The sequence below is a fragment of the Paenibacillus etheri genome, from assembly GCF_001012825.1.
GTDB classification, from domain to species: domain Bacteria; phylum Bacillota; class Bacilli; order Paenibacillales; family Paenibacillaceae; genus Paenibacillus_AQ; species Paenibacillus_AQ etheri.
Map to the genome: position 1 here is coordinate 131,185 of NZ_LCZJ02000012.1, position 57,671 is coordinate 188,855.

A 57,671-nucleotide genomic window follows, 5' to 3' on the forward strand; every position below is an offset into this window, starting at 1 on the left:
TGGGAAACAACTCCAAACACTAATCGAAAAAAGTCGCACAACGGGCATGGAAATCAATACAGTTATTGGCGACACAGCCTATTCTGAGAAAGAAAATATTCAGTATGCCAAACAAAACGAATTGCAACTCGTATCCAAATTACATCCGCAGATTACTCAAGGTGCTCGTAAAAAAGAAGATGAATTTGAGTTTAATAAAGATGCAGGGAGGTACGTTTGTAAAGCTGGGCATATGGCAATTCGTAGAGCACGTACGGGGACAAAGAATGTAGGCAGAAATCAAATATATACTTATTATTTTGATATCGATAAGTGTAAGCAATGTCCCTATAGAGAAGGATGTTATAAAGAGGGCGCACAATCAAAAACCTATTCAGTGAGTATCAAATCCACGGAGCATAGTGAGCAGCAAACTTTTCAAGAAAGTGAATATTTCAAAGAGAGAGCAAGAGAACGCTATAAAATCGAAGCGAAGAATAGTGAACTAAAACACAGACACGGGTATGATGTAGCATCTTCCTCAGGTCTCGTTGGCATGCACATGCAAGGGGCAATGGCTATATTTGCAGTAAATCTCAAAAGAATATTGACGCTATTAAAGTAAAAAACATGAGGACATATATAAAATAAAGGCGAAGTCTTACTCGAACTGGAGTCAGAATTCGCCTTTATCTATTCAGGCACATTTTACAGATTCGTAAAGTACACGTTTTTCAGTGGCCTCCAATTATGGCTTCGTCTTTTGTAGGTTCGCATACCCTTTTAATCCCAGACAATAATGTCCTTTTTACAATTGAACTATTGCACCGAAAGTACAGTCTCCAGCTCAGGGATATATTCCTTGACCATATTGTTGTCTTCCCACCGTCCTTTAACCCCAGCTGGGGCTTGACCTTCGGATACGACTAAGTACGGTTTGATGGTTACGGTACTCGGTATAGTCTTGAAGGGTTCAAAACGAATATTATAAGATTCGCTAATGGGGTGAGCACCGATGGGCTTCAGTTGAACGCCATTTTCATCCACGATGTCAAACTGAAGAGCGATGATGCCCCCGTTAGCACCCTTGTATTTCGAAGGGATAGAAGCGAGCATTTCTTCTACGCTCTGGCCCGGTTTGGTTTTGTACTCAACGGATACCTGGGTTGTGATTGGGGTGATTTCCACCTTACTGATCTGCAAGTTAATGTTATCTTGATGCTTGGTCTCCTCTGAAGTTAGAACGGTAACGGGCGTTGATTTTGTAACAGGCAGAACGAATTGGAACGGGACATCGTAACCCTTTAACGTTACATTTACAGTCAAGTCAAACTGATCAGGGAACTGGACAGTCTGTGTTGTTGTGCTCGGCTCATAATAAGTGTTCAAAACCTCAACCATTATACTGGAAGCAGTCTCACCGTCCATGTGTTCGTAACTCCAGAGCAGAGATTGGCCTTTATAGAGAACCTCTAACGTATCCACCGCCCCTTTATTGGCATCGGAAGGCGGCGAATTGGGCTCCGAAGCCAGACGGTTTCCAGGAGTAGTTAAGTTCATAAGAATTCGGGTCCCGTCAAATAACAACGTTGGAATATTCATAGTCACATCGCCATGGGTCACGCTTTGGTTTACGTTTGTGATGAAATCCTCGGCTTTTTGAACACCGGGATCTCCGTTGTTCTCGCCCCATAATGAATAGATTTGTCCCAGAACCGGAATTTGCTTGAGTGCATCAGCCATTGCGGGCGATACAAAGCCGGAAGCAAGGATTGTAACTCCAAGGATTGCAGCGGCTGCAGTGGAAAGCCACCATTTATTAAAAGTTCTTGATACATTTGTCTTTCTCTGAATGGGGGAAATGGAATTATCGGTCTCCCTGATGATTTGGTAAGTCTCATTCAGCTTGGCGCGGGCAATATCCGATAACTGATCGGGAAGTAGGCTTTGGCAGTTCTTTAATTGTTCTTCTAACTTAGTGTTCACCATGTGGCAACTCCATTTCTTGATTGAATTGAGATGAATGCTTTAGCTTTTTGCGGGCGCGATGCAGCCGGGTCTTCACGGCAACCGTAGAAATTTCGAGAATGTCGGAAATTTGACGGATCGGCATGTCCTGTAGGTAATGAAGGTGAATGACAATCCGTAGATTCTCCTCAAGATGTTGAACGGCATCCCATAATTCGATTTTCTCATAATCCTTGGAAGTGGAAGGGACTTCAGGAAGCTCTCCATAAGGGAGGGCTCTTGCGTTGTTTTTGATCATTTTGTTGCATTCATTAATCAGAATCCGGAAGATCCACGTTTTGAAAAAATCGGGCTCTCTGAGTGTATGGATGGACTTAAAGGCTTTAAGCATCGTCTCTTGCAGGGCATCTGCACAATCTTCATCTTTGTTGACGATGGACCTTGCAGTTCTATATAAAGGTAACTCTATCTCCTGCATCAACTGCACGAATGCTTCTGGGTCCCCAGCTTTGGCTTTGACGACAATAGAATTAATATGCAAAGATTTACCTGCTTTCTTGACTAAAAGTCTTAGGATGTTCGTAACGTTACTTATATATTAGATCGGGTAGATAGCTAGAAGGTTACAAGGAAAGAAAACCTACGATATCCGGGGACTGCACCGCTTGGGCAAAATTAGCACACACTAGTTCCTGCAAGCATTCTGGGTTCACAAAATAATATAGTATCTTGAGGGTTGCTTACCGAAAGCAAAAGCCCCCTCCGCTATTTTGGCGGAAAGGGCCTCGTCCATGTTATTTGGTGTTTTTAATAATGTTAGGTTTATTTATTCAACATTATCTTTAAATTTTCTATTTCTCTCTTATAAAAATCAACGGTCTTACCCTCTATGACTTTCCAGTCCCTTTCTAGTAGCTCAATTATTTCGTGAAGCTTTTCAATAGACTTATCATATTCCCCTTTTATTATATATATATGAGAAATGGCTTCAAATGCATCTGTATACTTTGGACTTGGCTGTAGTTCGTAACCTTTGGAATAGTATTCTATGGCTTCGTCGTACCTGCAAAGTTTAGCCATACAGTCTCCTCTGGAGGACCATGCAAGCCAATCCTCAGGATACAAATCAGTCATTTGCTCCCAGAGAGCCAGCGCTTGAGAAAGGTTGCCTTCTTCCTTGCATATCAGCCCTCCATATTTTTGATATAAATGACCAGGTTGGATTTGGTTCAATTGTTCCAGAATTTCTTTTGCTTCAATGCATCTGCCGTCTGCAATTAAATAGTTCATAAGCCATACATAAGCCTGCCAGTAATCTGGGTGATTTGGCACGAAATTCTTGTAATACTCAATGAGTTTATGGTGATTTGAAAAGTTCCAGTCAAAAATGATTCCATTCTCTGCATCTCGCAAAGCATTATGATTACTTTTGCTGTCCGGAGCTAGTAGCAGTGCATCCTTGGCATAATGGGAAGCCAATTCACGGTGCTCATCTGAACGATGAATGTGTAACTGAGCTAGCAAGGTGAGGGATGGGGATTTTTTTTGCTCATCCGTTAGTTTTTCTTTTAAAAATTGTTCAGCATAGTTAAAATCGTCTTCGGATATAAAATGTTCAGTACTAATCATATTTCCAATTCGTTCTAAATGGGTATCATCGGTTAATGCAAATAATTCATCAATTGTAACACCAAAAATCACGGATAAATCAGGAAGAATTTGAATATCAGGCATGGTTACATTGTTTTCCCACTTGGATACTGCTTGAGATGACATATTCATTTTTGCTGCAAGTTCTTCCTGAGTCATTCCTTTTTGTAATCGTAGTGTTTTGATTTTTTTTCCTATCTCAATATTCATTTGGATAACCTCCAATTTGTATCATTTCGACTAGTCAATTGAATTATAACTTTTTGTATAAAATATCCTCAATGACCGCTTAGTTAAGCGAATTAACCTATCAGGTTACCTTGGTAGTCTATGCCTAATTATTCTGGTTACGATTTCAGATTTATCGACAATTCTGCTCTGAGGGTTGGGGGAGAGGAAATGTAAAAAAAATTACTTGTCGATTTTCTTTCCCAAGGTTGCAGAGCATATCTTGTTATGACATACTCGTCAGCAAATGGTTCACTAAGTTAAACGATTGAACGAGACGAAAAGAAATGGAGGTTTCTTGATGAAAACGATGATCATTGAAAAATACGGGAAAAGTCCTCAAAGCGAAAGAATATTAAAGATAAAGTGACAGGGAATTTAACCCAACTCGTAGAATATAACTACTTGTGCCAAGAAAGGAGAATTCCTATGTGTTTTTACTGTTATAGAATGATAAGAATCCGCCACCTCCCCGAAACCAACATGTTAAAGTAAGATACTACACAAATCATATGGGGTGTATCGGATGAAGATAAATAATGATTATTTGAAGGAACAATTAAAACATGTTTACTGGCTTAATGGAGGACCTTGTGCTGGGAAGACTACCATGACCAAGAAATTTGTAGAGGAACTAGGCTTTCAAACATTGGGTGATGATGTCTTAAAATATAGACCATTCACTAGTCCTGTTGAATACCCTGCCCTTCAATTTCCTAATCCTGATTTGGATTGGAATAAGTGGTTCAATAAACCCGTAGATGAGCACTGCCAGTGGCTATTTCAAATCGTCGAAGAGATGATGGACTTCTTTATCATTGATTTGTTGAAAATGCCTAATGACAAACCAATAATAATTGATCTAGGAATAATGCCTGAGCGTATACTACCGTTTATCCCAGAAGAGAGAATGATTTGTTTTTATACGTCCAACGAAGAGATCGAGAGATTATATTACTTTAGAGAAGATCATAAGATGATTTTGGACTGTATTAACGCCTACACGACAAATCCAGAAGAAACGATTAAGCACGGGAACAAATCTATGGTTAAGTTCTCCAATGAAATAAAGGATGCTTGTACTAAAATAGGGATCAAAACCGTTGAAAGAATACCAAGTATGAGTGTGGAAGAACAATTTAGGTTAGTTAGAGAACATTTTGAATTGTAGAGATGACCAAAAGGTAAATCCATTCCAAGAACCCCTTCCTTGTTTAGGAGGGGGTTGTCTTTATATATTGGTGTAAATTTTAATATAAGTGCAACCCATTCTACGGATTTTCTACTATATAGATAAGAGTGTTTAAAAGGAGAATAACGGATGGAAGACCAAGGAATAGTCCACTTATATCTACAGCGCTCACAGCAAGCTATTTTAGAGACTAAGAATAAATATGGGGCTTATTGCAGAGTGATTGCAAGAAACATTATTTCAAATTTCTCTGATGTTGAAGAGTGTGAGAATGATACATACTTAGCTGCATGGAATGCAATACCGCCTAATCTGCCTAGGAATTTTCCTGTATTTCTAGGGAGGATCACCCGTAATATTGCGCTTGATAAGTATGGTTATAACACAGCGAAAAAGCGTAATCGTGAGTTTGAAGTCATTCTAACTGAACTAGAAGAATGTTTAGCCTCACCTGATACTGTAGAAACAGAGTATGAAGAAGGTGAGGTAGCAAACTTAATAAATCAATTTTTATACGGCATAGATGAGCAAGCAAGAAACATATTTATTGGAAGGTACTGGTATTCCTATTCAATAGATGAGCTTTCAATGAGATTTAATATGAGTAGTAGTAAAGTGAAATCTATATTATTTAGGACAAGAAATAAACTTAGAGTTCATCTAGACAAAGAGGGGGTTAACCTATGAAAAAAGAAGATTTATTTAAGGAGATCGGACTCATTGATGAGAACTTAATTAATGCGGCTGGGCACAATGGAACAGAGAAAAGGAAGAAAGGCATCTCTAAAAAATGGGTTGTTCTGGTTGCCTGTCTAATCCTGTATAGTTCAACCGCTTCAGCTTTATTAGCAACAGAATATTATAAAAATCAAAATTCAGAGCCTTACATACGTTATTTAAAAGCTGAAGACATGGAGTTAGAACCTACTGCTCAATATGAAGCGGAAAAATTTCTACATGCTTTAAAAAGTGATAATAATGAATATGTATATATTGCTATTAATAGGCTGGTAGAATCCTTTAATGACCAAAAGTTGAGAGTAAAAGCGTTAAAGGAACTTCAGCCATTTTTAAAAAATGAGAATCAAAAAATTGCCGATGCGGCTGCGTTTGCCGTCGATATTTTGTCAAAAAGTTATCGGAGCCCCTATATTGTTAAATTAGCAGACGGAAGTATGGTATTTACGTTGTTTAATAATTATTCGGATTATGGAAGTCAAAATGTTATTTGGAGAATAAAAGACAATGTGCTTAAAGAGTATTTAAGTTTTTCTACACCATCTATGTATGTTACAAAAATTGTTCCTTCACCCAATCATAAGTTAGTTGCGATTGTAACATGCTCTAATAAAAGTAATTTCGTTCAAATTAGTAATATTGAAGAGGGAATGACGAGTCCAGAGTTAATAGAATCTGCAAGAGTCAAATATGGTGCACAAAAAGAATTAGATACATGGATTCGCACAGATCATGAGAATTATAGCTATGCAGATAAGTTAGTGTGGAAAGACAATGATACTTTAGCATTTGAGGGTTCTCTTGCCTACCAGAATACTGAAATTATTGAAAATGTTACTGTAAAATATCAGTTTAGTAAAAAGATAATAGAAGTAAAAGAGCTTAATACGTCTAGATGAGAACATGCCCCGGCGGCTCCTGTTATAGTTTTCGCTTACTTATGATATGGTTCACCGTATCAGACGGCAAGTTTTCAATGAAAAGCTCGCAGAGATTTCAAAAGTTTATTATTGGCATGGGTGCGGAATTTTAATAAGACATACTCAGCGATTAAGTCAGCCGCAACGGTGTCTCCGCACTTTTTCGGATGATAAAATATGCGCTGCCTAGTTGCAAATTGATATGATACAGACTAAATAGTGGTTTCCGCAAGTAGAATCAAGCAATGCAATTTCCATTACTCTACAATGACTATAGAGTGGTTGAAACGAGGTGGACAGACGAATGTACGAGTGGCACAAGCAAATCCAAATAATCGTTGATGAAATTGACGAGTGTATTAAAAATCGTAACGGTGAAGCAATAACGCTACGATTTCTTTCTCGCAAGTTAGGTTATTCCGAATTTCACACTACGAGAAAATTCAAGGAAATATCGGGTATGCAATTTAGGGATTATCTACGGCATAGAAAATTAGCCTTTGCACTAAAAGAAGTTCGGGATAGTGAAAAAAGCCTTTTAGATATTGCTTTTGATTATGGTTTTTCATCACATGAAGCTTTTACCAGAGCCTTTAAGGGAACATATGGTGTAACTCCAAGCGAATACCGAAAAAAGCCTAAGCCTGTCGTTCTTCGTACAAAAATAAACCCTTTCGACCGCTACTTTTTGGGATTGGGAGAGATTGGTATGATGAAATCTACAGACAATGTTAAAATCTATTTTATAACCATCCCCGCTCACAAATTTCTGCACATTAAAAACTATGAGAGTAACGGGTATTGGGATTTTTGGCAAAAGCAAAGTCTTATTCCGGGACAGGACTGCGAAACCATTTGCGGCCTACTCGATAGTATCAAGGGCAAACTGGATGACGATGGCGGGAGCGAACCTAACGGCGGCAGCGGTCAGATTATGGCGTACATTAATGACCCTGACGGCAGACTCTGCGATTGGGGTATTCCGCGTACAGAGTGTCATGGTGTACGACTTCCTTTTGATTATAAAGGCGAAGTACCACCACAAATGCTTATGATTGATGTTCCCGAAGCCGAATATATTGTCTTTGAACATGGGCCATTCGATTATGAGCAGGAAAATCGTAGTGTGGAGGAAAAGATTGAAGAGGCAATGGCAATTTTTGATTTTGCAGGCACTGGTTACTGCTTTGATACTTCCCCCGGTCGAATAATTTACTTTTATTTTAATCCGGAGCGGTATTTTAAGTATATCAGACCAGTGCGGAAGTCATAATCAATAAAAGCACCTGCCCAATGGGGTAGGTGCTTTACTACATATGATAACGTCCTGACACCGCTCCTTCACAGATAATGACTTCCAAGCCAGTCAAAACAGATTAAGCAGGGAAGCAAAAGGGTGCGGCTATGTGCTGATGAAGAAAATAAGCAGACTGTAGTGTTGTCTCCGCAACCATATAGCCGCATGATTAGTTGGATTATCTGCTTTAGAAGCAATATAAGTTTAAAGGGTACCTATTGGGGGTACCCTTTAAACTTGCCGTTATAGACAGCGCGGTGAACCATATCATAAGTAGCGGCAAGTTTTTTTTAGAAAAACTCGCAGGAGCCTGTATTTATAGCATGCCGACTATAAAGAAGGGTTAGGCGACACTCCGGTCGGAACGATGCGTGAGCAGGCTTCTGCGAGCTTTTTTGAACAACGGTATGGAACTAAGACTATATCGGTATAATCGCAATCCTGCCAGCTAATGCTGCATCCGCACTTGAAACAATAATTTGGATTTAGCCCACGAATTAAACTTGCTCCCGCAGCTCTTCAAAACCTTGGGCCCGCTGGAGCAGCCGGAACGGAATGAAGAAGATAACAGCTACAATTCCGAGAGCACATGATACAGGGATTACTATGGTTTCTGCCGCTATATTGACGTTTACTTTAAATATTACTTCCAAAGCTAAACTTAGCACGGCTATATACAAGCCGAGAGACATCAGCAGGCTCAGCAGCATCGCATAAACGGATTTTAATCCCAGATGCTTATACAAGAACCCTTTTCCTACACCAAGTGCCCGTATGATCACAGAATCCTTATACTCATTCAAGTAATTCATGTAAATGAGGTTGAGATTGAAAAGGACGGATGAGAAAATACAAATCCAGCATAGCCATTTAAAAATGGTCAAGAAATCGGCCATGCGTTTCATAATCGCCATGCCCATTATGCTGATATGCATAAGTGAAACGCCGCTTACATTTTCTTTAAATGAGCTGGAATCGGCTTTTACAAGAAACAGCAGGCTCCCTTTCGATTCGTTGACGGCAGGCTTCAGGATAAATGCCGGATTTACCTGTCCGGCTTCGTAGATCCCTTTGACTCTGTAATTTTTTGTGGCTCCGTCCAGCTCCAGCTTGAGCGTGCCGCCTACTTTTACCTCAATTTGTTCACTGAAAGCAGAGGAAATAAGCACATCGTCAGCCGAACCCTGGAATACATCCTCACCCTCCAGAATTTTATATTTAATGTGATAATCGTCTTCATTAATACTGCAGATTTGGGCTGATTTTGACGAGCCTTGAGCGGTTAGCAGGGTTCCTGATTGCCGGTACAGCTTGGTATATCCGTCTACCTCAGCCGACTCCTTTAAGGCGTTCTCCAGCTTGGCCGGGTCGTCGCTGACGGCCAGATAATTATAATTTAGCTTTTGCTCCACTCCGGCAGTATAGCTGTCCCGGACCGTTTTCTCCAATGTATAGCCGACCAGCAGAAATAGACTGGTTAGAGTTAGGCTTAATACGGTAATGACAAAGGCATAACGATTGGCCTTAATATTTTTGGCGGTGTAATGCACAAGCTTGTTTTTTAACGGAAGGGATGACAGCAGCTTAATGCACCATAGAGTAATCACGAAAAAAAAGCCGATATATGCCACAATGACTATACTGCTAAGCAGCGCTGATCCCCTGCCCAGATAAACGGCGTAGACCACCAGAGTCAAAAGGGCAAATAGAACAGACAACCAGGTCACTTTGCGCTTGGATGCTTTCCAGGAAATATTGTCGCCCCGTATAACAAATAAAGGATGTATAGCTTCCAGAGCTTTTGTGGCGATATTGATAAAGATAAAATAGATCAACAGAAACAGCAAAAATCCGGCAAGTACCCTGCCGATTAGAGATGAATCATATTCTGTGTTATGAATACCGCTTCTTACAAGCAGTTGCCGGGCCAGAGGGATACTGGCGATACTGCCAAGGAGAACCGGAATGATAAACACCAGATATAGCTCCATCCGCAGCGCCTTTTTGATAGATTTCATCCGGATGGACAATAATCTCATTATGGCGATATCCTGCTGGCGTTGAACGATAATCATAAAGATCCCGCTAAGCACGGATAAAATAGTCATAATATAACTCATCGTATTAAGTATGTTCAGCGTGGTCGCATTGGTATTGAGCTCGGTTTGAATCTCCTGCTTTTTGTCTTCAATAGTAGAATAGGTATAGCCCGGTTCAATGGTCTTTAGTTCGGATTTTACTTCATCGATCCGATCGCCATTAATCAAGGTTATGAAGTTATTCGGCATTTCATTGGTAAGAGGATAAAAGGAAACCTTTCCGTATCCAATCATCTCAGACTGTCCATCAACGGCTCTTGATGTGCTCTCGATATCTTTAACCGTGTAAGTCTGGTTACCTATGCTTACCTGATCAGCTTGTTTAATGTTTAATTCTTCAGCCAAAGGTGCAAACAGAATGATTTCATCTTCCTGCAAGCCAAAATCACCAATGATCAGACTGCCGAGGATTTCACTTTCATCATGCTTAAACGTAGTTGAAAATGCACTTTGTTTGCTGATCTGAAGTCCATCCGTTTTTAGCTCATCGAGTTTCCGGTCATAGGCACTCGAGGCGTAGGTAGCCTCAACTTTTAGATCCGCACCATTCAATTCTTCTACTTGACCTGTCAGAAAATGCTCTGTTTCCGAAATTATCTGGGGGATAGCCAGCGAGATGCTTACGGCTATCACGACGGATAGCATAACAAACAGGTAAAGCAGAAGATTACTCTTTTGCTTACGCGTATTATATAGCTTGAACACTGTTCTCCACTCCAAGGATTTCACCCCCGTTTAAAACGATTTTACGTTCTCCCATTTCACCAATCTCCTTATCATGGGTCACAATGACCAGTGCACAACCGGTACGCCTGCGGGTTTCAAGCAGCAGGTCCATGACCATACCGCTGTTATCCGCATCCAGTGCACCTGTAGGTTCGTCACATAACAGCACCTGTGGGTTATTTACCAATGCCCGTACAATAGCCACTCTTTGCGCTTCCCCGCCGGACAGGGATTTGACGTTATTTTTCGATTTATTGCTGATACCAACCAGATCCAGCAGCTCAAGAGCTGTGTTTTTTTTCACTTTGTAGCTTAACTTTGAACTCATTGGAAGAATGATATTATCAAGCACGTTCAAGCACTGGATTAAATTTGCGTTCTGAAAAATGAGACCAATCTTTTCCCGCCGCAGCTGCTCTAGGTTTTTTTCCTTCTTGAAATTCACCAGCTTATCATCAAAATACACGCTGCCGGAAGTCGGCTCCGTCAATAAAGCGGCAATATTCAGCAGAGTAGACTTTCCGCAGCCTGAGGGCCCCATAATAGTAATGAATTCATGACCATTGATTGTAAGATCGATGCCCTGAAGGATCTTGTTCTCTCCCTCGCCATCGATGAAGGTCTTATGTATATCCTTTAGCCTGATCATGACGTTGCTCCCCGCTTATTAGTTTTTTTGCGATATTTATCAGGATACGGACGATCGTGAAGCTTAAAAAGAATAACGGCAAAATAAAGATAAACGTCTTATTGACCATAGCCAGTGCAGAACTCCACTCGCTGGCCTGGATGTCATTAAATATAGTGATGGAATTGCTTTTAATGGTATCCAGATTCCCTATGACCTTAATCGTCAGAATGATACCCAGAACTGCCATTACTGTGGTGGAAAGGGTGTAGACCAATGCAAACACGGTATAAATCTTCTGCTCTTTTCTGCTATTAACCTTTACTAACGGTGCTTCTTCACGTTTCCCAAAAGCCCCCTTTACCACTTTTATAGCTATGCCGAAAGCATTGCTGGATATGTTATCTAATTTCAAATAATCACAGAGTATCCAATATCCGTCAAGTTTTATAAATGGTATTAAATTCATCATAGTCATCCCAATAATGGCAATAGACACAATGTAGAAGAAGCTATTATGTGATACAAAGGCAATTGCTGTAAGTGGAATAATGGTAATGAGCTGAAAATAAATGCCGCCGATGTCTACAAGCACTCTTTTTTTATGATCCAATCTCCAAGCATTGGTCATATCAACATACATAACCGGATAAAAAAGATACAACCCAATTCCTATGGCTCCTACTCTAATCTGCTGTTTATACGCTGCAGCAACGTGTCCGAACTCGTGAATAATCAATGAAAGATAGCCCAGCAATATAAATCCCAGTGAATTTACCTGAGTAAGGCCAAAGCCGCTGGTCATCACTTGATAGGCTGAAAGTACGCCACTGAATAGAATAAGGAGTAGCATTACGATCGAGACCCATTTTACATAAAACACCTTTAGGATCCCGAATAACCATGAGAGCCTGTTTGAATTAATGAGGGGGAGGTGCCACCACATATAGCTGCTCCCTTTTCCCTTTGTATCATAATTCATTCCTTCTAATATGGAATTTCCAACTATGAAATCATCAACAAATTTATTTAGATCATCAGGGCTTAAAGAAATATTCATTTCCATCAGCTCTGATTGAACCTGCAGTATCGTTTTCGTCCCGTCAAAACAGTCCATTATTATTTTGGCAGTAACCGATACTTTTATATGCTGTCTTTCGTTAAAGGAAAGCATATATTTATCCGGGATTCCCTCGCCGGTCTCTACTCTCCAGTCATACTCCTTTAGTTTAAGAAAGTCATAATCCACGTTTCTCTCCCCTATTGATTTAATATAGTACGTTTAATGTGAAATACATATTTCTCAATGGTGCTTGCAATATCACTGCAGACTACATCATCCATATCCTGGTTGCGTTCTATGGCTGCAACTGCACACCCGCCTCCGCACAGAAAGGCGTACTTGCAGTCCTGACATTTTTCAAGACGGAAGACACTACGGTCAAACCATTTTGCAGTATCTTCTTCATTTAATCGGACTCCGTTTTCATCAAAGGTTCCAATTGTGTGCTTTCCTTTGCCCGCATAGGTAAGACAGGTTGTTATATTTCCATCCGGGGAAAAACCAAAGTTACTGCCAGAAGTAGCTTCGCAATAATCCAGCTTCCACGGCTTCATCTGGTTTTTTGAATCAAAGAAAAAGCTAAGGAAACCAATGGAAGGAGACACAATCCCTTTAATGAAGCCTTCTTCATTTCCGTATAAACGCTCTGAAAGCAAGGTATCCAAAAGTTCATGCTCTGTCAGGATATCTTCACCAACTCCGCAAAAGTCCAGCACAGGGGATGCATACGGGTAAAACAAAGGATTCTGATCCCATTGGTTTGACTTAATTACAGCTTCAAGCTCTCGCAAGCTTTTTATGTTCGATTTATCAACATTAATGCGCAGCGCAACCTTGATTCCCAGATCGAGTACTCTGTTAATATTGCGGCAGATTTGATCAAAGCTTCCCGAACCATCGGCACGAATTCTTCTGACATCGTGAATTTCTTTGTTACCGTCAACGGTTATCTGCAGATGCAGCAGCTTAACATATCGCTCAAAAAGACCGAGATAGGGTTGTATAGTAGTTGCATTAGTGATGATTTTGACGAGTATCCCGTTAGCTTCGGCAAATTTAAGGATTCTGCTGATTACAGGATAGTTGGTCTTCAGCAACGGTTCTCCTCCAAAAACATTTATAGTTGCAGGCGTATCGCCTTTCAGTCTGATCCGTTCCTCTTTACTATTTTCCAGCGTTTCGGAAATGTATTTAAATATGGTATCCAGCTGTGTATCTGTCATCAAATTATAATTGATATGCTGATCATCGGATTCGAAACAATATGTGCATCTCAGATTGCAGCCCATGGTTGGACAAATGGTAAAGTTAGTGATTATCTTCCGTTTTGCTAATTCTTGATGTACCAGCTTATAACGGTTAATAGTATCCTTTTCCATCTGCGCATTTTCAAAAAGATAGCCCCGGCTCATCAATTGCTGGTAAAGCTCCTCATCTTCATTGCTTTCAATATTCTTTATTCCGCTTTGCATATCCTCAATTTTAGATCTCGTTTCCTGGTCGATAATATCCATGGCACTGGTCAACGAATTGATTGCCAGACTGTGTTCTTCATCAAGAGGATACATTAATATGTATTTAGTCAGTACTGCCATTTGCCATTCTCCTTAAAAAGAAATAATAAATGCTTCCCTGTTCCGGAAATATCATTTTACAGATATAAACGAACCCGGAACACGGAAGCAGTTGTTTGATTTAACGGAGTACTTCTAATCAAAATATGTAGTGACCACAGCGTTAGCCGAATAAAATATGAAGTACAGTTGCATTAAGCTAAAGAGAATACTACTCTTTTAGAAAATGCATGAAAAGCTTAAACAGGAGACGTCAACCTTCAAACAGAAGCAATCAAAACACCAGGCATATTCATCTCTGATCTCCATAGCTTCAACTGTTACATCAGACCACAGCATGGCTTGTGCGTTTAATGATTTCATCGTTAAATCCTCCTTTAATAGTCAATAATAATGGAAGCAATAACTTAAAAAAATTGAGGAAAGCGGTCGTGCCGTTAAATTAGAAAATACATCCAAAGCTTACACAGGAAATGTCGATTTTTAGGCAGAAGCAATCAAAGCACCAGGCGTATTCATCTCTGATTTCCATTGCTTCTACTGTTACATCGGACCACAAAGTAGCTTGCTCGTTTAATGATTTCATAGTTTCACCTCCTTTTATTAATCTAATATCCATAGCTAAAATCTAAATGGAGAAAGCCGTATCACCACCATATAGGCTTAGAAAATGCATGAAAATGAAATGCAGCTAAAGCATGTAATAATGGGTCTGGGAGCGAAATCAAGGCAATTAAAGCACCAGGCATATTCATCTCTGGTCTCCATTGCTTCAACCGTTACCTCGGACCACAATACGGCTTGTCCATTTAATGATTATGGAAAATATATAATTCACATACTTTTATGTATTAAATGCTTTTTTATGACGTTTATTGAGTACACTTGTATTATATACCATATTATTCCTTATTGAGTTTGGAAATTTAGTGAATAAAATGGGATTTAAAGTAAAATTGGAGGGGGTTATAGAAGTATTTATACTTGCCAAAAAACAAAATTTGTGAAAAAATTCACTAAATTAGTAGAGCTTCGTAAATAGCGGGGGATTTAGGATGCTGCGAACAGAATTTCTCGGAAAATGGAGCCGTACGGCTTCACGCGCATGTCTATTGATGAAGAGGTGTGGTCTTATCACTTTTTATGTGACTTCATAATTGCTTTGTGGTCAAACACTTGCCGTTACAGACATCGCGGTGAACCTTATCACAAGTAACGGCTAGTTTTTTTTAGAAAACTCTCACCAGTCACAGAAAGATGCTTTACAATTTTTTGTGTTTTCATATGTAATTATGCCGCAGGCAAGAAATCCCCGATGATAAAAACAAATATGATAAAATTGCCACCTCCCCTTTGAATATGTCACCCAAACCGTGCAACAAGACAGGAAATTCAAATGTACAATTAAGCTACAAACTCTATTGGAGGATCAAGATCATTTACAGTAGGTCAGATGCGCCGAATGAGTCGAAGTATTCTTTTACACTCATAAATAGCAAGAATAGGTCAATACATATTTAGGGCTGTTATTGTTATGTATATGTAACAAGTACTTATATTTATTAGTATAGCGGCACTTGTTCTTGGTTCCACTGCTTATCCTTGATTGGAGTGTATGAAAATTAGTTTGAGGTCGTTGGTGCATGGACCTCCGATTTGGATTATGGGTCGGTTGCCTATTGGCTTATGAAGCTGCAAGAATCTAAGGCGCCGTATGGTTCGGTTGTAGCGGCATTGGCCACCTTAATGAAATCCTACGAGGGATCAGAACAAAATGTTATTAAAGAAGGGGCTCATGAATTTATCTCCTGAAACAGATCCTAACGATGAACAAGAATTATTCAATCAGTATCTAGAGCTGATTCCTAACATCTCCCTTAAAGAAATTCTTGATCAGACCGAGGAAGCAAGGATGACTATAAATTCGTGATTACGTTAAAGCATGAAGACGGAACCTTGTTCCAGACACAGGAGTCCGACATAGTCACTGATAAGTTCACCTACACAGTTAAAAGAGTTGACGGTAGACTAAAGGTAATGGAAGTCCCTCCATATCAACCCTAGGGTGTAGGCTTCATCGTAAATAGGACATAGTAAAAGCCCGCCCACCTTATCGATGGAGAGGCTGCAACATTTAGATACTGCCAAAGCGTAGACAAGTGATTCCAATTAACGTTCTAAACCCTGTTCATAATTCTTATAAGGCTAGGGCTCTCACAGTAGCTTGTTTTAAATGCATCCATCAATATCAAATAGGGATGCGGACCGGAGCTGATGCAAGCGACGCTTAATGATTCCAGCTTCTGGAGAAAAGGTGAATCCGGGGAAATCACATTGATGTCCATTACAACTTAGTTTGAATTCTACAACGGCTCGCTTTGGCCATTGGCTTTTCGTATATGAGTTTTCACCACAGGAATTTGGAAGCTCCAGTCTCCAGTAAGTATTTGCTGCTGATCCGGGTCATCGAACAGGATTAACTCGTTCACGCTGACTTTCAACAGGAATTTATCTGGAGGCGAGGTCCCGTTGAAGGAAAAATTGAGGGTGCCGTTTTTGGCCAACGTTACACCTGAATCCGTGACGATGCCGGGAACTGCCTCTATCGTTGAAGAGTCCAATTGAAAAGTCGGCTTCACCGATTGCTTCACCCATTGCGCCTCGGATATCCTGTTAGAATGTTTCATGGAATATTGGATAATTAGGATCTGGCCGTCGAATAAGTATTGATGAATGAGAAGTGTATATCCCTTGTCTGTTATACCGGTTAGTAATACCATCTCGTTATTTCCGCTTGTTGGCATCAGCGCTGGATCGCTATCGCTATTTTCATCCAGCTTTACCATGAGCGAGGAGGTGAATGAATTCTTAACGCTGAATAGTACCACCGCACAGACGAGCAACACGATCATCGATACTGCGGCTACCCTAGATTGGAATAAGCTTCTATGCTGAGGTGATATTCTTTGTTCCGGCACCAGGCCTTGCTCGGGGAGCACGGTCGGTAACATTTTAAATTCATTATGAACTATATCCGGAGCAGCCGTATGCGCCTGATTGAGGCCGGAACTCGAGAACCTTGTCTCAAATATCGTTGCCTTCTTGCTGCTGTGTACAGTGATACTCCCTCCGTGTACCTCGATAATGCTTTTGGCGATAGCCAGTCCGAGACCTGTACCCCCGGTCTGCTTCGACCTGGAGCGCTCCACCCGATAAAAGCGGTCGAAAATAAAGGGCAAGTCCCGTTCCGGAATGGGGTCTCCGTAATTTTGGATACGCACGACCAGCACATCTCCATCCTTAGCAATATCGATATCAATATATTTGCCCGCCTTCCCGTACTGTATGGCATTGGCGATTATATTCTCGTACGCCCGTACCAGCAACCCCCCGTCCGCTTGGATCTTAAATTCTCCTTCTTGCATGTTCAGCCTGATCTCCATACCTGCGTTCTCCGTAACCGGGACGAATTCCTCTTCCAGCTGACAAATCAACCCGGCGATATCGAGCTCGCTCAGTTCCAGAGGCATGCCGTTGTTGATTCGCGTATATTCGAACAGTTCGTCGATCAAGCGCCGAAGCGACAAGGATTTCTCATACGCGATGTTGATGTAATAACGCATCTCCAGTTCATCCTGATACCGATCCTCCTCAATCACTTCTAGAAAACCGAGAATCGAAGTCAGTGGAGTGCGTAGGTCATGCGATACACCGGTAATTAAGTCATTTTTGGTCTTTTCCGCTTTGCGCTCCTCTGCTATCGAATGCTTCAACTGCATACTCATCTGGTTGATACTGAATGCGACCTCGCCCAATTTGTTACTAGGAATTTCTGGAATTTGATGTCCGAACTGCCCGTTAGCAATCTCCTCTAAACCACGGGTAATTTCCTCCAGATAATGATCCCATTCGCTGCTGAGCTGATTCACACTCTCTGCGACAACGCTTAACTCATCCTTGCCCCTGACCGTCACCACGCGCCCGAACCGGCCTGCCAATATTTCCTGCAACCCTGCGTTGATTTCGCGCAAATCCTGAACCAAACGAAGGCTGGCAAGGAAGAAAGTAATGGGAAAGAGAATGATACCGGTTATGATCATCACGCGAACGGATCCGGCATGCTCAATGCTCCAATTGATCGGGACAGCCACGTATTTGATTTTTTGCAGCTCTCCCGCCATGAAATACCCGAAAAAAATGGCTGCGCCTGTTAAGACCAGGCTTGCAACCATAATCAGCATTAATCTCCAACGAATCGTATACAGCCACTGTAGTCGGATCCTACTCACCCCTTGCTTTTAGATCGTTTTCGATTTTGTAACCAATCCCCCACACGGTTTTGATTATCCGCGGTTCGCGCGGATTAGCTTCTATTTTTTCACGAAGCTTTCGGATATGAACCATGACGCTATTCTTCGACTCCATAAAGGGTTCGTTCCAGACCTCTTCGTAGATGCGGTCCATGCTCAGCACCATCCCTCGATTGACTGCCAGCATGTGAAGGAGCGCGAACTCGCGGGGAGTCAGCTTGATTTCCTGCTGATCGACCATTACCGTATGGGACGCTATATTAATAACAACGTTTTCGATATGTATTTCCTTCGCGTTAGCCGCAGCGGAGTTGAACTGGTTCATCCTTCGAAGCTGTGACTTGATACGTGCGATCAGCTCAAGCGGGTTGAATGGTTTGGTTACGTAGTCATCGGCGCCGATACTGAGGCCAGATATTTTATCGATATCCTGGCCTTTAGCCGAGAGCATGATGATGGGAATAGGATTCGTTTCCCGTATTTTCATACAAGCCTGCAACCCGTCCATCTCGGGCATCATTAGATCCAGTACAATCAAATCGACTTGCTGAGACTGCAGAATCTCCAGCGCCTCCAGTCCATTCGACGCTTGCAGGAGCCTGTAGCCTTCGTTATTGAAATAAATATTCATTAATTGAATAATTTCCGCTTCATCATCCACCATCAAAATCGTGCTTTCCACCATAGATCCTCCCTTGGTTCTCGTATCTTTCTTAAATTAAAGAGTAGAACAATAATTATAAGCGATATTTCTAATGCAATGAATAACGCCAGCAATATTTAAGGAAATGATAAGAATTTCGGTAGCTAGCTGATAAGCTTTCTCTTCTATGCTTAGTTCAGCACAAGAGAATGATCGTTTAAACAATGAATGAGTGGAGGTTTTATTTTGAAGAGAAATATTTTAAAAAAGTCAGTAATCGTTAGTTTGAGCTTTATGCTATTGGCTATTTCAGCAGGCTTTAGCCAAGACCAAAAAGCTTCTGCTAATTCAAACACCCAGGTAAACATGAAACAAACTCTAAAGGTGCTGTACGAAGACAAATATTATTTCGATGAGAACTTGTTCAAATCACAATTTCCCGATACTCAGATTCAGGAAGTGAAATGGGATGGAAAATCAGACTTAAAAGATTTTATCGCCAAACAATCCCCTGATGTTGTCATGTTGAACACCCTAGAATATAAGCAGTTATCCAAGGAGAATCAGTTAGCAGAACTGGGGCAGTTAATCAAGCGAGACAATTATAACACTGCAACCCTATATCCTGGATTGTTGGACGCATTGAAAGTGAATGGAAAGCTCTACGGGCTAAGTCCGCGCTTCAACACAGAATCTCTTTTTTACAATGTAGACTTATTCAAAAAATATAATGTCCCATTACCGAAGGACGGAATGACCTGGGAAGAAATACTGAAATTATCCGCAAAATTTCCAACTACAGGAAACAAAGACACTCGTATCTGGGGACTTCACTATCCTCTTGATAATTACACCTATTTAATCAATGACATAGCAACTTCTGAAGGGTTAACCCGATATAATCCTGATACACTTAAAGTAACTATGAATACAGCGGCTTGGAAAAAGGTATTCAGTATGGCTATCACTGCAATAAAATCTAATACCATAGAAGGCTCAAATAAAAGTGGATATGATGTTGATCCTTTCCTTATGGGAAGAGCGGCTATGACAGTAAGTACGACTAGTATGAATACTTTAAAGGGTGTAACTGCAAATAAATCTTCTATTGCAAAGTACAAACCGTTTACCGCTAAAATTGCTGCGGGTCCTGCCGACCCTAAGAACCGGAACATGACACGAAACATTCATCTTGATTCAATCTTTGCGATTCCGGCTAGTTCATCTAATAAAGACCTTGCTTGGGATTTCGTCAAATTTTATAACGGAGCGGATTTTGCTAAATTCAAATCTGAGGTGCCTTCAGATTATTCCCTATCACGAACGGATTATAGTAATGAATACAAAGGATTTAGTATGGAGGCCTTCTATAAATTAAAACCAAATCTGGAAACACCACCATATATCAATCCAATAGGAATCCCATTTAACAATGCACAGTATTCAGTTATCCTGCAGAGTGAAGTTAAACAGGTAGTAAGCAACAAAAAGACACTAGACAAAGCGCTGGCTTCCATTCAAACCCAAGTTCAAAAGAGCCTTGATGATGCTGTGAAAAAGCAAAAAGCGAAGAAATAACTCAGGAGCCTTAGCTCGCTGAAAACGCCCTTATAGGCATAATAGCCCATTCTTAGATGGCTTCTATCTGGGAATGGGTCCTTTTTTGTCCGCGCTTCTCGGCCTTATTTAAGGAAATGATAAGAATTTCAGTAGCTAGCTTATAAGCTTTCTATTCTATACTTGGGTCCATACAAGCGAATAACCGTTTGAAATAACAATTGAGTGGAGGTTTTATTTTTGAAACACAATTTATTACAGAAGGTTATGCTTACTAGTCTCAGTGTGATGTTAATCGGTACTTCAGCAGGTCTTGGCACAGGTAAACAAGTTTCCGCTAATTCGGGTAGCCAGGCCCATACGAAAGACACTTTAAAAGTATTGTACTGGAACGCAGACGATTTCAATAGGACTTATGGGAATCTGTTCAGTAAGAAGTACCCGGATACAGACATCCAAGTAGTTGCGCCTGCAGGTTCGAGTGCGATTACGGATTACAACGCAGCGATCCAAAAGTATTCGCCAGATCTTGTAATGCTGCCCCCATACCATTATAAGCAACTGTCTAAAGATAAAAAGCTGGTAGATTTAGAAACGTTAATTAAGCGGGATAGTTATGACACGACAACATTAAACCCTGGCTTGCTTGATGAATTGAAGAAACAAGGCGGCGGCAAACTTTATGGGTTAAGCCCAAAAGTGGAGTCGTATGCTCTTCTGTATAATGCGGACTTATTTAAAAAGCACAATGTTAAAGCACCAAGTGACGGAATGACGTGGGAAGAAATATTGAAGCTTGCTAAGAAATTCCCTACTAAGGGGGATAAGAATACCCGAATTTGGGGCTTAAGCGCCTCCGGATCCAGCAATTTGGTAATGGATATTGCTAAAACAGAAGGGTTAACGTATATGGATCCAAATACTCTTACGGCTACTGCGAATACAACTGCGTGGAAAAATGCCTATCGTATAGCGAGCGAGGCCACGAAGTCGGGGGTACTTGACGAAAGGATCACTCTGTCGGGTAAAAGTCACTTGGAGAGCAGCCCGTTCATTATGGGACGATCCGCTATGATAGTAGCCTCTATCAGTCAGCTGCAGTCCTTGCAAAAAGCAAAAAACAATGTAAAGAATTATAAACCGTTTACGCTTGGTATTGCTGCCGGTCCTGCGGATTCTAAGGATCGAAAGTCAACAGGAAACGTTCTTATTAGTGAGATATTCGCGATTCCAGCAGGTGCATCGAATGTGGATGCTGCTTGGAATTTGATTAAATATTTCAATGGGGATGACTTCGCTAACGAATACTATAAACCCAATACCTCTAATAATAGTATTGGTGCCCCTCTGTCCCGAATGATTAAGGAGTACTCTGGTTACAAGCTGGATGCGTTCTATAAATTAAAACCTAATTTGGATTCAGCTATAGCAAGTTATGTTCTCATGAACAAGTCAGCAAATTTCGAGTTAAATTTCCGGTCAGTTCTATTTAAAGTACTGACACAGGTAGTAAACGGGAGGAAAACATTGGAGAAAGCAACTGCTGCTATTCAATTAAGCACTCAAGCTGACGCTGATAAGCTGGCAAAGGCTCTGAAGGCAAAGAAATAAAATACTAAGAATCATTACAGAGTATGAAAAGTGAGGAAGTCTGATTCGGACGTGGTTGTGATCCGGGTCGTCTCGGGCGACGACTGTTTTGGACGCCGAGGGAACCACATAGACCACTTAATTTGCCGTCTTATTGACAAAGTCAATCTCATTTCTGATCCCTTTGTGGGCGTCATTCCATAGGCCCTTTGTCAGGCGAATGCGTAGCAGGCATGTGTTAGGGTCTTCGTCGTTATTGGCTTCGTTATACCACTCGGCGAATATTGTGCGCAGCTTTGTCATCATCTCCGCGTTTTTCTCGTCACATACCCAGCCCAGGTTTTCACCGATACCATAGGCCGTAAAGTTTTCGACGATGATACAAACGGCGACTTCGGGGTTTTGGGCGATCTGCTGCATCTTGCCTGAGGTCGCGTAGGTGACGGTGTAGAACGCGCCGTCCTCATAATAGGCGTCCACAATGCGGGCAGCGGGACGGCTTTTGCCATCGGCCCCCGGTTCCAGCGCGATAGTGGACAGAGAGATCAGACCGTCCTTGTTGCCCGCTTGTTCTTCCAGCAGCTTCATGGCTTCGTCGTATTTGCTCATTTTATTACCTCCTAAAGTGTAATAAGGCATAAACATTATTAAGCTTATCATTGTAAAATCTTATTGCATGTGAAGAATAATACGACAAAATATTAATTCGCTATCATAATCCTCTGCTCGACTATGTATGGTTCAACTGATAGAGTCTTAAAATAGTACACTTAGCAATAGTATAAGGTACTCGAGCAGGTGCCCTTCGATTTCGTTTTATTGATGATGTACGAATGGAATTGTTCTAGGAAGTTCAACCAATTAACCGGGATAACATTGCGGGTTTGAGCACAGACAATACCTGTAATAACGTATGGGTCATCCGACAAAGGATGGCCCTAAAACTTGTCGTTTCAGACAGCGCGGAGAGCCTATCACAAGTAGGGCGATATTTTTCAGAGAAGCCCTCCGAAGCATAGTAATAGCGATTGAAGAATATCATCACCGTTCAGCTTCGGCTTTTCGGGGATTATTTATTGGCATTCGCCCACGCACTCTCTCCGCGAATGCATATGATGATTGTGCCTACTCATTGAAAGGAGCGATCACATATGGGATTTTTTCCAACGCCGGGAACCGGCCAATTCCCAGGGTTCCCGGGTGGACCAGGAGGACCTAGTGGACCAGGAGGACCAGGAGGACCGGGTTTTCCAGGTGGATTTCCTGGGACTCCGGGACCTCCGGGAGGTGCACCGGGAGGCGTTCAAGCGCCGACGGCACCTCCACCGCAATTCGTACCGCAAATGTCGGCTACCGCATTTGCCATTGACCCCGGTGCGATCAGACGCTGTCTGTTCCGCAACACATACATTTGGCTGAACAATGGCGAGCAATTCTGGTTCTTCCCGGTATTCATCGGGCGTAATTCTATTGCAGGGTTCAGATGGTTCGGTTTCTTCTGGGGGTACTTCGGTATTGATTTGAATCGGATTCGCTCGTTCACCTGCTTCTAAGGCAGACAGCGAGGAGAATGGTCCCCTAAGTATGAGCAAGTTTTGCGGCGATGGGATGATATGGTACCAAAAGAAGGGACTTTTACTTGCAGAAGTAAAAGCCCCTCTTTTTTTGGTTGTAGAGGGGCATTTCTAAAGTTTTTGAAGGTTGGGGCGGACTCAAGTTGTCGCTATCGGGTCGATTCTTTTCTACGATCTTACCATCAACGATAAGCTCAGTTGGGATATTGTGAATAGGTGTAACGGTTACTTTTACATCCTTTTTTTGTTGCAGGCAGCAGTTCTTTCTTTTTTCAACACGCTGAGTTTACCGTCAGGTTCCAGTATTGCAAACTCGACTTCTTCGGGTGAGAAGATGTCTTTATTCCGGAGCAACATGCTTAAATCGTCGATGTTGAGGTGCTGCTTAGCCAAATCCTTTTCCAGAATCCTGCCTTGTTTGACGAGAATCGTAGGTTGGCCGTCGAGAATCTTACGTGCTCTGACGGAGCGCAATCCGATCAATGCAACGCTGAAAGCTAAGAGCGACCATAAAATCAAGCTAGATATTCCTTGCAGCAGCGTGATTTGTCTGTTGACGATAATTTCCGCAGTGCTGGAGCCGAAGGTAATTCCTGTTATATATTACATCGGCAGAAACTGACAAAAAAGTATCTCACCCTTATAATTGTTTTATATATCCTAAAGTGGCACTGACCGGGAGGACGGCATGCAATTTCAACCAATTTATTATAATGGAGAATTACTTCTACCGAAGATCGAATTCAATATGACACCGAACCAATCGATTGGCATTATAACGGACTTGAAGCGGAAACAGCTTTTAATGAGTCAATTAGTGGATCATTCTCATTATTATATATTTCGAGCTGGGCAAAGCGAGTATTTGCGTTTAACGGTGGAAGAGCTAATCACTTTTCTAATTAGGGTAACAGAGAGAAATGAGCGTGTCGCTTTGTTGATGGATTATTTTGCTTTAAAAGAAGAACGGAAGATAAAGATCAAGGATCTAAGCTCATCGAAAAGGATGTATGTGACATTGCTGCGAGTCTTTTTTGCGCGTCAGCCTGTACTTGTACTGGAGGAACCCTATTTTTACTTGGAAGAGCAAGATCGTCGTCAATTTAAACGGATTTTAGATGATCTTACCAAAGAAAAGCAGATTTTAATTTTAACTTCAAATTTAGAGGATGGAATTATTTCCTGTGATGCAATTTATCGGTTGAACGAATCCGGATTTCATCCACTCGATATCCAGGACTCCGAGGAGGATAAGCAGGAAGTACAGAAACAAGACGAGGCCAATATAACCTTGCAGAAGATCTCTACCAAAAGAAATGACAAAGTGATTTTATTTAATCCGCCTGAAATTGATTTTATAGAAAGTGTAGAGGGTTCAATCCTTGTTCATGTGGGCGGGGAAAATTATGACTGTGCGTTGACGCTGACCGAGCTTGAGCAGAGATTATTAAATTTCGGTTTTTTTAGGTGTCACCGATCCTACATCGTTAATCTGCAAAAAGTAAGAGAAATTATTACATGGACGAAAAATAGCTACAGCTTGCGATTAAATACAGGTCAAGATGCTGTGGTTCCGTTATCCCGTTCAAAATTGCAGGAATTAAAAGCACTTCTTAATATTTAATTTCCGGGGAAATGTCGAACCCATTAAATACTCGGTGGTACAATTCAGGCGATAACAGCTACATTTCGGCGCGTTTTGATGGCAGGAAGCATGTAATCTGTATATGTTTAAGCCAAAAATGCTAAGGATGTGGAGTTCATGGATGTTATCGAGGTAGAACGTATCCGCAAGAGTTTTGGACATAAGGATGCGTTAGCAGATGTGTCTTTTTCAATTCCTAAGGGAGAAATTTTTGGTTTCCTGGGTCCGAGTGGTGCAGGCAAAACAACATTAATCAAGATTTTAACAGCACAGTTAAATCCGACAAGTGGACAGGCAAGTGTATTTAACCAACCGGCGGAGAGGATGCAGCAGTCTGCCCAGAAGATGCGCTTTGGCATTCTGACGGATAACAGTGGTCTATATGAGCGATTATCAGTTGAGGAAAATCTGGAGCTGTATCGTAAGTTATATGATCTTCCCAAATCTGCGGTCGATAAGGTGCTGCAGTTTGTGAACTTAAGCGGAGAGCGCAAAAAGAAAACCAATCTCTTATCGAAAGGGATGCGTCAGCGTGTTATGCTGGCCTGCTCAATTATCCATGAGCCGGAATTATTATTCTTAGATGAACCTACCTCGGCTTTGGACCCGGTAAACTCAGCACATATTTATAAAGGCTTACACTACTTGAATGAGAAAGGGACAACGATTTTTTTGACTACGCATGATATGGCTGAAGCAGAATTGATGTGCAACCGTGTAGCGATTCTGTATCAGGGACAAATCCAAACCATAGGCTCACCAAAGGAACTTAAACGACAGCACCGGGAAAATGTAATTTGTGTTGACTTAATCAATGGGGAATCCTACGAGCTCCCGATTAATGAGGGAACGGCTGATCAAATAGCGGATTGGATGAGACAGGGCCTCATTGACCGGTTAGAGACGAAAGAGCCCAGTCTGGGTGATATTTTTATTAAAATGACAGGAAGTGAGCTACTATGAGTATCTCATTAAAACGTGCCCGGGCGATATTTGTGAAGGATTACAAAGAGTTTTCACGTAATTATGCTCTCTCCATTATGCTGATTTTTCCTATTATTATCGCTCTGATTTTCAAGAGGGCAGGTGCGTCTTTACCTGGAGCCAGCGGTTTTCTTTTTAATAGTTCGTTTGTATTGCTAACATGTTTCGCACAAGCCTGCTTGATTGCGGAAGAAAAGGAGCGTAACACTTTACGGTCATTAATGATGACTCCAGCCACGACCATGGATGTTCTAATCGGTAAAAGCGCTTTAGTCTTTGTAATGTCTGCTGTTGTTCTCGCTATTTCTACATTATTATTTGGCTATGAGCCAGCTAATATATGGGCGTTTGTGGCAGTGATCATTCTTTCGATTATTCTGTACACTGCAGCCGGGACGATCTGCGGTTTATTCTCCAAGACGTTGCTTGAAGCCTCATTATCTATACTCCCTGTGGCGTTCATATTTATGGGGGCACCGTGGGGAGCAGTACTAGTGAAGGATTATCCGGTCTTCAAAGTGCTGGATTACATGCCAAGCAGTCAGCTTGTGCATCTGCTGGGTCTAAGCAATACAGGTTATACGACGGGCGATGTATTGAAACCTCTCCTCATTAATTTGGCATGGACGGTTATATTAACAGTAGTGTCTGTCATTTTGTATCAGCGGCGGTTGAAGGACGAGTAAAGGAGCTCTGAAGGGACTTTAGCCAGCCTTCAGTGGGTCTTTGGTAGGGTCGAAACAAGCAGCCGACTGAGACTATACGACGATTATTTTCCAATTGAGGCTGTGATGTTGTCATGACGAGGTCTGGCGGGTAATAAAGATGATTAGAACTTTCGAATTTGGTTGAATTTGGAGTGGGAGCCAAAGAAAAGGAGGGGAAAATCATGGCGGCACAGACAGTAGCAGGCATCAGTCCGGTACAGGCCACTGCGGCCTACGGCGGTACACAGAGTGATGTCAGTTCCCTGGAGAAACAGCGGAACCGGCTGATGATGGAACTGGATAAAGTGAATGCGGCACAAGGAAGTGAGATGCAGACTCCTTATCGCCGGGAGCAGCTGCAGCGGCAAATCCGGCTGCTGGAGTCCCAACTCGTACAGAAAAGCGGGAGCAGCACCTCCGTAAATTTTGTACCGGCTTCTCCGCTTCAAGATCATCTCCCCCTCTGGGGAAATGAAGGAAAGGGAGGCCTCAAGGGCATCGGTCTGACCGATCCCCGGACAGCGACGGTGAACGCGGATGGCCATTTCGACGCGTTAATTTAGGCAAGCCAGCGAGGTGCGAAAAGCGTCCGGTGATAAACCGGCTTTTTCGCACCTTTTTTTTGAATAGGTGGCAGTCTATAATTTTTACTGGGAAAATAAAAATGAAAACTTGCCTCTTCAGCCAGCGTGGTGAACCGTATCATAAGTAGCGGCAAGTTTCTCCTAGGTACCCAGCAAAAGTGTGCATGAGATGTCGGATGGATGCCGACGACACTTGCTATATTGTTAGTGAAGGGAGGTCATTCGAATGGATTTGCTTGCAAATCTGAACGGGGCTCTACAATACATTGAAGAGAATCTTGCTGATGATATAGACCTGAAGGAAGCGGCGAGGCTGGCTTATTGTTCCGAATATCATTTTTCTAGAATGTTCTCATTCCTTGCAGGCATCACGCTATCGGAATACATCCGTCGGAGACGCCTAACATCTGCGGCATTTGAGCTTCAAACTGGAGAATTACGAGTTATGGATGTGGCGGTGAAATACGGATATAGCTCAGCAGACGCATTTTCTAGAGCTTTCCAAGGCTTGCATGGTATTCCGCCCTCTTCGGTAAAGTTGCATGGCCCCTCATTAAAAGCCTATCCGCGCTTGACCTTTCAATTAACCATTCAAGGGGGAAGTGCAATGAACTATCGTATCATTGATAAAGAGTCATTCTGTATCGTAGGCATTACGAGAAGGGTGCCTATCCAATTTAATGGCGTAAATCCGGAAATCGCATCTATGTGGAAAAGCTTAACAAGCGATGACATTGACCAGCTCAAAAAGCTCTCGAATGTAGAACCTCAGGGACTGATTCAAGCATCGATGAATTTTTCTGAGGGAAGAATGGAAGAAAAGGGGGAACTTGACCATTATGTTGGCGTTGCTACAACCAAGGAATGCCCCGAAAATTTAACGAAACTAGATGTTCCTGCAGCAACATGGGCTGTATTCGAAGCCGTTGGACCATTTCCCGATACATTGCAAAATGTCTGGGGACGCATCTATTCTGAATGGTTCCCTACCGCTAATTATGAGTTGGCAAGAGGCCCGGAGATTTTATGGAATGAGAGTAAGGATATATCTTCACCCACCTTCAGAAGTGAGGTTTGGATACCAGTTTTGAAAAAATAATAAACAGTGATTACTATTGCACTTCTGATTTGTCAGGCCATCCCATAGAAGGATGGCCTTTTTTTGTTGTGGGAGATGGTTTGTAAAGTTGAGATTGACCCTTATTTTTACATATGAGAAAATAATGGAAATTTTAATATGAAGGGAAAATAATGTATGAATAATCTTTTCCGTTTCATTCCTATAAATCAACTAGCAGATAAATTTCCGGAAGGATCTTGGTGGGCGAAGTTTTACCAGGATTTCAGTGACGAGCAGCTTGCAGCTTATTATGAAGGGGATTTGACGCTGCCTTCTCTTAATCTGGATTGGGAGCAGGCTTTTCCGTAACAAATAGAGGTAATCATCATTTTTATAGATGGGAATTTTAAGGTAGACAACCTCTATAATAAAGAAACAGATGGTGCCATAGGACTTATGGTGACCGGTAATATGAACGCGAAAAATATAGCTGTAGGCGGTCAGGAAATTTATGTTTCGGGCAATCTGATGATTGAGGAAATTTTATGCGGCTCCTACAATCATGGGGAAACAATTGTAAAAGGTGATCTAAGCGCTGCGGTTTTAGTTCAGGATGACGAGTACAGCTTCAAAGTGGACGGACATAAATCGATCGCATGCTTAGTAAATGTGTGGGAGGGAGACGGTGTATTTCAGGAGCTTCCGGTGGACATTCATGAGGTATTGATTGATGAAGTTTTTCTGGATATGGAAGAGGAGGAGGCCGATTTTTCCTTTGGCACACTGGTAACCGTAATTAAAGAAGAGCGTTCCGCACTAAAAAAAATAAATGAATCCCCCACGAGAAAGAAAGCTGCTCATTTATATTTTACCCATATCACGATCAATGAGGAAAATATATTGAAATTGACTCAGTGTATATGAATGATAACCGGCATCACTATTATATTTGGCTGGAGCAAGATCATTCCATCGGTTTGTTGAGGAGAACCATAGATGAAGGGTCTGAATGGGGGGATATTACAGGAGAGTCTCAGGAACAACTAGCGGAGATTAGCGATTGCTGGACTATGTTGTTGACCTGTATTAATATGGCTGAGCTTTATTTACGAAACATTGAGGTTCAGTATGTGTAAGATATTTTGCAACACTCTATAATTCAGGAATTATATTCGGAAGAGGAGGAGAATGACGGGTTCTGGGACGGCTCCAAATGTTACAGCTTCCGTCAAGCGCATACGGACGAGGACGGAGACCTTCTACCTGGTCGGATTGAAATCAAGACACCCGATGAAGCGTACTATTTTTATACACTGGACAATGGAACTTATGTTTCCCGGTATTATCAGCCGCCCGATCAATATGGCAAGCAGGACATGTCCTTTTTGGACCTTAGGCGTTGGGAGGCATCAGAGCGGTATTTTACTAGATTCAAACAATTTATTGATCAGAAGATAGAGGCTGGTGTAAATAGTTAGGTTTAATGACGTTCTAAGAGGTGAGAATTGTCGTCAGGGAGGTCACGAATCACGCATGGCAACTGATCTTCTACCGAGAAGACCAGCAGCATGGCAGAAGCAACAAAATAGGCGAGAGGGAAGCTTCAATATTTCCTCCTCGCCTATTCGTGTTCATGCATTTTGCTTAGGGTTCAACTACTTTATTCTGGTGTTCCTTGGGTTACCCCATGGATATACGTGAACGTCGGAGAATCGACGGCCCCTTGCCCCGGATTATAGGTGAAGGAGTACTCGAGGGTATCCCCGTGTTGCAGGTTATTTACAGGGTAGGTATAGTTACCGTTCCCTGCCGGGGAGATGGCTACGTTTAGCTGCCCTATTTCGATTTTCAATACCTACATCCCATCTGGTAGAATAGGGGAAACTATATTTCTCTATATTCTAGTAACTTGATTATAAGCTTGGGGAGGTAGACCATGGACAAAGAACTAATCGTACAGCTGACACAGTGGCATGAAGAGGATGAACACCAGAAGATCGTAGACACGCTGATGGAGATTCCTCCAGCGGGCAGAGATTACGAGGTGGTTAGCAGTCTGGCAAGAGCGTATAACAATCTGGGACGATATGAAGAAGCCCTTGAACACTTCGCGATGATTGCGGAACAGGGGCAGAATGACCATCTGTGGCATTTTCGTGTGGGATATTCCTACTATTATTTGAATCGATATGAGGAAGCGGTGAGAGTGCTGGGTATTGCCCATGACCTCGATCCGGATAATGAGAATACGGCCATGTTTCTGAAATTCAGCCAGCGCAAGCTACGCAAAGAACAACACGCCGCAGCCAGACGGGCAATCAGAGACCAGCATAAAGATTCGGGGACGGCCGCAACCCCTTTTGAAGGGATGGATCTCTCGGGCTTTTGGGACGATAGCGATTATGCGCTAAAAGAATATGTTTCTGCCCCGCCTACGGATGAGCTGATTGCTTCTGTAGAAGAAGAACTCGGTTACAAGCTTCCTGCCTCTTATATCAGTCTGATGAAGCAGCACAATGGGGGAGTTCCTTATAATACTTGTTTTCCGACGGAGGACGCGACCTCATGGGCTGAGGATCATATTGCGATTACGGGCATTATGGGTATCGGACGTGAGAAAAGCTATTCCATCTGCGGCGATCTCGGCAGCCCGTTCATGATTGAGGAGTGGGGGTATCCTGACATCGGCGTGGTGATTTGTGACTGCCCTTCGGCAGGCCATGATGTCGTGATGCTGGATTACCGGAACTGCGGGAGAGACGGGGAACCTGAGGTGATTCATGTGGATCAGGAAGACGATTACGAGATTACGTTCCTGGCTCAAGACTTCGAAACGTTTATACGCGGCCTCGTGAGTGAGGAGGAATACGATACTTCTGAAGAAGATAAATTGGAGGATTTGCGCAAAGTAGCCGTAGGCCAATTCTCGCCTTTGCTTGCGAAGCTGTGCAGCCATGTGACTGAGGTAGATCAGCTTGAGCAGAAGATCCGTAAAGTCTGTACCCGAATCATTGAAGAGAAGGGACACTTCTCCTTTCATGCGGATGAGCTTTCTACTCTGATGTACGATGTGCAGTTCTGGCTGTACACAAGCTCTTATCCAAATACGAGCCGTCAACAATATCTGGATGTATATGAGAAAATGATCGCTTTTGGCGGCGAGTTCGGTCAAGGCGGGTATGCTCCGGGCTGGATCAGCGACTGGCTGGATGGGCGAATACGGGAAGGGCTGATCGTCCAGGAAAACGGGGTGCTTCGCTTCACAGATCAAGCCCGTTCTGAGGTCATTACACGGCTGGAAGCGGAAGCTGCAGAAGAGGACGTTGCTCCTTTTATACTTGTGGATCAGAAGGGTGGAGGCATGTCTGTCATTCTAAATGTGGGTAGTTACCGATCGGAAGTGTTCGAGGCCCGGGCAGACGAAGGATTTGAAGGCAACGGGTACGATTGGGCTTCTTTGGCGGCTGTGTTTGTGAACGAATATATGCCTGAATGGGCAGATACGATTCATTTCGACCCGGAAGCGGATATGTTCTGTGCTTATTCGGAGAATAGCGAAGCTGTTAAGCGGTTCGCAGTACGGTTTAAGCAGGCCTGTGAAGATGAGACGGTGATTCAGGATCTCTTTTCCCGCGCGGAGCTCGATTGATCACAACAGTATTCAGGGCCTCGGTCAAGCATAAGGTTGAGAGAATCATCAGTTATGATATTTCAAAGAAAGGGCCATCCCACAAAGGATGGCTCTTAAGCTTGCCGTTACAGACAGCGCGGTTTACTTGTTTTAGCTGGAATTTCAAAGTAGTGTACCTTATGTATTTTGGAAAAACACCATGGAGTCTTAATCATTTGTAAATTGTAGTCAGGATTAAAGACTGATCACCTTAAACGATGTAACAATAGTAAGGGATAACATTTTGTGATAGGACAACCTAATGATACGGCAACGAGAGCAGAGGCGGTAACAATTCTAATGAAGATGCTCACTCAAAAGAGTAACTAAAACTACAGGAGCATTACTTCAACCTTAATGGAAGACAGCAAACAGAAAAAAAAGTGTCTTTGGAGATTCATATAGGAGTGTCACATGTCAAAGTGATGACAACACTCACTACTCGACAATTTATTTATTCTCTAATTATTGAGAAAATTCAGCACTGGAATAGTCATCGACATTCCCCTCGTTATAATCCTGCGCAGAGCCGCAGTAAAAGCCTGCGGAGGTGATTCTATAGGATCAATTCCGCAAGACGATGAATTCCCTGCTCAATTGATGCTTCATCTACTTTTGCAAACCCCAATACCCATCCCTTTCTTTTGCTATCCAAACAATAGGGGCCAAGAGGGTAAACACGTATTCCATGTTGTAGGGCAAGCTTTGTCACGGTTTCTTCGTCGTATGTTTCCTCGGCCTCTAGTAATATATGCAATCCTGTTTCTACTCCGCTGAGTGTGAAACGCTCACCTAAACCGCTAGTCATAATAGCTTTTGTCATGACTTCGTGTCTTCGTCGATATACATTTCTGACTCTTCTCATATGCCGCATAAAATGGCCATTCTTAATGAAGTGGGTTAGTGTTAGCTGATCCATAATCGGAAGATGACGGTAAGTCAGCTCCTGTACCTTCGCTAGTTGAGCAATTGCCTCGACTGATCCAACAATAGCAGAAATACGAATGCCTGGAGCAATCATTTTAGAAAAGCTCATGAGATACAAAGTATTATTTGATGCTTGACTAAACAGCGTTGGCAGCGGCTCCCCACGATACCGGAATTCACTATCATAATCGTCTTCAATAATCCAAAATCGTTCTTGAACCGCTTTATGTAGCAATTGTTGCCGACGGGGCTCCGACATAACGACCCCTACTGCGCACTGGTGAGAAGGGGTGGCAAAGACCAGTTTGGATTGAGGGTGAATATGCTCCACCACTAGACCATACTCATCGACGGGAACAGGCACCACATTCATTCGTCGATATTTCATCGCCATCCAAGCAGCAGGGAAACCTGGATCTTCTACTGAAACTGTGTCCCCATCAGATAAAAGCGACTGTGCGATTAAGTCGATACTATGCTGAGCCCCTGAAGTCAACAGAATCTGATTGGTTTGGATATGTATGCCCCGTTCAAGGGATAAATAACGCTGTATTTGCTCACGTAATGGTGTGTAACCATAGCAATTACCGTAAGCCCAGCTTGATAAATCCATTTCAGCAGATGCGTGGAGCAGCGATTGCCGCCAGTTTTTTTGAAATTGTTCATCCAAATAGGGTTCATGAGGACTGAAATCAATATCCACATCTAGCTGTTCTTTACCTCTGAACCAGTCATGTAAATGATCAACAGCTGAGTCTAACAAAGAGAGTGAAGGAGGTGTGGGGCCCTCTGTTTCTATTTCCTTCGTTGACACATTGAATTGCTTCCATTTACTAACTCGTGTTCCTCCTCGGCGAGAGGTAACTGTATAACCTCGACTTAACAATTCCTCATAGACGATCTGTATAGTTGAGCGGGAGACACCTACGATGTGAGCAAGCTCACGGGTAGGAATCAGTAATTCTCCTGGTGCCCAGACTCCGCTAGTAATATTGTGAATCGCTTGATCAAGCAATTGCTGCCAGATCGGTCTCTTATCATTACGAATTACTTTCATCATCGTACACACCTCCAAATAGAAGCCTAATCATAATAATATTAATTATGGATTGCTCTAAACGGTGATTTTTGGATATTTTAAAGCAATCCATTCATTGATATACTACCGTAACAACGCTGGTATTCGCAATTTGGTCGTTGCCGCACGCTAGAGTAAAAGGAGAGATATCGATATGAATTCGGTTCGTTACAAGAGCAGGGACTGCCAGGATCAAGAGAAGATTGAAAGGTTCCTTAAGCAAGCGAGATTGGGTTATCTTGGGTTAGTTGATGGAAACCTCCCTTATGTTGTGCCACTTAATTATGTATGGACTGAAGGGAAGCTCTATATTCACGGGGCTGGAGATGGAAGGCGTAATCAGGTCATGCGTGATAATCCAGAGGTATGTTTTACGGTATGTGAGGAATACGGAACCATTACAGATCCGGTACCAGCCAAAACGGATACAGCTTACATGAGCGTAATGATATTTGGACAAGCAGAACCAATCACAGATTTGGATGAAGCCACTCATGTACTTCAGGAAATGATCAATAAATATGTACCCGGTTACTATAATCGACCTTTGTCCAAGCAGCATGTGGAAAAGTATAGGTCGGCTGTATTCGGCGGTCCGGTTCAAGTTTATCGGGTAATTCCGCACCATATGACGGCAAAAGAAAGTCCTATTGAAGCAGAAAAAATGTATAAAAAGGGCATGGATACTTGACGACAAGTTTAAACACATGATATTGCCATTAACATTATTCAATAATAAATTTAGAGATTAGTCCTTAAGCTAACGAGTATCGAGAGCTCAATTAACACGACAAGGCAACCGATCAGTCAACGTGATCGGAAATCATTGTCGCGAATAGAAATATTCAGTACGAGCGAGCGAGAATACACGTAAGAACCACAATGAAAAAGATGGAGATTCCATAAATATTAAATTAATGAATAGAAAATTGATAAAAGACTTAATGCTTTTTTAACTGCCTGTATGCGTTAACGGGAGCACAAACGAAATTGAATATAGCCGTTAGAGCCAGCAGTTGTTTGGTAATAAGTCAGTCTATTCACTTATGGTCAGCAAATTACAAATAGGCTGCCAGCGTTCGCGGCAGCCTATTAAAGTAACTTCAAAACTTTCTTTAAAGTGCTAATGTAGCAGTATTGGCAACTCCTATCATCGTGATGATCAAGGTATTCACCATAGCACCAAGCCACACGTTCCCTGTCAATTTGTATAGGCTACGACTAATAATTGCAGCTGCAAATAGTAAGAAAATAAACGGAAGCAGTACCATTGGATAAAGTCTTGTTTCTTGCCAAAATGTATTACCTGTCGTAAATAATACAGCATACTGGATTCCGTTAATAAGCATAATACCTAGCACGTTTCCCAGTCCAGCGACAATCATATTTGCTTTTTCAGATGTGATATTACTAAAACTTAATATATTTATTAAGAGCGCATTTATTAGATAGAAAATAAAGAAGAACGGCAAATAGTTCATCCATACCAATAACTTATCTGAATTAAATGTAAATACTCCGAGTATCCAAAATTTAAAATCAGCGTTAAAGAGATATTCTGCCGCATATACAATACCGAAAAAAATTCCGTAGATGCATAAAGCAAGAATTAAAGTCTTTCCTGCTTTGCTCAAACCGATTTTTAATCCTAATTGTTCCAAAGAAAGCTCAGCGTTATTTCTTTTCTCCAATTTGTACTTACATACAAATAGTGCCGCTCCAATAAGGCTGCTAAACATTGCCCATATCAAGATATAGTTTGTAATGGGCTGCGTAAACCATTTTACAGACATGAAATTGGACGTGCTTTTAAAAATCACTTTATCCAGATTTAAAGCTACGATTACGCCAACAGCAGAAAAAATCCAATTAAGCGACCAGCTGATCCAAAAAACTCTAGTTTTCTTTGTGCTCTTTTCCGTTTGCAACGCATTAGCTATAGAACTGCTTTGTTTTTTTGCTAATTTTAAGTGCTTAAAGAACGGAATTTCCAACAAGTAATAGGATGCTGGGAAAATCAATAGAAAAATACCTAATAATCCAATAAAGCTAACTAGCTCTTTCCAGATCCATATTTGATTAGTATTTTTTATTTGTGGTGAAATCTCAAAGGCCTGGCTGAAAAAGTCTACTGTGTATGCAACAGTTTTCTTTGAAAAATGTGCCCATTCATGCGTTTGCTTTGGATTATAAACTACTCGCAGTGTTTGATTTTCTGCATCTCCATAATATTTAGCAACATTAAATCCCGAATGCTGCTCAGCTTTTGTAAAAATCGAGTTCACTGCGACTAAGGCCTCATCAGCATTATTGGAGAGATCGCCATTGCCTTGAGACAAATCATAATTCCCCTCATCATATTGACCATAAATAATTCCCATATTAGCGTGAATTTGACTAAATACCTTTTCACTAGATAAACGGATATTTCCCACCGGCAACCCTGCTGCGACCTTGTTTAGGGAATTAGCATATTCCTTTTCGCTGTCTGTTATTGTCTCGGCGCCTTCCGAATCGGGCTTCTTCGCTTCTTCAATTGCTGCATAATATTGTGAACCGTAGTGCATTAACGTCAACCATGCGGACATTCCACCCATAGAATGCCCCATAACACCGATCATGTCATTATCAATGTAATCGAGACTTTTATAGGCAAATTCCACTAGAGGTATCATTCCCTCACCATTTGCTGCTACTGCCTTCATGACTGGCTCGCTCGACGAGCTTGATTTTCCATGATAGTAGGCATCGAATGTCATTACTGCAATTCCTCTGCGTGATAATTCAATAGCGTTTAAATTTTGCATATGTTTATTGTTTAGATAACCATGCTCGGTAATAACTAAAGGAACCTTGTGCTCCGCATTTGATTGTTCAGGTTTAAAAATTTGTCCAGATAGCCACTGCCCATTTTCAGTTGGTAGCTTAAAATCAATAATTTCTACCTTTCCAAAAGAAGTTTGTAAAAAACCTGATAAACAAGCGCTTACAAAAACCATCAACACAGAAACGACAAGCAATCTTCTAATTATCTTTTTACCCATATAAATACTCCCCCTTAACTATATAGGTTCCATTGGAAACTATATAGTTTTTATACTATACTTTTTATTTGAAAGCAATAGCACTTTTCTAGCTATGTTAAAATTATAATTTTTGATATAATTTTATGAGCTAAATTGACGGGAAAAGAGGGATTTCTTTGGCAGTTGAATGGATGGGGAAATATAGAACATTCGTGGAGAAAATTGTTAAATATGGAAATTCATACGCAGAATCCTATAAAAAAGAGTACCTCTATAATACTGTTTTTTTATTTTCGGCTGCACAAATTCAAGTGCTGGAATATCTATTGGAGAATGAAGATAAAAATCAAAACATGCTGGAAATTGCAAAACGGCTGGGAATATCTAAGAGCGCATTTTCAAAACATGTAAAAAAAATGGTGGAAAAAGGGCTGCTCGAAAAGTACCATACATCTGATAATAAGAAAAACATTATCATTAAGGTTTCCACAATAGGCAAAGAAGTGTATAGCCAATATGTACAATACGCTTATGAAAAATGCTTCAAAAAAATATTTTCCCTGCTGGATGAAATCCCAATGCAATATATTGAGAAAATGGAAGCTATTTTAGATATCTCAGCTAGTGCTACAACTGATAAAACAAAGCAAAAGAAAGAGGTTAATCTCATTCTTATCGAGGAATAAGAGATGTTATTATTAACATTTAATCAATGTTACACCAAGGCGCCAGATGAATTAACGCCAATTGAGCTACATTTCAATATAAAACAATACAGTGAAAAAAGCGATTGAGAAATCAAAGAGTTAATAGTTAATGTTTTCGGTGATCTGCTAGAATTTTCATCAAAAAAAAGCCTTTTGGAATAAAATCCAAAGGCTTTTTGTATGCTTATTTTTTTCAAGACCTTATTCAACATCATAATTGATCACAAAGAAAAAGTCTATACTTTGGGCTGGATTTTATTTACTATTGTGAAGCCGGCAAAACTTAATATATGGAGTGTTGTTAATGGACGTTACTTATCATCTCGATCAGGCTGACCTACAGGATTATATTGGACGGGTTTTTGGCACCAGTTATTTAGTTGCTTGTGTTTCGCGAATGCATGGTGGCGCACAAAAGGTGGTCTACAAGATTGAGTGCAGTAATGGATTTTCCTGCGTTTTGTATGTGTGGGATCTTTCTATGAATTTTTTTGAAGAAGAAAAAGCGAATGAAGATATAAATGAACAGTCCTATGGAAGTGATTTATTTGAATTAAACAACAAGTATTTAATACAACATGGAATTCAGACCCCTGCACTTTATGATCTAAACAAGGAAAGAGACCGTTACCCATTTGATTATGCGCTCGTTGAATATATAGATGGGCGTAAGGCAGAAACCTTTTTCGATCATTCTGATTTACGTGTCCAAGATAAAGTGTTTCAGCGTTTGGGGGACATGCTTACTACTATGCATACCAACGAAAGAAATATCTTTGGGAAAGCCAATGCTAACGAGATCAGTACAGATCAGTGTCATTCATTACAAATGGAAAATGCGAAAGTACAGCTAGCTTATGCCTCTCAGCATATGGAGAAGATCGGGTCTAATCAAAGTAAACTGCTCGATAAGTTGTATGAGCTTGAATCAAGAATTAAGCCTAGAAAGCAGTACGGATTTATTCACGGGGAAATGGGTCCTGACCATGTATTGGTTAATGATAAGCTGGAACCCTTTCTGATTGATATCGAAGGGGCTATGTTTTTTGATATTGAGCATGAGCACAGCTTTTTGGAAATGAGATTTGGGGATTTCTATCGGTATCTTAAGAACGACAAGCTTGATCCTGATAGGCTGTTATTTTATCAATTTCATCACCATATATCATTAACTTCAGGGGGTTTAAAGCTACAGCATAGAGGATTTCCCGATCAAGAATTTGCAAAAGGTCTTGCTGAATATCAATCTGAACGTGCGCTTAGATTTATCGAAAAATGAAGAAGTAACCCATTAGCGTTCTTCACCCTTTAGGGTGGGGAAAGTTCGGTTTATTGTGAGGGCTCTTTCGAACCAGACGGTTTTTACCCATATGGAGCAAGTCGATCAACCGATCATCGCGGCCAAGATCAGGGAGCGTTATGGCGCCTTTGAATTGAAAATGAAGCAAGAAGCGACGCGTCATCTCTTGTCAAATATCGTGGGGAGCTGAATATTCGAGTTATTACACGGTAACGTTTCAACGAAGCGAAGGGGGAGTCAACCTAACCTAGGGGAGACTCCCTCTCTCTTGTGCGTTCTAGGGACAAGCCTGACGGTAGTCAAGAGGTGTATACGAAAGTAAAGACTAGTATATAGATGGGGGTCATTCCCTTTCCTATACTAGAACTAGGAAGAGAAGCTGCATGAAGTAGATGCACGACCTATTTTGAGACAATGTGGAGGGGTAATATGAAGAAAAAAAGTAGAATACTTCTGATCGTCGCATTGATCCTAAGTTTAACTATCACGGCATGCGGCAAAACCACAAATGAAGGGGAGAAGCAGCCTGAGAAGCAGCCTGAGACACCTGTGGAACAAAAAAATGAAGTGATTGAAGTTTCAACAGTTTCGGCAAGCGATCAGTATCTCAAATTCGATGAGGGCGAAAGCTTTGAGAAGAACTCGGTCTATGATGCGTATGAGAAAGATATCGGCGTGAAGCTCACGAATAAATGGGTGTCCGCCGATGACGTTCAATTCAAGGAAAAAGTGAAGATGTCCATCGCCTCCAATGATCTTCCGGACTTCATGAAGGTTAATGCTACACAGCTGAAAGAGCTGACCGAAGCGGATATGATTATGGATATCACGGACGTATATGACAAGAATGCGACGGATGAGACGAAGAAATTCTTGTCGATGGATGGCGGAATGCAACTGAAGACCGCCACTTTCGACGGTAAACTCATGGGGATACCAAGTTCTTATAATCCCTACCAGTATCAGTTCCTCTATGTACGCACGGACTGGCTGAAGAAATTGAACCTGCCGGAACCGAAGACGATGGCGGATCTCTTGACGATCGCCGAAGCGTTCAAAACAAAAGATCCAGGCGGCACTGGGAAACCGCATGGAATTGCAATTAGCAAAGATCCATTTAACCAGTCCACAGCTGTTACAGGACTAATAGCATTCTTGAATAGTTACCATGCTTATGAAAATCTTTGGATGGAAGACGGAAATGGCAATTTGGTCAACAGTGACATTCAGCCTCAAGTGAAAGACGCACTTAAGGCGCTGCAGGAAATGTTCAAGAAAGGATTAATTGATCCTGAGTTCGTAGTTAAAGATGTGGAGAAAGCAGCAGAGCTCCTCTATAACAACAACGCAGGTATCGTATACGGCCAGTCTTGGGTACCGGCTCAGCTCGCTAAAGGCGCAGTAAAGGATGGTAAAGTCGTACAAGAGTGGGGTGTATTCCCGATTCCATCGGTGGATAGCGAACCTGCACGATCGCAGATAGGTTTGGGTGTTGACGAATATTATGTTATCTCCAAGCAAGCGAAGCATCCGGAAGGCGTTATTAAATTGCTGAACCATTGGATTGTCGTGGATAATCATCCGACGCCAGAACAGAAAGTGTATGAGTATGGTAAAGACCTGAAGGAGAAAGGCAACAACTACTGGCTTCTAAGCCCGCTTCGTGTTGGTAAACAAAAGGATAATAACGGTGAAATATTGCCAAGAGCGATCGAGAACAAAGACGAGAGCATTTTGGAGACGAAAGATCATAAAACTCGATACGAGCGTGCCATGAAGTATGTTGACGGTACTGATATCAACATGTGGTGGGAATATCTGATTTCAGGTCCAAAAGGCGCATATTCACTTGTTCCTGAAATTCAGAACAATAAACAGTACCTACAAAACAAATTCTACGGCGCACCGACTCCAACCATGGCAGATCGACAAGAAATCCTGAAGAAGAAGCGGGATGAAGTATACTTCAAGATTATGATGAATCAAGTATCCGTAGATGAATTCGATAAATTCGTGGAAGAGTGGAAAAAGCTTGGCGGCGACGAAATGACCAAAGAAGTCAATGAGTGGTACGCGACTCACAAACAATGATAGCTGGAGAATCGAGGGGTTGAACACAAACGACCTCTCTTTTCTTTAACCTAGTTCTTAATTTTTAGTCCTATAGCGAGGTGGATGGCATGAATGTATTAACGCGTATGTGGAAGAGGGAGTGGCCGCTTCACTTGATGTTATTTCCTGGGATCGTATTGGTCCTCATCTTCAGTTATATCCCGATGGCCGGCATTATGATGGCCTTTCAGAAATACGTACCGAATAAAGGGTTGTTCGGCTCACCATTTATTGGTCTTAAAAACTTTCAGTTACTGATGGATTACCCCGATATCGGCCGGATATTCTTCAATACAGTATACATTGCGGTGATGAAAATTGTAGCAGGCATGATCGTTCCGGTCACCATAGCGATACTGCTGAATGAGCTGCGGAAAGAATGGGTCAAACGGACCTTCCAGACGCTCGTGTACTTGCCGCATTTTCTATCATGGGTCTTGTTAAGCGGTATTCTAATCGATGTATTGTCTCCATCTTCCGGTATTCTCAATCAAGTGCTTGGCTTGTTTGGTATCGACCCTGTTTTTTTCTTGGGAGACAATAAATGGTTCCCTTATGTCATGGTCATATCGGATGTATGGAAAGAGTTCGGATTTGGTACGATTGTCTATCTGGCTGCGCTTACCGGTATTAATCCGTCACTGTACGAGGCAGCGGAGATCGACGGCGCAGGACGCTTTAAGCAGACGTTACATGTGACGCTGCCGGGGATGCTTCCTATTATCGTTCTCATGTTTACGCTTAGTATCGGGAATGTACTGAATGCCGGATTTGATCAAATCTTCAACCTATACAGTCCTCCGGTCTATGAGAGCGCGGATATTATCGATACCTTCGTATATCGTATGGGGATTGAGCAGGCACAGTTCGGTTTCGCTACGGCCGTAGGACTGTTGAAATCAGTCATCTCTTTCATATTCGTATCTATGTCCTATATCTTAGCCTATCGTGTAGCGAATTACCGCATTTTCTAATGCAATCGCGGTAATTCAGAAGGGAGACACATCGTGCGTACTAACAGATCATTCGGAAGAAAATTGTTTTTGATATGTAATTTCATTTTTCTGGCATCTGTATCTTTGTTATGCCTCATGCCTATTATTCATATTTTGGCGCTCTCGTTCAGCTCCGGGCAGGCAGCATCCGCCGGAAAAGTCATCCTGTGGCCAGTGGAATTCACAACGGCTGCTTATGCTAACGTATTTGGAAAACCTGAATATTTACGCGCATTCTGGGTATCGATTCAGCGGGTCCTTATTGGAGCGACAATCAGCATGTTCCTGACGATTATCACGGCCTATCCATTATCCAAAGATTCTCGCCAATTTCGGCTGCGGACCTTCTATTCATGGTTCTTCGTATTCACGATTTTATTCAGTGGCGGGCTTATTCCAAACTATTTAACCGTGAAGAACCTTGGGATGCTCGATACAATCTGGGCTTTGGTGCTGCCAGGAGCGGTCACGGTGTTCAATGTTATTCTGCTGCTGAATTTCTATCGCAGTCTGCCCAAAGAACTTGAGGAATCTTCGCTGCTCGATGGGGCGGGTCAATTTACTACCTTATGGAAAATATATGTGCCGCTATCGTTGCCGGCATTGGCAACGACAGGTCTTTTCACCATGGTGGGGCATTGGAATAGCTGGTTTGACGGTATGATTTATATGAATCATCCCGAGAATTATCCGCTGCAGACCTTCCTACAGACGATCATTATCAAAATGGATTTCCGCTTTATTAAACCTGAGAGGGCAGAATTACTGATCAAATTGTCCGATCGTACGAGCAGAGCAGCTCAAATTTTCGTAGCAGCATTTCCGATTCTAATCGTGTATCCGTTCTTGCAGCGGTTCTTCATTAAAGGAATTGTGATGGGGAGTGTCAAAGAATAAAATAGGGCACTCAAACTAAGACATTACATTGCAGGAGAACAAACGATGAAAATCCGATTCTTGATTAAAGATTCCTCTATATTCCAGAAAATAATGGCTGCCTTTTTGGCAGCCTTGTTTCCGCTCATGGCGATTACCTGGTTGATTAATGAGAAGGGTTCGGACAATATTCGGAGTGAAATTTCCGAGTCTATTCTAAATACGACTCGCTTCTATCTGGATTCACTCGACAAGGAAGCAGACCGGATCAGCCGTTATTTGCCGAACTATGTGATGGACAAAGACTTGATGGAAATTGCAACTACAGGAAATTACATGAGTTATTACGATCGTGCGCAAAAAATATTAGATATCCAAAGACGGCTTGAATTGATGAAGAACTCAAGTCCATTTATTCAAGAAGCAAGGGCGTATATCCCTCTTATCGACCGAACGATTCTTAGCAATAAATTTGAAACTTCGATGAATAAGCAAGAATATGCTTCTATGCAGCAAAATAAGAGATTATACGAAGAACCTTTCATTTACTGGAACGATCGATTATTTATTTCCATGCAGTACCCCATTAATACCGTTAAAAATCCGATTTATATCGTAGCGGTTGAATTATCGACTACCAAAATCAGAGAAACGTTATCTCAAATCGGCAGCTCGCGTGGTGGACAGAGCGTATTGCTCAATCTGGAACGTGGTTGGGAGATCGAGAGTGACATGGATCCGGAACTGCTGGAACAAATGAAATCCTTCGCTGCGGATAAGCGGGAATTGCAAAAAGACGAAGGATACGAAACGATTATGTATAATAGTAAGCGGTTTCTTACGGTATATAAATACTCCAGTCTCTGGAATTCCTATTCGATTATGTGCATTCCCGAAGAGACAATCTTGGGTTCTCTTGAGATCTATCGAACATTGTTCTGGTGGGCTTGCGTGCTAGCTGTGGGTATTGTCGTTTTCTTCTCCTACTTTCTATTACGATTTATCTATCGGCCATTAATGAAACTTGTGCATTCCTTTCGGCGCGTTCAGCAGAATAGGCTGGAACCGATCGTGATCGATCGTGGAGCCGATGAGTTCGGGTATTTGTACCAAGCTTTTAATAATACGATCCGATCCTTGAAAACACTAATCGAGGAAAATTACGAGCAGCAAATCAGGAACCAGCGTTCCGAACTGAAACGATTGCAATCGCAAATTAATCCTCATTTTTTATATAATTGTTTTTTTGTATTGTGCCGGTTAATTAAATCCGAGAATCAGAAGGAAAAGGCTTATCAATTCTGCCTGTACATCGGACAATATTTTCAGTTCATTACTCGTAATGACGAGGATGATATTCCGCTGGGGCTGGAGGTCAATCATTCTCGCACTTATGTAGACATGCAAACCATATGTTACGGAGACCGTATTCAAGTCAAGTTCGAAGGTGATGTTCCCGATCTCTTCGTGCCGAGGCTGATTCTGCAGCCGATCATCGAAAATGCTTATAAGCATGCCTTGGGCAATATGATTCAGCAGGGTGAGCTATGGGTTCATTGTGAGCGGGTGGGCGATGTATTCTCCATCTATGTCGAAGATAATGGCCGAAGCATCCCTGATGCGGAGATCGAACAGCTTCAGAAGCGACTGCGTCAATCCACCACTCGGATGGAGGAAACAACCGGAATCATAAATGTGCATCGCAGAATACAGCTGCGGTACGGTGAGGAATATGGCATTACAGTGTCACGTTCTGCTCTTGGTGGACTTCAAGTAAGAATCAATCTGAGCGCGAACTAAAGGAGGAATCAGCATGTACCGACTGCTAATCGTCGATGACCTTCCCATTATTGTCGATGGTCTTCTGGAGCTATTCAATGAGACCGATCATTTGCAACTCGAGGTTATGAAGGCATATTCAGGTGAAGAAGCACTGGAGGTACTGTCTCATCATCGTATCGATATCGTGATTTCCGACATTAAGATGCCTGGACTGGAAGGAATTGAGCTGCTTCGGGAAATCAAATCCCAGTGGCCGGCCTGCAAAGTTATTTTCTTAACAGGATACAATGATTTTCATTATGCAAGGAGCGCAATTACGTACGGTGGGTTCGATTATATTCTGAAGGTCGAAAGTGATGAGAAAATTATTCAGTCCGTAGAACGGGCGATTGAGAAAATTGAAGAAGAAAATAACCAAGAACAGATGATCGCTAGAGCGCAATCCAAAATGAGACTGGCATTGCCCTCCCTGCAAAAAGAGTATGTGTGGGAGCTCTTTCAAGGCAAGCATGTATCGGATAGCCAATTAAAGCAGGCGTTTAAAGAAATCGATATCCCGCTTGATGCGACATTGCCGGTTTACTTGCTCATAGGCAGGGTAGACGCATGGAAAGAAATGTTCACGACGCCGGATAAAGCGTTATTGACTTACGCCGTACAGAACATTTGCGATGAGTATTTGTCCACGCAGGTCAGATGCTATTCCGTTGTATTCGAGTTATCCAAAATCGTCTGGATGATTCAACCGAAAATCCCGGATGGATCGTCTATGGAATACGGGGATCAGGATTGGATCAGAGCTCATCGGTATACGAGCGGTATTTTGGAGACTGTACAGGGAAATTGCAAGAGATTGCTGAGTTTATCGGTTTCTTTCCTTCTTGGAAGTGAAGCAACGACATGGGATAACATATCTGATCGGTTTCACTCGATCAAATACGGCCTGGTACAAGGACATGGATTATTTAATGAGGTCATATTGACCGATAAAGACATTCAAAGAGAAGTGAAGGGTGATCTGAGTGGGAACTACCACGATGCCTTCTATCACGCCCGTGTTCAATTGCTGATGTCTTGTCTCGAGAATAATCATCGGGAGCAATTCAACAAGCTTTATGCCGAACTAACGTCCATTTGGAATGATGAGGAGTCGCCGAATGAGCGGAAGATCGAACTGTATCATTCGCTTTCAGCTATTTTTCTGTTCTATATCCATAAGAATCGGGAAATTCGGGATTACATCAATACGCTGATGGATCTGGATAAGTTATATCGCTATGGAGATTCCGCATCATGGTCGGAGCTGATTCAATACTTCTCGCAAATGGCGGATTGCTTCTTCGAATGGAATGCGCTGCGGGGTACGCAATTGCCGACAGAGGTCGTGAATAAGGTACATCGATATATTGAAGAACATATTTCTACTGATATTTCCTTAAATGCGCTGGCCGATTACGTGAGCTTGAATCCATCGTATTTGTCCCGACTTTATAAGCAAATTACTGGAATGGGGTTATCTAAATATGTGAACGACTATCGTAACCTGATCGCCAAAGATATGCTGCTCAACACATCGATGAAAGTGAATGAAATTGCTGCTGCCCTGGGGTACAACTCAGCGCTTGCATTTATTCGCTTCTTCAAGAAGCAGAACGAAACGACGCCGCAAGATTTCCGTATGGCAAGAACCCATTTACAGAATCAAGGTCAATAAATGTATATGAAATGTCAGTAACGATCTCTTTTGCCTCCGTTCCTACCGCCTTACAATGGAAGTACACTAGGTGCGCAAGAGGAGGAGTAGTCTTGAGAACATTAACAGCTGTATTACTTGGCGCTGGCAGTCGAGGAAGATATATTTATGGGCCCTACGCGGAGAAGTTCCCGAATGAATTAAAGATTGTTGCCGTAGCTGAGCCGGATGATGAACGTAGAAATCGATTTGCAGAGATTCATAGAATTGCCCCAGAGCATGTCTACGATTCTTGGGAGAAAGTATTCGATCAGGGTCAAATTGCGGACGTGATGATAATTGCTACGCTCGATCGGATGCATTATATACCAGCGATGAAAGCGATGGAGCTAGGCTATCATGTCATGCTAGAGAAGCCGATGTCGCCTTCCATGGAAGAATGCATCGAATTGGAGCAAGCTTCGCTTCGGTATAAGCGATTGCTCGTCGTAACCCATGTCCTGCGATATTCTCCGTTCTGGTCTGGGATCAAAAAATGCATCGAAGACGGTGAACTCGGAACGATAGGTACGATTCAATTAACCGAAAATGTGGGCTATCTGCATATGACACACAGTTATGTCCGCGGGAATTGGCGCAATTCGGAGGAGACGAGTCCCATGATCCTGGCCAAATCATGCCATGATCTGGATCTCATCTCATGGCTTATGAATCAACCGTGTACAAGCGTGAGCTCGTACGGATCATTACTGCATTTCAGGGCGGAGAATGCTCCGGAAGGCTCCGCGGATCGCTGTATCAACGGCTGTGAGGTTGAGAAGGAATGCGCCTTCTCGGCAATGAAAATATATATTCAGCCCCTGGAACACCCTTGGGCACGCTATATGACAAATGATTTGTCGCAAGAGGGGATCTTGAAGGCGCTGAAGGAAGGACCGTGGGGTCGCTGCGTGTATCGCTGCGATAATAATGTCGTGGATCACCAGGTGGTCAACATGGAGTTCGAGAACGGAGCGAATGCATCGTTCATCATGTCAGGGCTGACACAGAGCGGCACGCGTCGGGTTCAAATTATGGGAACACAAGGCGAGATCATCGGGGATATGGACAAAGGATCCTTCACGCTGTACCGCTATGTATCGGGCGAGAAGGTTGAGATTGGCTGCAATGTGGAAGGCGATGGTCATGGAGGCGGCGATGACCGTATGGTAAGCTCATTCCTGCGGAATGTGCGTCAATTCGACAGCGATCCATCGCAAGGCCTGACCTCGGCGACGGCATCCCTGCAGAGTCATTTGATCGCATTCGCGTCGGAACATTCGAGATTAAACGCAGGTCAGGCTGTCAAGCTTTCGGATTTGCAGAAGAAAGGAGAAATGTCTGTATAAGATAAAATGATACTAGGAAGCCTCTTTCGAAGTGATGGGATGCCGTCATGGAGAGGGAGGTTTTTTGGTATGTATTTGATTCAAGAAATCGAGTCAATATGGAAAATGTTTTTGGCACCAATTATTTAGTTGCTTGTGTTTCACGAATGCATGGTGGCGCACAAAAGGTGGTCTACAAGATTGAGTGCAGTAATGGATTTTCCTGCGTTTTGTATGTGTGGGATCTTTCCATGAATTATATTGAAGAAGAAAAAGCGAATGAAGATATTACAAATGGAAAATGCGAAAGTACAGCTAGCTTATGCCTCTCAACATATGGAGAAGATCGGGTCTAATCAAAGTAAACTGCTCGATAAGCTGTATGAATTAGAATCAAGAATTCAGCCTAGAAAGCAGTATGGATTTATTCACGGGGAAATGGGTCCTGACCATGTATTGGTTAATGATAAGCTGGAACCCTTTTTGATTGATATCAAGGGGCTATTAAAGCTAATACATAGAGGATTTCCCGATCAACCATTTGCAAAAGGTCTAGCTGAATATCAATCTGAACGCGCACTTAGGTTTATCGAAAAATGAAGAAATAATCCATTAGCCTCCTTCACCCTTAGGGAAAAATTTTTTTGTTACACAACCTCAAGGCATAATAAAAGACCGCTCTACTGGAATGACTTCCGGATCTGCGGCCTTAGAACAAGATTCTATTATAGGGTCAATCTGTATCTAAAGGTGGTAAGATTAATGGAATTTAACAGTCTTGATACGAGCTTCTTCTTCATAGGTGAGTGGTTTTGGGGATCTTGGAGTGTGCAAGTGGCGTTGCACGGAATATTCCATTTTTTGATAATCCTCATTACCTGAATTCATCGTTGGATTCCAATTTTCCGTTACCCAATTTTTAAGTTCTTTAAGTCCTGCTAGCATTTCCTCCAGCCTCCTTTGGCGAAGAAACAATATATTTTATATTGTTTTGTTTACGCTTTCATTATAACATGAAAATTAGTCTTTTAAAGCTGTGTCCACGTGAAAAACACAGTTTTTAAGTGAACATTGTGTGTTAATTAGGGTTTGTGCTTCCTATGGAGAAAAGTGTCTCCTTGTAGGAGACACTTATATTAGATTTAAAAGGATAATCTATTGCCCTTGAGAGCCGCAAAGGATTTCTAGTAATTACCAAGCCTGCAGATGACTTTAAGGTCGTAGATAGTGTTACTCTGATTATAACTAGAGCTGCATATATCGTACGATATTCTATTTTTAAATGGAAAATAAGGTCTTATTTTATGGACGTTCACTTAAATGAAACTATTTTTCTAGTAATGATTGTTATTCTGGTGGAAATAAATTTTATTTTTTAAAAAATAGAGAAAATAATTTACAGAATTAAATTTAAGTGATATCTTGAATATGTAGAAAAGAAACCGTTCACATCGTCTTGGGACGATCAATCTTCTAGGAAATCCAAAGACAGTTTTGCCAGTGGTTATCTTTGTGACTTTCGTAAGTACAATCAACTCGGCGTAGCTTCTGCGGTAGGCGTTATTATGTTCGTGATTACATTGTTATTATCTGTGCCTCAGTTGCGAAGCATGATTAAGGTGAAGTGAGGGGGAATACAACATGTCGAAAATTAGAAACAAGAAGAAGAGAGAGAAGTTTGATGTGATATCGAATGTGATCATTGTCCTCTTCGCGCTCCTTAATCTTTTACCATTGTATTGGTTATTCACAAGTTCTCTCAAGAACAGTTCAGATGTTGTGAAGATGCCTCTAGACTGGTGGCCTAAGTCAATTACATTCTCCAACTATGTGGATGTATTTCAGAACCAACCGGCTTTGAGATAGACGTTTAATAGTATTTATCTGTCAGGCGTATCTACGATTATCGTTATTATTGTAGGCGCTATGGCTGCCTATGCATTCTCAAAGATCAATTTTAAAGGTAAAGATATCATCTTCATTATCTTCATATCGAGCTTGATGATCCCTAAAGAAATTATGATCGTACCTTATTCCGGATCACACAGCAATTTGGAATGGTGAATTCCTATAACGGTATGATTTGGCCGAACGTCGCGGGTGCATTTGGAGTGTTCCTGCTAAAAGGATTCTTCGATTTAACGCCTAACGCTTTTTGAGAAGCTGGGAGAATAGATGGTGCAAATGAATGGAGAATCTTCACTCGCAGCATGGTGCCTATTATTAAACCTGGTATTGGAGCCTTATTTATTCTGAATTTCGTGCAAGTCTGGAATGATTATTGTGGCAGCTGGTTATAGGCCAAGAGAACAAAATGAAAACATTAATGGTTGGTACTGCGACCTTAATGCAGGATTCGAATCCTAATTTCGCATATAAAATGGCCGGAGCCACCATCGCTGCAATTCCGATGTTGCTAGTGTTCGTGTTATTCCAACGTTTCTTCACCAATGGAATTACAGCAGGAGCAGTTAAAGAATAAATAAAAATGTGGAGTGGGTTACTGATGAATACTGAAAATAATGTACTTAAAAAGATAAAACAAAAACTGGTCGTCTCCAGTCAAGCCTTACCCGAAGAACCGCTGCATAGTCCGTTTATTATGGGAAGAATGGCTTATGCAGCATACTTGGGCGGTGCCTCCGGCATTCGGGCCAATAGTATAGCGGATATTCAAGAAATCAAGAAAACAGTGGATCTACCTATCATTGGGATCATCAAAAGGGTATATGAAGGTTCTGAAGTGTTTATTACACCAACCCTGAAGGAAGTAGATGAGCTTTACCGCGAAGGGGTAGATATCATTGCTATGGATGCGACGGACCGGATTAGACCAGATGGATCTACCATCTCAGAACTATTTCCTAACATAAGAGAGACGTACAAGGATCAATTGTTTATGGCAGATTGCTCTACATTTGAGGAGGCTGCAAAGGCTGTTGAACTGGGATTTGATCTTGTGGGAACCACTTTAAGCGGATATACAGAGTATACAAAAGACCGCTCACTTCCAGACTTTGAGCTAGTCAAACAAATCGTAAGCAACTTCTCAGTGCCTGTGATTGCTGAAGGTGGCGTTTCCACGCCTGAAGAACTGAAGACCATGTTCGATCTGGGTGTTTATTCAGCAGTAGTCGGCTCAGCGATTACAAGACCGATGGAGATTACCAAAAGGTTTGTAGAAGCTATTCAGTAGATCGCCGGAGAGGGTAGATAAGGATGAGAATTCTCGCTGTAGATATTGGCGGTACCAATACCAAGATGTGTATATGCGATAAACAGGGAAAAGTGGATGATTTCAAGGAATATGCAACAGAAAGCCACTTGGGAGGGCCGCATGTAATCTCAAGATTGCTTGATAAGATTGCAGAAAATGATGATTTTGATGCCATTGCTATAAGTACGGCCGGTCAAGTCAATGCTGAAGAAGGAATTATAGTCTATGCTAACGAAAATATTCCTAGATATACTGGGATGAAGATTAAGGAAATTGTAACTAATCATTTTCATAAACCTATTATGGTAGAGAACGATGTGAATTCAGCAGCATTAGGCGAGGCTCATTATGGTGCTGCCCAGAGCTTTAACAATTTCTTATGCTTGACGTTTGGCACGGGCATCGGTGGTGCCATTATATTGAACCGCCAAATCTATAAAGGAGCAGATGGGGTGGCGGCCGAATTTGGTCATATCCTGACACATCCATTGTCAGATGCGGTGGAGGGACTGCCTTTTTATGAAAAGTATGCTTCAACCACTGCTTTAGTGAAGATGGCTCAGCAGGCAGATCCCGAATGTATAGACGGAAAAGTCCTATTTGATAAAATACACAAAGGGGACGAAGCTCTGAAACAGATCTTGGATTCATGGGTAAATGAGGTTTCTGTGGGTTTAGCTTCTATTATTCATATTTTCAATCCATCCGCTATAATTATTGGGGGCGGTGTTATGGAGCAAGAAGATTTAGTTCAAAGGGTAGAGGAACGAGCGAAGTCTTTAATTATGGAGAGTTTTGCGGGTGTAAGAATTGTTAAGGCCTCACTTGGGAATAAGGCAGGCTTGCTTGGCGCTTCCTCTTTATTCGCACATTAAATCATTGTAAAGGAGGGGCTTATTTGCGAACAATCAGTATTTTTTCTTCTATTCATTCCAAGTACAATAATTTGACGAATACGGAGAAGAAGGTAGCGGACTACGTCCTGGAGAACACGAGAAGTGTTGTCTATATGTCGATTACTGATCTTGCAGATGCGTGCGATGTAGGTGAATCAAGTATCTTTCGATTTTGCAAATCTTTAAGTTATAAAGGGTATCAAGAGTTCAAGATTGCACTCGCTCATAGTATCACTGTGGAGAATGAGATCCCGCAGCTTACGGATCAAATTCTAATGGACGACACTACTGAAGCTGTGGCTTCCAAAGTGCTGACCACAAATGTAAGTGCACTGAACGAGACCTATAATTTAATTGATATACAGAAGATCAATGAAGCTATTGATTATATGATAAACGCGGAACGAATATCATTTTTCGGCGTGGGCTCTTCTCTAATCACGGCGATGGAAGCCAAAATTAAATTTATGCGCATTACAAATAAAACAGAATGTTTGATGGATTCACATCTTCAGATGATGTCAGCAGCGCTAATGTCTGAGCGAGATGTAGCTGTAATCATTTCTTATTCCGGCTCAACGAAGGATAGTATTGAGGTCGCAAGAAAGGCGAAGGAACGAGGCGCTAAGGTGGTGTCCATTACGAGATTTGAAAAGTCACCTTTAACATCGTATTCGGATCTTACCTTACTATGTGGTGCTAATGAGGGTCCTCTGCAGGGCGGTTCATTATCTGCCAAGATCTCACAACTCTATCTGCTGGATATTTTATATGTGGAATATTTCAAAAAGACTAGCGAGCAGTCCATTATCAATAAAGAAACAACAGCTGCGGCAGTTAGTGAGAAGCTCCTATAAGTGCGAGTTCAAAAAGTACGGTTTTCAGCACCGAGAAGATTGGATGAAGGTAGAAACTGAGGAGCGGAGCGTAGTGGAAGCTACGTGAGCACCGGAAGTTTCGCCTGAATTCAATATTCGATGTCGAGTAAGCTTCTTGGGCTACTTCGTGATCAAAAGCGGACTTTTTGAACAACCTCTGTAAGATAATTGAGATGTGAGGAGAATGAGACAATATGATCTTAGGTTCATTGTCATCTTGGGAAGAGCATAGCAGATACGAGAATTCAGTCATTGTAGAGGCTATTGAGGAATTGAAAGTCATCTTACAACACGAACCTGATCTCGGGCGAATCGAGATCCGCGGTAACGAGATATACGTTTCGATTATGGCTCTTGAGGCGAAGTCGCTGGAGGAACAGGTTGCTGAAAAGCATGAGGCTTATATTGATGTGCATTATCTGATCGAAGGTGAAGAAACAATTGGTTGGTCCCCTCTGCAAGAAGGGATCGAGGCTACTAAGCCTTACGATGCTGAAGCAGATTATGCGCTTTATCCTCCGTCATCCGATGAAATATTGTTAACTTTGAAGCCGGGGATGTTCGCTGTCTTTTTCCCGCATGATGTACACAGACCTGGAATGGGTCAACCGGACATGAAGATTAAGAAGGCTGTTATTAAGATCCACGTAGGATTATTAAATTCATAGAATCTGAGCAGATGACTTCTGAAATCATAAGGAAGTCATCTTTTTTTATTGCATAGGGAATTATCATGGATTCATGGAAATGAATAGAAACAACCGATGAATGAAGCGACATACTGTGGCACACAGGATACGGGCTATATCAGATATGCGTTTTCAAGGGATATACGAAAGGAGTTTCTCTACTTCAGGTTCAATCCGCTAGAATATATGGAATTACTTCCTGTAATTCTATATTATAAGGTCATTTCGATAGAATATAGGGAATTGTTCCCTATAATTCAGCTGAACTGGCTGTATTTAATTGAAATTGGCCAATATACAGGGAGAAATTCCGTATAACTAGGTCATATAACAGCTGCGACCTAATTTATAGGGAGATTTTCCCTATAACACGTTCTACCTAAGCAAACTCCTACCCACACTGAAGTTCTTACTCGCCAAACCACCGAAAATCCTGCGGAAAGTACAACAATGTGTGCTCCGTAAGTTCCAAATTCAAACTATCAGAAGCCTATTCATCTGACGTGGTGATTTTGTTTTTGCGTATAAACATTATAACGTTATATTTACTTCACGTGCTATTCGTGGTATTTTAAACATTATAATGTTATTTGGAAAAAGGTGAGAACAATGGATGAAAGATACGTGCTCCGTCAGGTGAAACGAGTAAGCGGAGAAGAGATCGACATTGTAATCGAGAATGGCAAGATCGCTGAGATCACCCCGGCAGGCGAGGTCCGTGGGGGACAGGATTGGGAAGGTTCAGGCGCATACGTATCCAGTGGTTGGATTGATATGCATGTGCATGCTTTTCGCGAATTTGATCCGTATGGGGACGAGATTGATGAGATCGGTATCTGGCAAGGGGTGACCACTCTAGTCGATGCTGGTAGCTGCGGGGCGGATCGGATAGGTGATCTGGTTCTGGACGCGTCTCAGGCTAAGACGAATGTGCTGGCTTTCTTAAATATCTCGCGGATCGGACTCCTAAGAATTGATGAATTGTCCAACTTGGAATGGATTGATAAGGATAAGATCCTGCAAGCTGTCCGAACTTACGGGGAGATGATCGTGGGATTAAAGGCTAGGATCAGCAAAAGCGTTGTGGGTGCCAGCGGGATTGAACCACTGCATATTGCACGAAGCCTTTCAATGGAGACGCGGCTGCCGTTAATGGTACATATCGGTTCAGCACCGCCAGATATCAGAGAGGTTATGCCCCTTTTGCAGCGTAAGGATATCGTGACTCATTATCTCAACGGAAAAGAGAATAATTTGTTTGCTGCGGATGGTCAGCCGCTTCAGGTACTGACTGAGGCTATTGAACGGGGAGTTCATCTGGATGTAGGGCATGGAACAGCAAGCTTCTCATTTAAGGTAGCTGAGGCTGCTAAACGTAACGGCATTGGACTGAATACGATTAGCACGGATATTTATCGAGTGAACCGAATGAAGGGACCTGTCTTCAGCATGTCTAATGTACTTTCTAAGTTTCTAAGTTTGGGCTATGCTCTGGATGAGATTGTGGCAGCGGTTACTTCCAATGCGGCGAAATGGCTGGGTAGGCCGGAGCTAGGCCGAATTCAGGTGGGTGATCCTGCAAACCTGACCCTGTTCACCTTGCAGCATGAACCTACTGTGCTTGTTGATTCTGAAGGGGAAGAAAGAGTGACGGATAAAGTAATTCATGCAAAAGGAGTGGTTATGGGTGGGGAATTCTTTAAATGCGAAATACGGGCTTAAACGCGTAATTAATGCAAGCGGCAGAATGAGCATCCTGGGGGTGTCGGCTCCGTCTGACACTGTGATGGAAGCGATGAAGCAAGGCGGACAGAGTTATGTGGAAATAGCGGATCTGGTTGATAAAGCCGGTGACTTTACGGCACGTATTCTCGGTGCTGAAGCAGCAATTATCGTCAATTCAGCCTCCAGCGGTATTGCGTTGTCCGTTGCGGCGCTAGTGACCCAAGGTAACCGCCGTCGTAGTGAACGATTGCACCAAGAAGCCATTCCACGCAATGAAATCATTATTCTGAAGGGGCACAATGTACAGTACGGAGCTCCAGTGGAAACGATGGTCTATCTAGGCGGAGGTAAACTAATTGAGGTCGGTTATGCGAATGAAGGCCGGTCCGAGCATATAGAGGATGCTATTTGTGAGCAGACGGCTGCCATTCTGTACGTGAAGTCCCACCATGCGGTGCAGAAGAATATGTTATCTGTCGAAGAAGCATGGGAGATCGCAAAACGTAGGGGCATTCCACTAATCGTAGATGCCGCAGCGGAAGAAGATCTCTGTAAATATGTGAAATACTCTGACCTGGCGATTTATAGTGGTTCTAAAGCCATTGAAGGGCCTACATCCGGTATTATCGCCGGCAAACGTAATTATGTGGAATGGGTTAAGCTCCAATTGTATGGAATAGGACGCAGTATGAAGGTTGGTAAAGAAACTTCCTTTGGTCTGCTGCAAGCTCTAGAGGAATACATGGTCAAGGAAGACAAGAGTGACACCGAGCAAGCGTCTTTGCAGGGATTGATGGTGTTGAATGATCTTCCGGGAATTCGTGTAACCATTGTGCAGGATGAGGCGGGCCGTGCCATCTATCGCGGCCGGGTCCATGTTGATCCACAGCAGGCCGGAATTACGGCGAAGGAATTGGTGGAGGGGTTGCAGCAGGGCGAGATTGCGATCTACACCCGCGATTATGGAGTGAAGCAGGGATATTTCGATATTGACCCACGGCCGCTACTTGGGGATGATCTGCTCGTGATCGTAGACAGCATTCATAAATTGATAGGGGGACAATAAGATGACAACAATATCACAACGTTTTTATAAGGGCCGCACCGCATTAAATGTACTTGCTAAAAATATCGCTAATGCTAAAGAGATTTATGCCGCGGCGGAAGGCCATGTACTGGTCGGTGTGCTCTCTAAGGATTATAAGACAGTAGAAGAAGCCGTAACCGCCATGAAGCAATACGGTCAAGAAATTGAAGACGCTGTATCGATTGGCTTAGGTGCAGGGGATAATCGCCAAGCGGTAATTGTGGCCGAGATTGCTAAGCATTATCCGGGTAGTCATATTAACCAGGCGTTCCCTGTTGTCGGAGCTACACGCGCTAATCTGGGTGGGAAGGACAGCTGGATCAACAGCATGGTCGCTCCGTCTGGCCGCGCGGGTTATGTGAATATTTCAACAGGACTCTTCAGTGCTGCGGAGCGTGAAGCGGCGATTGTACCTGTAGCCTCAGCAATTGCGCTTGTTCGGGATATGGGCGGTAATGCACTGAAGTACTTTCCAATGCAGGGATTAAGCCGTGAAGAGGAATACCGCTCTGTCGCGAAGGCCTGTGCTGAGGCAGGGTTTGCACTCGAGCCAACCGGTGGAATTGATATGGACAATTTCGAGGCTATTCTGGAGATTGCTCTTGAAGCAGGGGTGCCACAAGTGATTCCGCATGTTTACTCATCCATAATCGACCAAGAATCGGGACTGACCCAGATCCAGGATGTGCGTGATTTACTTGGAATTATGAAGAGGCTGACCGATAAATATGCCTAAACGAATCGGGGCATTCGGAGAAGTAATGATGCGTCTGCAGGTGCCGGGAGTTCAGCTGCTATCACAGGGAAACACCTTGAATTATTCATTCTCTGGCACTGGGGTTAATGTCAGCTCTGCACTGGCACGCTTCGGGCATGAAGGTGCTTTGATTTCCCGTTTGCCGAATACTTCTTTGGGAGAGGCCGCAGCGG

At 42.2% G+C, this 57,671-nt stretch carries 56 protein-coding genes and 2 pseudogenes (1 of these 58 running past the window's edge); 41 read left to right on the forward strand and 17 right to left on the reverse strand.

Annotated elements, in window-relative coordinates; translation table 11 throughout:
- Positions 1 to 604, forward strand: a 604-nt coding sequence (locus UQ64_RS29800; protein WP_209445675.1) for a transposase, incomplete at its 5' end; no start/stop codon positions are given.
- A 194-nt stretch (positions 605 to 798) separates the two neighbouring features.
- Here the strand turns inward: UQ64_RS29800 and UQ64_RS01170 are convergent.
- The 3 genes from UQ64_RS01170 to UQ64_RS01180 form a co-directional block, all read right to left on the reverse strand.
- Positions 799 to 1,968 (reverse strand): DUF4179 domain-containing protein, encoded by a 1,170-nt coding sequence (locus UQ64_RS01170; protein ID WP_060621723.1) that lies wholly within the window; start codon positions 1,966 to 1,968, stop codon positions 799 to 801.
- Complete coding sequence (locus UQ64_RS01175) at positions 1,955 to 2,488, reverse strand: RNA polymerase sigma factor (protein WP_060621724.1); 534 nt, start codon at positions 2,486 to 2,488, stop codon at positions 1,955 to 1,957. Before UQ64_RS01175 ends, UQ64_RS01170 begins: the two co-directional genes overlap by 14 nt.
- A 281-nt stretch (positions 2,489 to 2,769) precedes the next feature.
- Complete coding sequence (locus tag UQ64_RS01180) at positions 2,770 to 3,807, reverse strand: helix-turn-helix domain-containing protein (protein ID WP_060621725.1); 1,038 nt, start codon at positions 3,805 to 3,807, stop codon at positions 2,770 to 2,772.
- A 544-nt stretch (positions 3,808 to 4,351) separates the two neighbouring features.
- Here UQ64_RS01180 and UQ64_RS01185 point away from each other — a divergent pair.
- From UQ64_RS01185 to UQ64_RS01200, 4 genes are all read left to right on the forward strand, one after another.
- On the forward strand, positions 4,352 to 4,996 hold the full coding sequence (locus UQ64_RS01185; protein WP_060621726.1) for a DEAD/DEAH box helicase family protein: 645 nt from the start codon (positions 4,352 to 4,354) through the stop codon (positions 4,994 to 4,996).
- 150 nt (positions 4,997 to 5,146) lie between these two features.
- A complete protein-coding gene (locus UQ64_RS01190) occupies positions 5,147 to 5,704 on the forward strand; it encodes an RNA polymerase sigma factor (protein ID WP_060621727.1) in 558 nt (185 codons plus the stop codon).
- Positions 5,701 to 6,654 carry a hypothetical protein gene (locus UQ64_RS01195; RefSeq protein ID WP_060621728.1) on the forward strand — a complete coding sequence of 318 codons (954 nt, stop codon included), beginning with the start codon at positions 5,701 to 5,703 and terminating at the stop codon, positions 6,652 to 6,654. Before UQ64_RS01190 ends, UQ64_RS01195 begins: the two co-directional genes overlap by 4 nt.
- Positions 6,655 to 6,979: 325 nt before the next feature.
- The gene (locus UQ64_RS01200) at positions 6,980 to 7,948 is read left to right on the forward strand and encodes a helix-turn-helix transcriptional regulator (RefSeq protein ID WP_060621729.1); all 969 of its coding nucleotides are present in this window, start codon (positions 6,980 to 6,982) and stop codon (positions 7,946 to 7,948) included.
- 521 nt (positions 7,949 to 8,469) lie between these two features.
- Here the strand turns inward: UQ64_RS01200 and UQ64_RS01205 are convergent.
- From UQ64_RS01205 to UQ64_RS30590, 6 genes are all read right to left on the reverse strand, one after another.
- On the reverse strand, positions 8,470 to 10,791 hold the full coding sequence (locus UQ64_RS01205; RefSeq protein ID WP_156417412.1) for a hypothetical protein: 2,322 nt from the start codon (positions 10,789 to 10,791) through the stop codon (positions 8,470 to 8,472).
- The gene (locus UQ64_RS01210; protein ID WP_060621731.1) at positions 10,760 to 11,446 is read right to left on the reverse strand and encodes an ABC transporter ATP-binding protein; all 687 of its coding nucleotides are present in this window, start codon (positions 11,444 to 11,446) and stop codon (positions 10,760 to 10,762) included. Before UQ64_RS01210 ends, UQ64_RS01205 begins: the two co-directional genes overlap by 32 nt.
- Positions 11,421 to 12,674, reverse strand: a complete 1,254-nt coding sequence (locus UQ64_RS01215) for a zinc metalloprotease (RefSeq protein ID WP_060621732.1) — start codon at positions 12,672 to 12,674, stop codon at positions 11,421 to 11,423. The genes UQ64_RS01210 and UQ64_RS01215 overlap by 26 nt, the downstream gene beginning before the upstream one ends.
- Positions 12,675 to 12,685: 11 nt before the next feature.
- Positions 12,686 to 14,083, reverse strand: coding sequence for a radical SAM/SPASM domain-containing protein (locus UQ64_RS01220; protein ID WP_060621733.1), 1,398 nt, complete (start codon positions 14,081 to 14,083; stop codon positions 12,686 to 12,688).
- Positions 14,084 to 14,281: 198 nt separating this feature from the next.
- On the reverse strand, positions 14,282 to 14,425 hold the full coding sequence (locus UQ64_RS30585; RefSeq protein WP_156417413.1) for a hypothetical protein: 144 nt from the start codon (positions 14,423 to 14,425) through the stop codon (positions 14,282 to 14,284).
- Positions 14,426 to 14,504: 79 nt separating this feature from the next.
- Positions 14,505 to 14,648: a hypothetical protein gene (locus UQ64_RS30590; RefSeq protein WP_156417414.1), complete on the reverse strand. Its 144-nt coding sequence runs from the start codon at positions 14,646 to 14,648 to the stop codon at positions 14,505 to 14,507.
- 1,070 nt (positions 14,649 to 15,718) lie between these two features.
- Here UQ64_RS30590 and UQ64_RS31510 point away from each other — a divergent pair.
- Complete coding sequence (locus tag UQ64_RS31510) at positions 15,719 to 15,874, forward strand: hypothetical protein (protein WP_209445676.1); 156 nt, start codon at positions 15,719 to 15,721, stop codon at positions 15,872 to 15,874.
- Between the two features lie 551 nt (positions 15,875 to 16,425).
- Here the strand turns inward: UQ64_RS31510 and UQ64_RS32640 are convergent.
- Together UQ64_RS32640 and UQ64_RS01230 are read right to left on the reverse strand one after the other, a co-directional pair.
- Positions 16,426 to 18,351, reverse strand: coding sequence for an ATP-binding protein (locus tag UQ64_RS32640; RefSeq protein WP_342447558.1), 1,926 nt, complete (start codon positions 18,349 to 18,351; stop codon positions 16,426 to 16,428).
- Positions 18,344 to 19,057: a response regulator transcription factor gene (locus UQ64_RS01230; RefSeq protein ID WP_060621734.1), complete on the reverse strand. Its 714-nt coding sequence runs from the start codon at positions 19,055 to 19,057 to the stop codon at positions 18,344 to 18,346. The genes UQ64_RS32640 and UQ64_RS01230 overlap by 8 nt, the downstream gene beginning before the upstream one ends.
- A 204-nt stretch (positions 19,058 to 19,261) precedes the next feature.
- On the opposite strand from UQ64_RS01230, the gene UQ64_RS01235 reads away from it, so the two are divergent.
- Both UQ64_RS01235 and UQ64_RS01240 read left to right on the forward strand, forming a co-directional pair.
- The gene (locus UQ64_RS01235; RefSeq protein ID WP_060621735.1) at positions 19,262 to 20,593 is read left to right on the forward strand and encodes an ABC transporter substrate-binding protein; all 1,332 of its coding nucleotides are present in this window, start codon (positions 19,262 to 19,264) and stop codon (positions 20,591 to 20,593) included.
- 219 nt (positions 20,594 to 20,812) lie between these two features.
- Positions 20,813 to 22,183, forward strand: coding sequence for an ABC transporter substrate-binding protein (locus UQ64_RS01240; protein WP_060621736.1), 1,371 nt, complete (start codon positions 20,813 to 20,815; stop codon positions 22,181 to 22,183).
- Positions 22,184 to 22,300: 117 nt separating this feature from the next.
- Here the strand turns inward: UQ64_RS01240 and UQ64_RS01245 are convergent, their stop codons facing one another.
- Entirely contained in the window at positions 22,301 to 22,771 is a 471-nt protein-coding gene (locus UQ64_RS01245) for a pyridoxamine 5'-phosphate oxidase family protein (RefSeq protein WP_060621737.1), read from the reverse strand.
- Between the two features lie 542 nt (positions 22,772 to 23,313).
- Here UQ64_RS01245 and UQ64_RS01250 point away from each other — a divergent pair.
- Entirely contained in the window at positions 23,314 to 23,715 is a 402-nt protein-coding gene (locus UQ64_RS01250) for a hypothetical protein (protein ID WP_060621738.1), read from the forward strand.
- Positions 23,716 to 23,967: 252 nt separating this feature from the next.
- Here UQ64_RS01250 and UQ64_RS31880 read toward each other — a convergent pair whose 3' ends face one another.
- A complete protein-coding gene (locus tag UQ64_RS31880) occupies positions 23,968 to 24,255 on the reverse strand; it encodes a DUF421 domain-containing protein (protein ID WP_245237819.1) in 288 nt (95 codons plus the stop codon).
- Between the two features lie 169 nt (positions 24,256 to 24,424).
- On the opposite strand from UQ64_RS31880, the gene UQ64_RS01260 reads away from it, so the two are divergent.
- From UQ64_RS01260 to UQ64_RS31900, 9 genes are all read left to right on the forward strand, one after another.
- Positions 24,425 to 25,360: a LytTR family transcriptional regulator DNA-binding domain-containing protein gene (locus tag UQ64_RS01260; RefSeq protein WP_060621739.1), complete on the forward strand. Its 936-nt coding sequence runs from the start codon at positions 24,425 to 24,427 to the stop codon at positions 25,358 to 25,360.
- 138 nt (positions 25,361 to 25,498) lie between these two features.
- Positions 25,499 to 26,344: an ABC transporter ATP-binding protein gene (locus UQ64_RS01265; protein WP_060621740.1), complete on the forward strand. Its 846-nt coding sequence runs from the start codon at positions 25,499 to 25,501 to the stop codon at positions 26,342 to 26,344.
- Positions 26,341 to 27,051 (forward strand): ABC transporter permease, encoded by a 711-nt coding sequence (locus UQ64_RS01270; RefSeq protein WP_060621741.1) that lies wholly within the window; start codon positions 26,341 to 26,343, stop codon positions 27,049 to 27,051. The genes UQ64_RS01265 and UQ64_RS01270 overlap by 4 nt, the downstream gene beginning before the upstream one ends.
- 203 nt (positions 27,052 to 27,254) lie before the next feature.
- Entirely contained in the window at positions 27,255 to 27,635 is a 381-nt protein-coding gene (locus tag UQ64_RS01275) for a FlxA-like family protein (protein ID WP_060621742.1), read from the forward strand.
- Positions 27,636 to 27,882: 247 nt separating this feature from the next.
- Positions 27,883 to 28,755: an AraC family transcriptional regulator gene (locus UQ64_RS01280; RefSeq protein ID WP_060621743.1), complete on the forward strand. Its 873-nt coding sequence runs from the start codon at positions 27,883 to 27,885 to the stop codon at positions 28,753 to 28,755.
- A gap of 156 nt (positions 28,756 to 28,911) precedes the next feature.
- A complete protein-coding gene (locus UQ64_RS31885) occupies positions 28,912 to 29,085 on the forward strand; it encodes a hypothetical protein (protein WP_245237820.1) in 174 nt (57 codons plus the stop codon).
- A gap of 102 nt (positions 29,086 to 29,187) precedes the next feature.
- On the forward strand, positions 29,188 to 29,640 hold the full coding sequence (locus UQ64_RS31890; RefSeq protein ID WP_245237821.1) for a hypothetical protein: 453 nt from the start codon (positions 29,188 to 29,190) through the stop codon (positions 29,638 to 29,640).
- Positions 29,637 to 29,852 (forward strand): hypothetical protein, encoded by a 216-nt coding sequence (locus UQ64_RS31895; protein ID WP_245237822.1) that lies wholly within the window; start codon positions 29,637 to 29,639, stop codon positions 29,850 to 29,852. The genes UQ64_RS31890 and UQ64_RS31895 overlap by 4 nt, the downstream gene beginning before the upstream one ends.
- Positions 29,853 to 29,858: 6 nt before the next feature.
- On the forward strand, positions 29,859 to 30,194 hold the full coding sequence (locus tag UQ64_RS31900; protein WP_245237823.1) for a hypothetical protein: 336 nt from the start codon (positions 29,859 to 29,861) through the stop codon (positions 30,192 to 30,194).
- A 182-nt stretch (positions 30,195 to 30,376) separates the two neighbouring features.
- On the opposite strand, the gene UQ64_RS29810 is transcribed toward UQ64_RS31900, so the two are convergent.
- Positions 30,377 to 30,568: a hypothetical protein gene (locus UQ64_RS29810; protein WP_156417415.1), complete on the reverse strand. Its 192-nt coding sequence runs from the start codon at positions 30,566 to 30,568 to the stop codon at positions 30,377 to 30,379.
- Between the two features lie 84 nt (positions 30,569 to 30,652).
- Between UQ64_RS29810 and UQ64_RS01290 the strand changes: the two are divergent.
- Both UQ64_RS01290 and UQ64_RS32765 read left to right on the forward strand, forming a co-directional pair.
- A pseudogene (locus UQ64_RS01290) lies at positions 30,653 to 32,014 on the forward strand (SMI1/KNR4 family protein); the annotation flags it as partial.
- A gap of 42 nt (positions 32,015 to 32,056) precedes the next feature.
- Positions 32,057 to 32,365 carry an immunity 51 family protein gene (locus tag UQ64_RS32765; RefSeq protein ID WP_425339563.1) on the forward strand — a complete coding sequence of 103 codons (309 nt, stop codon included), beginning with the start codon at positions 32,057 to 32,059 and terminating at the stop codon, positions 32,363 to 32,365.
- Between the two features lie 577 nt (positions 32,366 to 32,942).
- On the opposite strand, the gene pdxR is transcribed toward UQ64_RS32765, so the two are convergent.
- Positions 32,943 to 34,373 (reverse strand): MocR-like pyridoxine biosynthesis transcription factor PdxR, encoded by a 1,431-nt coding sequence (gene pdxR, locus UQ64_RS01295; RefSeq protein WP_060621745.1) that lies wholly within the window; start codon positions 34,371 to 34,373, stop codon positions 32,943 to 32,945.
- 172 nt (positions 34,374 to 34,545) lie between these two features.
- Here pdxR and UQ64_RS01300 point away from each other — a divergent pair, with 172 nt between their 5' ends.
- The gene (locus UQ64_RS01300) at positions 34,546 to 35,082 is read left to right on the forward strand and encodes a pyridoxamine 5'-phosphate oxidase family protein (RefSeq protein ID WP_060621746.1); all 537 of its coding nucleotides are present in this window, start codon (positions 34,546 to 34,548) and stop codon (positions 35,080 to 35,082) included.
- A gap of 424 nt (positions 35,083 to 35,506) precedes the next feature.
- Here UQ64_RS01300 and UQ64_RS01305 read toward each other — a convergent pair whose 3' ends face one another.
- Entirely contained in the window at positions 35,507 to 37,435 is a 1,929-nt protein-coding gene (locus UQ64_RS01305; protein WP_060621747.1) for an alpha/beta hydrolase family protein, read from the reverse strand.
- A gap of 158 nt (positions 37,436 to 37,593) precedes the next feature.
- Here UQ64_RS01305 and UQ64_RS01310 point away from each other — a divergent pair, with 158 nt between their 5' ends.
- From UQ64_RS01310 to UQ64_RS01350, 9 genes and pseudogenes are all read left to right on the forward strand, one after another.
- Entirely contained in the window at positions 37,594 to 38,103 is a 510-nt protein-coding gene (locus tag UQ64_RS01310; protein WP_060621748.1) for a MarR family winged helix-turn-helix transcriptional regulator, read from the forward strand.
- Between the two features lie 370 nt (positions 38,104 to 38,473).
- Positions 38,474 to 39,403 carry a phosphotransferase gene (locus UQ64_RS01315; RefSeq protein WP_060621825.1) on the forward strand — a complete coding sequence of 310 codons (930 nt, stop codon included), beginning with the start codon at positions 38,474 to 38,476 and terminating at the stop codon, positions 39,401 to 39,403.
- Between the two features lie 450 nt (positions 39,404 to 39,853).
- Positions 39,854 to 41,515 carry an extracellular solute-binding protein gene (locus UQ64_RS01320; RefSeq protein WP_060621749.1) on the forward strand — a complete coding sequence of 554 codons (1,662 nt, stop codon included), beginning with the start codon at positions 39,854 to 39,856 and terminating at the stop codon, positions 41,513 to 41,515.
- 89 nt (positions 41,516 to 41,604) lie between these two features.
- Positions 41,605 to 42,510 (forward strand): ABC transporter permease, encoded by a 906-nt coding sequence (locus tag UQ64_RS01325; protein WP_060621750.1) that lies wholly within the window; start codon positions 41,605 to 41,607, stop codon positions 42,508 to 42,510.
- A 33-nt stretch (positions 42,511 to 42,543) separates the two neighbouring features.
- On the forward strand, positions 42,544 to 43,428 hold the full coding sequence (locus UQ64_RS01330; RefSeq protein ID WP_060621751.1) for a carbohydrate ABC transporter permease: 885 nt from the start codon (positions 42,544 to 42,546) through the stop codon (positions 43,426 to 43,428).
- Between the two features lie 45 nt (positions 43,429 to 43,473).
- On the forward strand, positions 43,474 to 45,207 hold the full coding sequence (locus UQ64_RS01335) for a sensor histidine kinase (RefSeq protein WP_060621752.1): 1,734 nt from the start codon (positions 43,474 to 43,476) through the stop codon (positions 45,205 to 45,207).
- Positions 45,208 to 45,220: 13 nt separating this feature from the next.
- Positions 45,221 to 46,903, forward strand: coding sequence for a response regulator (locus UQ64_RS01340; protein ID WP_060621753.1), 1,683 nt, complete (start codon positions 45,221 to 45,223; stop codon positions 46,901 to 46,903).
- 92 nt (positions 46,904 to 46,995) lie between these two features.
- A complete protein-coding gene (locus UQ64_RS01345) occupies positions 46,996 to 48,270 on the forward strand; it encodes a Gfo/Idh/MocA family protein (RefSeq protein WP_060621754.1) in 1,275 nt (424 codons plus the stop codon).
- Positions 48,271 to 48,368: 98 nt separating this feature from the next.
- Positions 48,369 to 48,849 (forward strand): annotated as a pseudogene (locus UQ64_RS01350) (hypothetical protein).
- 159 nt (positions 48,850 to 49,008) lie between these two features.
- On the opposite strand, the gene UQ64_RS01355 reads toward UQ64_RS01350, so the two are convergent.
- Positions 49,009 to 49,194: a hypothetical protein gene (locus UQ64_RS01355; RefSeq protein WP_042130754.1), complete on the reverse strand. Its 186-nt coding sequence runs from the start codon at positions 49,192 to 49,194 to the stop codon at positions 49,009 to 49,011.
- 696 nt (positions 49,195 to 49,890) lie between these two features.
- On the opposite strand from UQ64_RS01355, the gene UQ64_RS31905 reads away from it, so the two are divergent.
- The 11 genes from UQ64_RS31905 to UQ64_RS01400 form a co-directional block, all read left to right on the forward strand.
- The gene (locus UQ64_RS31905) at positions 49,891 to 50,115 is read left to right on the forward strand and encodes a hypothetical protein (protein WP_245237824.1); all 225 of its coding nucleotides are present in this window, start codon (positions 49,891 to 49,893) and stop codon (positions 50,113 to 50,115) included.
- Positions 50,116 to 50,459: 344 nt separating this feature from the next.
- Entirely contained in the window at positions 50,460 to 50,549 is a 90-nt protein-coding gene (locus tag UQ64_RS31910) for a hypothetical protein (RefSeq protein ID WP_245237825.1), read from the forward strand.
- A 14-nt stretch (positions 50,550 to 50,563) separates the two neighbouring features.
- On the forward strand, positions 50,564 to 50,731 hold the full coding sequence (locus UQ64_RS31915) for a sugar ABC transporter permease (protein ID WP_245237826.1): 168 nt from the start codon (positions 50,564 to 50,566) through the stop codon (positions 50,729 to 50,731).
- A gap of 24 nt (positions 50,732 to 50,755) precedes the next feature.
- Positions 50,756 to 51,445 carry an N-acetylmannosamine-6-phosphate 2-epimerase gene (locus UQ64_RS01365; RefSeq protein ID WP_060621756.1) on the forward strand — a complete coding sequence of 230 codons (690 nt, stop codon included), beginning with the start codon at positions 50,756 to 50,758 and terminating at the stop codon, positions 51,443 to 51,445.
- Between the two features lie 23 nt (positions 51,446 to 51,468).
- The gene (locus tag UQ64_RS01370; RefSeq protein ID WP_060621757.1) at positions 51,469 to 52,341 is read left to right on the forward strand and encodes an ROK family protein; all 873 of its coding nucleotides are present in this window, start codon (positions 51,469 to 51,471) and stop codon (positions 52,339 to 52,341) included.
- Between the two features lie 23 nt (positions 52,342 to 52,364).
- Complete coding sequence (locus UQ64_RS01375; RefSeq protein WP_060621758.1) at positions 52,365 to 53,219, forward strand: MurR/RpiR family transcriptional regulator; 855 nt, start codon at positions 52,365 to 52,367, stop codon at positions 53,217 to 53,219.
- Positions 53,220 to 53,434: 215 nt separating this feature from the next.
- Entirely contained in the window at positions 53,435 to 53,908 is a 474-nt protein-coding gene (locus tag UQ64_RS01380; protein WP_060621759.1) for a NanQ anomerase/TabA/YiaL family protein, read from the forward strand.
- A 630-nt stretch (positions 53,909 to 54,538) separates the two neighbouring features.
- Positions 54,539 to 55,651: an amidohydrolase/deacetylase family metallohydrolase gene (locus UQ64_RS01385; RefSeq protein ID WP_060621760.1), complete on the forward strand. Its 1,113-nt coding sequence runs from the start codon at positions 54,539 to 54,541 to the stop codon at positions 55,649 to 55,651.
- The gene (locus UQ64_RS01390) at positions 55,617 to 56,720 is read left to right on the forward strand and encodes a DgaE family pyridoxal phosphate-dependent ammonia lyase (RefSeq protein ID WP_156417416.1); all 1,104 of its coding nucleotides are present in this window, start codon (positions 55,617 to 55,619) and stop codon (positions 56,718 to 56,720) included. Before UQ64_RS01385 ends, UQ64_RS01390 begins: the two co-directional genes overlap by 35 nt.
- Position 56,721: 1 nt before the next feature.
- The gene (gene dagF, locus UQ64_RS01395; RefSeq protein ID WP_060621762.1) at positions 56,722 to 57,477 is read left to right on the forward strand and encodes a 2-dehydro-3-deoxy-phosphogluconate aldolase; all 756 of its coding nucleotides are present in this window, start codon (positions 56,722 to 56,724) and stop codon (positions 57,475 to 57,477) included.
- Positions 57,470 to 57,671, forward strand: the 5' end (the start) of a protein-coding gene (locus UQ64_RS01400) for a sugar kinase (protein ID WP_060621763.1). 815 nt of this gene lie beyond the right edge of the window; only the first 202 of its 1,017 coding nucleotides appear in the window; it begins with the start codon at positions 57,470 to 57,472; its stop codon lies off the right edge, out of view. Before dagF ends, UQ64_RS01400 begins: the two co-directional genes overlap by 8 nt.

Bases quoted from the DNA above. Each gene is read 5' to 3' on its own strand.
- UQ64_RS01170 (WP_060621723.1), bottom strand. From the start codon at position 1,968: ATGGTGAACACTAAGTTAGAAGAACAATTAAAGAACTGCCAAAGCCTA.
- UQ64_RS01180 (WP_060621725.1), bottom strand. From the start codon at position 3,807: ATGAATATTGAGATAGGAAAAAAAATCAAAACACTACGATTACAAAAA.
- UQ64_RS01185 (WP_060621726.1), top strand. From the start codon at position 4,352: ATGAAGATAAATAATGATTATTTGAAGGAACAATTAAAACATGTTTAC.
- UQ64_RS01190 (WP_060621727.1), top strand. From the start codon at position 5,147: ATGGAAGACCAAGGAATAGTCCACTTATATCTACAGCGCTCACAGCAA.
- UQ64_RS01195 (WP_060621728.1), top strand. From the start codon at position 5,701: ATGAAAAAAGAAGATTTATTTAAGGAGATCGGACTCATTGATGAGAAC.
- UQ64_RS01200 (WP_060621729.1), top strand. From the start codon at position 6,980: ATGTACGAGTGGCACAAGCAAATCCAAATAATCGTTGATGAAATTGAC.
- UQ64_RS01210 (WP_060621731.1), bottom strand. From the start codon at position 11,446: ATGATCAGGCTAAAGGATATACATAAGACCTTCATCGATGGCGAGGGA.
- UQ64_RS01220 (WP_060621733.1), bottom strand. From the start codon at position 14,083: ATGGCAGTACTGACTAAATACATATTAATGTATCCTCTTGATGAAGAA.
- UQ64_RS30585 (WP_156417413.1), bottom strand. From the start codon at position 14,425: ATGAAATCATTAAACGCACAAGCCATGCTGTGGTCTGATGTAACAGTT.
- UQ64_RS30590 (WP_156417414.1), bottom strand. From the start codon at position 14,648: ATGAAATCATTAAACGAGCAAGCTACTTTGTGGTCCGATGTAACAGTA.
- UQ64_RS01230 (WP_060621734.1), bottom strand. From the start codon at position 19,057: ATGGTGGAAAGCACGATTTTGATGGTGGATGATGAAGCGGAAATTATT.
- UQ64_RS01245 (WP_060621737.1), bottom strand. From the start codon at position 22,771: ATGAGCAAATACGACGAAGCCATGAAGCTGCTGGAAGAACAAGCGGGC.
- UQ64_RS01250 (WP_060621738.1), top strand. From the start codon at position 23,314: ATGGGATTTTTTCCAACGCCGGGAACCGGCCAATTCCCAGGGTTCCCG.
- UQ64_RS01260 (WP_060621739.1), top strand. From the start codon at position 24,425: ATGCAATTTCAACCAATTTATTATAATGGAGAATTACTTCTACCGAAG.
- UQ64_RS01265 (WP_060621740.1), top strand. From the start codon at position 25,499: ATGGATGTTATCGAGGTAGAACGTATCCGCAAGAGTTTTGGACATAAG.
- UQ64_RS01270 (WP_060621741.1), top strand. From the start codon at position 26,341: ATGAGTATCTCATTAAAACGTGCCCGGGCGATATTTGTGAAGGATTAC.
- UQ64_RS01275 (WP_060621742.1), top strand. From the start codon at position 27,255: ATGGCGGCACAGACAGTAGCAGGCATCAGTCCGGTACAGGCCACTGCG.
- UQ64_RS01280 (WP_060621743.1), top strand. From the start codon at position 27,883: ATGGATTTGCTTGCAAATCTGAACGGGGCTCTACAATACATTGAAGAG.
- UQ64_RS31885 (WP_245237820.1), top strand. From the start codon at position 28,912: ATGAATAATCTTTTCCGTTTCATTCCTATAAATCAACTAGCAGATAAA.
- UQ64_RS31890 (WP_245237821.1), top strand. From the start codon at position 29,188: ATGAACGCGAAAAATATAGCTGTAGGCGGTCAGGAAATTTATGTTTCG.
- UQ64_RS31895 (WP_245237822.1), top strand. From the start codon at position 29,637: ATGAATGATAACCGGCATCACTATTATATTTGGCTGGAGCAAGATCAT.
- pdxR (WP_060621745.1), bottom strand. From the start codon at position 34,373: ATGATGAAAGTAATTCGTAATGATAAGAGACCGATCTGGCAGCAATTG.
- UQ64_RS01300 (WP_060621746.1), top strand. From the start codon at position 34,546: ATGAATTCGGTTCGTTACAAGAGCAGGGACTGCCAGGATCAAGAGAAG.
- UQ64_RS01305 (WP_060621747.1), bottom strand. From the start codon at position 37,435: ATGGGTAAAAAGATAATTAGAAGATTGCTTGTCGTTTCTGTGTTGATG.
- UQ64_RS01320 (WP_060621749.1), top strand. From the start codon at position 39,854: ATGAAGAAAAAAAGTAGAATACTTCTGATCGTCGCATTGATCCTAAGT.
- UQ64_RS01325 (WP_060621750.1), top strand. From the start codon at position 41,605: ATGAATGTATTAACGCGTATGTGGAAGAGGGAGTGGCCGCTTCACTTG.
- UQ64_RS01335 (WP_060621752.1), top strand. From the start codon at position 43,474: ATGAAAATCCGATTCTTGATTAAAGATTCCTCTATATTCCAGAAAATA.
- UQ64_RS01340 (WP_060621753.1), top strand. From the start codon at position 45,221: ATGTACCGACTGCTAATCGTCGATGACCTTCCCATTATTGTCGATGGT.
- UQ64_RS01355 (WP_042130754.1), bottom strand. From the start codon at position 49,194: ATGCTAGCAGGACTTAAAGAACTTAAAAATTGGGTAACGGAAAATTGG.
- UQ64_RS31905 (WP_245237824.1), top strand. From the start codon at position 49,891: ATGTCGAAAATTAGAAACAAGAAGAAGAGAGAGAAGTTTGATGTGATA.
- UQ64_RS31910 (WP_245237825.1), top strand. From the start codon at position 50,460: ATGGTGCCTATTATTAAACCTGGTATTGGAGCCTTATTTATTCTGAAT.
- UQ64_RS31915 (WP_245237826.1), top strand. From the start codon at position 50,564: ATGAAAACATTAATGGTTGGTACTGCGACCTTAATGCAGGATTCGAAT.
- UQ64_RS01365 (WP_060621756.1), top strand. From the start codon at position 50,756: ATGAATACTGAAAATAATGTACTTAAAAAGATAAAACAAAAACTGGTC.
- UQ64_RS01370 (WP_060621757.1), top strand. From the start codon at position 51,469: ATGAGAATTCTCGCTGTAGATATTGGCGGTACCAATACCAAGATGTGT.
- UQ64_RS01380 (WP_060621759.1), top strand. From the start codon at position 53,435: ATGATCTTAGGTTCATTGTCATCTTGGGAAGAGCATAGCAGATACGAG.
- UQ64_RS01385 (WP_060621760.1), top strand. From the start codon at position 54,539: ATGGATGAAAGATACGTGCTCCGTCAGGTGAAACGAGTAAGCGGAGAA.
- dagF (WP_060621762.1), top strand. From the start codon at position 56,722: ATGACAACAATATCACAACGTTTTTATAAGGGCCGCACCGCATTAAAT.